Source organism: Mycobacterium sp. NPDC003449 (genome assembly GCF_053588415.1).
On the sequence record NZ_JBSFPX010000014.1, the window covers coordinates 1 to 57,671 of the forward strand.

Here is a 57,671-nt window from a genome sequence, read left to right on the forward strand (position 1 = left end):
GCCGTGGTTCGGCCTTGATCAGGATCTGCGCCATGTACGGGTGCCCGGCCCACCGCTCGATCTCGGCCACCGCGGTCTGCGGCTCCTCGATGGCCACGCAGATCGACCCGCGCCAGCGCTCATGCCAGTTGTTGTGGGACTCGAGCCAGTGGTTCGTGAGCCACTGGTTGACCGCGGTGCAGTAGGCCGCGGTGGCCTCACCCAGCCGGCTCTCGGTGTGGGTCGGCTCCAGGATCGCGATGTCCGATCCGGCCTCCATGACGAGCTGGCGTAGCGCCATATCGGGGTCGCTGCAGGCGAATTCCCCGTCGGGCGGGAACGCGTCGAGTCGCATCGCATAAGAGTGCGCGTAATCCGGTGCGTCGTAGTAGATCTGCTCGCCCACCCGGTGGCTCATGAAGTACTTGCTGCGCCACGGCTCGGGGATGTAGTCCAGCAGCTCGCCGCGTCTGGGCATCGGGTGGACATCGGAGTCGACGCAGCGCACCGCGATGCGTTCGGCCGCCGGTACCCGTGGGTTCGCCGTAATGGACATTCTGCCAGCCTCCCGGATTCCCGCTACTGCGCCGCAAGGGCGGACGATGTGAGTGCGCTCTGCAGCCCGTACAGCTCGGCGGCGTTGCGCCACAACAGTTTGTCGCGCTGCTCGGCGGTGAACGCGGTCGGCACGCGTGGCTCGTTGAGCTGCCAGTGCGGATAGCTCGAGCCGAACATCAGCATGTCGTCTTTGCCGGTGAAGCCGAACCAGTCCCCGGCGAACTCGGTATCGCCGGGTCCGTCGAGCGCGCCCTGGATGAAGTAGACGTGCCCCGGCAGATAGTCGCTGGGCATCTTGGGGGCCCACGGCGTCTGCTCCAGGTGGGGGCGGCCGAAGCAGTCCATCCGCCACATGAACGGCGTCAGCAGGTCGGCCGCTCCGTCCGCCCAGACGAACCTGAGGTCGGGGGTCCGCTCGAACACGCCCTCGGCGATCATGTTCATCAGATGGTAGAGGTAGTTGAGCGCCATGAAGCCCAGGTACTGCTCATAGGTCCGGGTCTTGCCGGATGGTGTGGGGGCGAACTGAATTCCCGATCCGCTTTCGATATGGACGGCCACCGGCAGGCCGGCCTCGGCCGCGGCATCCCACAGTGGCCAGAACTGCGGCTTGCCGTAGAGCTCGCGCGACTGCATCGGCACGCCGATCTGCACGACCCGCGGATGGTCTTTGTACCTGTCGATCTCACGCAGGGCGCCGGTGGTGTCGTCCGGGTTGACCCGGATGGTGCCGCGGAACCGCTCGCCGTGCTCGGCGTGGTCGAGCCAGCGCGTCACCATCATCTCGTTGTGCGCATTGGCCAGCGCCGTGCCGAGGTGGCGATCGGGCATGATGCCGCGCGTCATCGGGTGCAGAACCGCGATGTCGACGCCGCGCTCGGCGAACAGGTGCTCGGCGGCGAGATCGGGGTCGGAACCCGGGTATTGGCGTTCAGGTCCCTTCGTCCCCTTGGCGTATTCACCGCCGGGCGCCCCGTACCAATTCATCTCGTAGTCGGGGAATCCGCGGCTGGCGAACGGTTCCCGCAGGAAGTTCTGCCGCAGGTCTCGGTTCGACCCGAAGAAGACGTGCACGCTCGCGTCGACGAGGGGCGTCGTCGTCCCGTCCGGATGCTGCATGGTCAAGGCTGTTCCTCCGATGTTCGTCCGGAATCGTGGTGCGCACGCATCGCCGACGGTGCGCCCATGACACCGGACCTGTGCCCAGTCTAGATCCGAATTCTTCAATAGCAAGAATATTATTCTCGGACGGGATCGCGGCGCTGCAGCAGGTGAGCGGTCCCTTTTGTCGGCCATTGTGCGCTGACCTGCGGAGAATCCCTATCGATGAGGCGAGAACGCTAGATCGACTCATGAGAATGCTATTCTCATACCGACGTGAGGGCGCATCAGGAGGCGTGCGGGTGCTATTGGAATTCGATGCCGATCAACGGCTGTGGCAGGAGACCGTGCGGGACGCGGTGACCAAACAATGCCCGGCGACGCTGGTCCGCGACGTTGCCGAACGGGGCGTCGATCCGGCGCCCCTGTGGAAGAGCTATATCGATCAGGGCTGGACCGAGCTGACCGATCCGCAGAACGCGGTCGAGTTGGCGATCGTGCTGGAGGAACTGGGGCGGGCCACCGACCTGACCCCGTATCTGGCCACCATGACCCAGTTCGCGCCGCTCGCCGGGGAGCGCTTCGATGCCGCGCGGGCGGGCGCCGCCGTGTACGGCGGGGTGCGGGCCAACCGCGACGACAGCGGCTGGGTGCTGGCCGGGACCGCGCACCACGTGCTCGACGGTGACCGGGCCGAGACGTTCGCCGTCGTCACCGATGCCGGCGTGTTCCTCGTCGACGCCGACAAGGTGGTCGCCAAGCGCGATTCGGTATTCGATCCGGTCCTTCATGTGGCGGCGGTGACGGTGGATGACGTGCACGTCGACGACACCGCCCGGGTGCACGCAGATCCCGAGAAGGCCCGGCACCTGGCCTTGACCGGGATGGCGGTGACGACCGTCGGCGCCTGCCAGCGGGTCCTCGACCTGGTCCTGGAGCACGTCAAGCAGCGTCAGCAGTTCGGCGCGGCCATCGGATCCTTCCAGGCCGTGCAGCACAAGGCGGTCGATATGCACGTCGCGATCGAACGTGCGCGTGCGCTGGCCTACTTCGCGGCGCTGACCATCGCGGCCGACGACCCGCGCCGCAGGCTGTCGGCGTCGATGGCCAAGGCCGCGGCGGGGGAGTGCCAGGCGGTGGTGTTCCGCCACGGCGTGCAGTTGTTCGGGGCGATGGGTTTCACCTGGGAGAACGACGCCCAGTTCGCGCTCAAGCGGGCCAAGGCCGGCGAGTTGTTGTTGGGCGGTGCGGCCGAGCACCGGGCGCTGATCGCCGCCGAGTACCGCACGACGTACAGGGGACTGTAGATGCAGCTGACATTCGACTCCGACGTCGAGGAGTTCCGCGCCGAGTTCATCGCGTTCCTGGACGCCAACCTGCCGTCGGAGGCGCAGACCCTGCAGCGGCCCCGATCGGTGTCGCATATGCCGCAGTGGGCCCGCGACTGGCAGCGGCTGCTGTTCGACAACGGCTGGCTGCTGCCGGCCCAGCCGCCGGAGTTCGGCGGGCGCAACGCCACCGTAGTGCAGACCTTCGTCCACCTCGACGAACTGTGCCGGCGCCGGATCTACCACAGCTTCAATCCGCAGGGCGTCAACATCATTGCGGCATCGCTGCTGACGTTCGGCTCCGACGAGCAGAAGCACCGCTGGGCCGTGCCGGTGCTGCGCGGTGAGAAGACCGCGTCGCTGGGGATGAGTGAGCCGAGCGCCGGATCCGATCTGGCCTCGCTGCGCACGCGCGCCGTCCCGGACGGGGACCACTTCGTGGTGAACGGGCAGAAGGTCTGGACTTCGGGGGCCCACGACGCCGACTTCCTGCTGACGTTCGTGCGGACCGATCCGGATGTGTCCAAGCACAAGGGGATCAGCGCGCTGATCATCCCGACCGATACCCCCGGCGTGGTGTGCCGACCGTTCGCCGATATGTGCGGACCGGACAATCTCGACTTCAACGAGGTGTTCTTCACCGACGCCCGGGTGCCCGCCGAGAACCTCGTCGGACCACTCAACGGTGGCTGGGGTGTGGCCAACGGCTCGCTGGGACACGAGCGCACCATGATGTGGCTCGGGTTCGCCGACCGCATCGACAACATGCTCGCCGATTTCGAACCGCGCACCGAACTCGAACGTGACCAGTACGCCACCACCGTCATGGACTATCAGGCGTTGCGCGCCATGGGATCGACCGCGCTGGCCAAGGCGTCGCGCGGTGAGGCCGACACCGCGTCGGTGTCGGTGCTCAAGCTGTTCGGGTCCGAGGCCGAGCGCAATGCGCTCGAGAACGCGCTGACCGCAGCGGGTCCGGACGGCCTGATCCACCCGACCACCACCGGCCCCTACGAACACATGAACCTCGACCACTACTTCGCGAGCTGGTTCGAACGCTACGCCAGAAGCTTCGGCGGCACCATCGCCGGTGGCACATCGGAGATCCAGCGCAACATCATCGCGACCCAGGTGCTCGGGCTGCCGCGCCGCTGACCTTCGCCCGGCCGCCCACCTTTTTCGCCGAGCAGACGCGGCGGTACCCGGGAAACGCCATTTTCGGGTACCTACACGTCTGCTCGCGCAGAGAACGTGGGCTCAGTAGTTGTTGCAGCTACCGGCGATCGAGTTGATCGGTCCGAAGTATTCCTGCGCCGCGGGGCTGCTCTGCAGCTGGTTCACGGTCTGCTGGCGTTCGGCCGGGCCCGACGCCAGGAAGCTGCGCAGCGCACCCTGGGCGAACGGTGAGGCGTTGAACTGCTGCGCGAGCGCGGGCTGCTCCGCGTTGATCGCGGCGACCACCTGCTCGTAGGTGCAGGTGGTGTTGACCGCCGAATCGAACGGGGCCGCGGTTGCGACACCGGCCGTGGCGGGGATCGCCACGGCGAGCCCACCGGCGGCCATTGCGAGTTTTGCGCGCGAAAACTTCATCATCTCTCCAATTACCCCCATCTGCTCCGCCGGTACGGCGGCGAGTGTGCACATTTGCCTGTCAAGTGGCCTCAACCGAGGTTAACAGGACTATCGACACGGGGGGTGCTGCTGTTACAGGTGAGATCGGCGAATCAGTCGATGACCGCGGCCTCTTTGCGCTCGGTGATCGGCCGCGCCAGCTCCTGCTCATCGCAGATTTGCTGCAGCTTCTTCAGGGTCTCGTCCAACCCGGGTCCGAGCGGTTTGCCCGGCGTGAAGGTGGCGGGCAGGTTACGCATGCCCTGAATGACGCCGATGGTGTCGTAGTGCACGGTGCCCTCCGGGTCGCACACATAGTCGGGCATCCGGTCCAGCACGGCGGTGAGCATCGACTTGAACACCGTCCTGGCCACGTTGGAGCCCACGCACCGGTGCACGCCGATGCCGAAGCTGAAATGGCGGTTGCCCTTGCGGTCCAGCATGATCTCGTTGGGCTTGTCGAACACCGACGGATCCCGGTTGGCCATCGCCCAGGACAGCCACAGCCGCTCGTACTGCTTGAACTGCTGCCCTTCGACCTCGACATCCTCGGAGAACGTCCGGCCGTCACCGGGTGCCGGCGTGAAGAACCGGAGAAACTCCTCGGTGGCGGGGTGCAGCAGGGTGCCGCGCTCGCGGCTGAGCCGCTCGCGTTCGTCGGTGTGCTCGCCAAGCCACTCCAGCGCGTGGGCGGTCAGTGCGGTCGTGGTGTCGAAGCCGCCGCCGATCACCAGGCCCAGATTGCCGAGGATCTCCATATCGGGAGCGGGCTCGCCGTCGATCCGCAGCTGCAGGAGCGCGTTCACCAGCCCCGGCCGCGGGTTCTCCCGGATCTCCATCATGTTGTTGATGATGTCGATGCCCATTTCGCGGTGCTGCTCGTTGATCTTCTCCCGCTCGGGGGAGTGCTCGGGGGTGTAGACCGAAGCGTGGGTGGGCTCGCTGTAGACGTTCCACTTCTTGAGCTCGATGCCCATCATCGCCAGCGTGAACACCGCGGGCACCACGTTGGCGAGATGCTCGACGAAGTCGATCCGGCCCGATTCGATGTGTTCGTCGAGCGCGGCGCGGGTGATCTCGTCGACGAACGGCTCCCACCGCTTGATCGCCGCGGGGGACAGGTAAGGGTTGAGCGCACCGCGGTACGCGCTGTGCTCGGGTTCGTCCATTTCGAGGATGCCGCCGCGAACGACCGTGGCGCGGCTGGCCTTCGGGATCGTGATGCCCTGGAACGGTGTCTCGCCGCTGATGTCGTGGTGGTTGGACACCACCGGGCAGCGGGCCAGTTCGAACACGTGCCTGCTGTCGGCGGCCACCCAGTGCCCGTTGTAGGCATCGGACCATGCCATCGGGCACCGGGACTGCATCTCCTCGGTGATCTCCTGGAACTGCAGACGGTATTCCGGTGTGTGCCGGTCGAAGTGGTAACTGTTCTTCTTACGGTCGGCGTCCGTCGTGACCTCATGCGTGCTCACGGCGTTGTCTCCCTTGGTGTTCGATTTGGGTGTGGCGGAAGATTCACTCGATGACAATGGCTTGCTCGGGGCAGGAGTGGGCGGCCTCGGTCACCGCCTCCTCCTGGTCGGCGGGCACCACCTCCGAGACCGGTGACGCGTGACCGTCGACATCGTCGAGTTCGAACGAGTCAGGTGCGATCATCGAGCACAGGGTGTGGCCCTGGCAACGACTCGCATCGACCGAAACCTTCACTGTGCCAGCCCCTTTCCTATCGATGAACGCGGCATCACACGTGGTAGTCGTACCACTTGAGGTAGCCCCCGGCGTCGACGCGCAACTGCATGCCGGTGACGAAGCGTGACTCGTCGGAGGCCAGCCACAGCACCGCATTGCTGATGTCCTGGGGTTCGACGAAGTTCACCTTCATGGCCTGCTGGACCCCGAAGACGGGTTCGGCGTCGGCGCGGGTGGGGTTCTCCAGATCCGGTCGGAACGAGCGGTACATCGGCTCGCTCTGCAGCATGTCGGTGTTGCAGTTGGTCGGATGGATCACATTGGCCCGGATGCCGCGGACGGCGAGCTCGGTGGCCAGGTAGTGCACGTACTCCGAGATCAGGCGTTTGGAGACCATGTAGCCCATTCCGCCCGGATCGGCGCCCGGGTTGGGCTTGTTGTGCGCGTCCATCAGGGCGGCCGCCGATGCGGTGGCGATGATCGAGGCGCCTTCGGCCAGATGCGGAAGGGCGACCTGGATGGCGTTGATGGTGCCGACGAAGTTGGTGTTGATGCCGTCGGTCCAGGCCTGCATGGGCGGCTGCCCCTTCATCGCCGCGACCCCGGCCTGGGCCACCACGATGTCGACCTTGCCGAATTCGGCGAGCCCGGTGTCGAGCGCGTCCTTGAGCTGGGCGGCCTCCCGGACGTCGGCCTGCGCGGTGACGATGCGCCGCCCGGCCTTCTCGACGAAGCGGGCGGTCTCTTCGAGTTCTTCGGGGGTCGCCATCTTGTAGCCGACGGTGTCGACGTCCTTGCACATGTCCACGGCGATGATGTCGGCGCCCTCTTCGGCCAGCCGGATCGCGTGGCTGCGTCCCTGCCCGCGGGCCGCACCGGTGATGAATGCGACCTTCCCGGCCACCCGGCCTTCTGAATTCCCCACTGTGCGTGTCCTTTCGTTACGTGTTACGGCCGCCGTTGACCCCGAGGATCTGGCCGGTGATGTAGCCGGCTTCCTCGGAGACCAGGAATGCGCACGCCGCGGCGATGTCCTCGGGGCGGCCGATCCGGCGCACCGGAGTCGCTTCGATGGTTTTGTCGATATCGCCGAGATACCCCTTGCCCGCCGCAGCCCGCAGCATCGGGGTGTCGATGAAGCCGGGTGGGACGGCGTTGACGGTGATGCCCGCGGGCCCGTACTCCAGGGCGAGGGTTTTGGTCAGACCGTTGACCGCGGACTTCGCCGCGACGTAGGGGGCCATATAGGGAGCACCCGAATGGGTACTGGAGGAGGAGATGTTGACGATGCGGCCCCAGCCCGCCTCGATCATCTCCGGCAGCACGGCCTGGATGCAGTGGAAGACGCCGTTGAGATTGACGTCGACGACCCGCTGCCAGCGGTCGAACGACACGTCGGTGAACCGCTTGAAGCAATCCAGTCCGGCGGCGTTGACGAGTACCGAGATCGGGCCGAGTTGGGCGCGCACCGCGTTCAGGGCCGCGTCCACCGCGGCGCGGTCGGTGACATCGGCGACGTGGGCGTGCTCGTCGTCCGAGGGCGCCAGATCGAGGGTGGCGACATTGAGGCCGTCGGCGCGCAGTCGGGCGACGATGGCCGCACCGATGCCGGAACCGCCTCCGGTGACGACGGCGTTCTTCACCGTTGAACTCCTGGCGCCGGGCTGGCCGCGGGCGTCTCAAGCTTCAAGAATCTTCCTTCCGATTATGAGAACCGTACTCTCGTACTTCTGTATATCGCAAGATGTGGGCGTACCGCAGGCAGTGAGAATAAGGCGCGAACTAGCCGGTCGGATAGGCCATGACTAGCCCATCTAGGTTTGCTTGAGTTCTCATCATGTGAATGTATGATTCGCCGGTGATGAGAATGAAGTTTCCATCACATCACGGAATCGGCTGAGGAGGATGATGCAGGAAACGTCGACCATCGCGGACGAAAAGCGGGCTGACCGGAGGCTGTTGATCGGCGGAGAGCTGCGCGATACGCCGCGGACGTTTCCCTCGATCAATCCCGCGACCGGCACCGTGCTCGGCCATGCCCCCGACGCCACCGTCGCCGACGCGCACGCCGCCGTCGCCGCGGCCCGCCTGGCCTTCGACACCACGGACTGGTCCACCAACACCGAACTGCGGGTGCGCTGCCTGGAGCAGTTGCACCGGGCCCTGCTCGAGCACCGGGACGAGCTCGCCGAACTGACCACGGCCGAAGTCGGGGCCACCGCCGCGCTGTGCGCGGGGGCTCAGCTGGACCAGCCGATCGACATCGTGCGGTTCTACGCCGAGTTGCTCAAGACCTACCCGCTGACCGAGGACCTCGGCAATATCGAGAGCCGGGGTATGCAGCATCACCGGTGGGTGGAGAAGGAGGCGGCGGGGGTCGTCGCCGCGATCATCGCCTACAACTATCCGAACCAGCTGGCGCTGGCCAAGCTGGCCCCGGCCCTGGCCGCCGGGTGCACCGTCGTGCTCAAGTCCGCCCCCGACACCCCGCTGATCACCCTGGCGCTCGGTGAACTCATCGCCGAACACACCGACATCCCGCCGGGTGTCGTCAACGTGCTCTCGGGCGCCGATCCCGACGTCGGCGCGGTACTGACCGCCAGCGGCGACGTCGACATGGTGACCTTCACCGGTTCGACGCCGACCGGGCGGCGGATCATGGCAGCCGCCAGCGAAACGCTCAAGAAGGTGTTCCTGGAACTGGGCGGTAAATCCGCCGCGATCGTGCTCGACGACGCCGACTTCAACACCGCCGCGCTGTTCTCGGCGTTCAGCATGGTCACCCACGCCGGTCAGGGTTGCGCGCTGACCTCGCGCCTGCTGGTGCCGGCCACGCACAAGGACGAGATCGTCGAGCTGATCAAGAACAACTTCGGCCTGGTCCGCTACGGAGATCCGACCGATCCCAAGACCTACATGGGTCCGCTGATCAGCGACAAGCAGCGCGACAAGGTCGACGGCATGGTCAAGCGGGCCGTCGAGGCCGGTGCCACCCTGGTCACCGGTGGGGAGAAGGTCGACCCCGGCTTCTTCTACACGCCCACCCTGCTGGCCGACGTCGACCCCGACAGTGAGATCGCCCAGGAGGAGGTCTTCGGGCCGGTCCTGGCGGTGATCGCCTATACCGACGACGACGATGCGGTGGCCATCGCCAACAACTCGATCTACGGCCTGTCCGGTGCGATCTTCGGCAGCGAGGACCGGGCGCTGGCGATGGCCCGCCGGATCCGGACCGGGACCTTCTCGATCAACGGCGGTAACTACTTCAGCCCGGACAGCCCGTTCGGCGGCTACAAACAGTCGGGCATCGGCCGGGAGATGGGCACCGCCGGGCTGGAGGAGTTCCTGGAGTCGAAGACGTTCGCGCGAGTGGTTTCATGACCGGCGGGCCGCTCGAAGGGATTCGCGTCCTCGAAGTCGCGATGTACGGTTTCGTGCCGTCGGCGGGGGCAGTGCTCGCCGAGTGGGGCGCCGACGTCATCAAGGTCGAGCACGCCGTGACCGGCGATCCCCAGCGCGGGCTGCGCCAGACCGGACCGCTGCGGGTCGAGGGAGACCCGAACCCGAACATCGAACACGCCAACCGGGGCAAGCGCAGCATCGGTCTGGACATGTCGGTACCGCAAGGGCGTGAAGTGCTGCTGGCGCTGGCCGAACGTGCCGACGTGTTCCTGACCAGCTTCCTGCCCGGGCACCGGCAGCGTTTCGGCATCGACGTCGACGACATCCGCGCGGTCAATCCCGACATCGTCTACGCGCGCGGCAGTGCGCTGGGGCCCCGCGGCGAGGAAGCGGTCAAGGGCGGCTACGACATGACCGCCTTCTGGTGCCGGGCGGGCACCGCGGCGACCATCACCCCGGCCGGGATGGAGGGAATGATCGCGCCACCGGGGCCCGCCTACGGTGACACCATCTCGGGCACCAACCTGGCCGGCGGGATCGCCGCGGCCCTGCTCAAACGGGAGCGCACCGGCGAGCCGTCGGTGGTCGACGTGTCGCTGCTGGGCAGCGGGCTGTGGTCGATGGGCCACACTGTCGCACTGACCCAGCACCTGAACCAGCTGATGGTGACACCGCCACCGGGTGTGCACGGTTCACCGATCAACCCGCTGGTCGGTCTGTACGCCACCGCCGACGACCGCTACATCTCGTTCGTCATGATGCAGCCGACCAAGTTCTGGGCCGACGTCTGCCGGCATATGGATCTGGAGTCCTATATCGACGATCCGCGGTTCGCCACGGCCGAATCCTTCGCCGAGAACACCCCGGCGGCCGTCGAGATCCTCGGCGCGGCGATGGCGAAGCGGACTTTGCCGGAATGGAGCGAGCGATTCTCCACCCTGGCCGGACCGTGGGCCCCCGTGCAGGACACGCTGCAGGCCGCGCAGGACACCCAGATCCGGGCCAACGAGTATCTCGTAAGGGCCGGCGAGCTGGAGTTGGTGGCCAACCCGGTGCAGTTCGACGTCCGGGCTCCCGAGTCGGGCGCGGCCCCCGGCTTCGCCGAGCAGACCGATGACATCCTGGCCGAACTCGGTCTGGACTGGGACCGCATCATCGACCTCAAGACGGCCGGCGCCGTCACCTAGGCCCCTACCTGCCATGCCCCACATCGCCTCGATCGGGACCTCGCCGCCGGGCTGGACGACCCAGCTGAGGCGGGTGACGCGCGGTGTTCCGGTGCGCCCGCGCAACCCGGTCGGGTTGGATCGCCTGGTCGTGGCGGCCGCGGTGGACCGCGACGGAGCGGTACGGCCGCACCAGGGGGGCTCACGCCAATTATCAACCACCGGAGCAAGTTCTGGGTTGTTTGCCCTCGCGGTACCGGCCGAGTCCGATAGCATCGGCCCCCTGGTGACTGTCGAACAGGCGAGCCTGTCGTCGGATGTCGCCGTCGCGGGGGGAAGGTAGGGGTGGTTCGACGTGAGCGCAAATTGCGCCGAGTTCCTGAGGGCGCGGTGACGCCGGGCGCCTGGCGGCCGATACCACTCTCGGCCCACGGATGGCCCGGTGGTGCTGAAATATCTTGGGGGTCTTGTCAATACACTGATCCACGGGTTCAGCCGAGATGGATGACGTTGCGCTGGAACGTACTTCGTTCGGGTGTGCCTGGGCTCGAAGGGCGGCGGGCCGATGGCGGATAGATGGTCGACCGGCATCCCCTTGGTGCGCAATCTATCCGGGCCGATGCAGGCGGTCGGTGCGTTGTTCGCGATGTCGCTGGACGCGATCCGGTTCGTGTTCCGCAGACCGTTTCAGGGGCGCGAGTTCCTGGAGCAGTGCTGGTTCGTGGCGCGGGTCTCGATGGCGCCGACATTGCTGGTGGCGATCCCGTTCACGGTGCTGGTGAGCTTTACGCTGAACATCCTGTTACGCGAGCTCGGCGCGGCCGACCTGTCGGGCGCGGGCGCCGCGTTCGGCGCGGTCACCCAGCTGGGCCCGATGGTGACGGTGCTGATCGTGGCTGGCGCCGGGGCCACCGCGATGTGTGCCGACCTGGGTTCGCGGACCATCCGCGAGGAGATCGACGCCATGGAGGTGCTGGGCATCAACCCGGTGCAACGCCTGGTCACCCCGCGCATCCTGGCCTCGGGCCTGGTGGCGTTGCTGCTCAACAGCCTGGTGGTGATCATCGGGATCCTGGGCGGCTACGTGTTCTCGGTGTTCATCCAGGACGTGAATCCCGGTGCGTTCGCGGCCGGCATCACGCTGCTGACCGGGGTGCCCGAGGTGGTCATCTCGTGTATCAAGGCCGCGCTGTTCGGGCTGATCGCCGGAACGGTGGCCTGCTACCGGGGGCTGACGATCGTGGGAGGTGGCGCCAAGGCCGTGGGCAACGCGGTCAACGAGACCGTGGTGTACGCCTTCATGGCGCTGTTCGTGATCAACGTCGTGGTGACGGCGATCGGCATCCGGATGACGACGGGATAGCCGGCCATGGGAACGATGACGATTCTGCGCTCGACGTATCCGCGCCTGACCCGGCAGTTCAACAAGCCGGTATCGACACTGGGCCGGGTCGGTGATCACACCCTGTTCTATCTGCGGGCGCTGGCCGGAACCCCGCATGCGGCGCTGCACTATCGCAAGGAGCTCGTCCGGTTGATCGCCGAGATCTCCATGGGCGCGGGCACATTGGCGATGATCGGCGGCACCGTGGTGATCGTCGGATTTCTCACCCTGGCAACCGGCGGTGTGCTCGCCATCCAGGGGTACTCCTCGCTGGGCAACATCGGCATCGAGGCCCTGACCGGATTCCTCGCCGCCTTCATCAATGTGCGCATCGCGGCGCCAGTGGTGGCCGGTATCGGCCTGGCCGCCACGTTCGGCGCCGGGGTGACCGCGCAGCTGGGTGCGATGCGGATCAACGAGGAGATCGACGCGTTGGAGTCGATGGCGATTCGGCCGGTCGAATACCTGGTGTCCACCCGGATCGTGGCCGGGATGGTCGCCATCACCCCGCTGTACGCGATCGCGGTCATCCTGTCGTTTCTGGCCTCGCAGTTCACCACGGTGGTGCTGCTCGGACAGTCCGGTGGGCTCTACGACCACTACTTCGATACCTTCCTGAACCCGATCGATCTGCTGTGGTCCTTCCTGCAGGCGGTGCTCATGGCCATCACGATCCTGCTGATCCACACCTACTTCGGCTATTTCGCGTCCGGCGGACCGTCCGGTGTCGGCGTCGCGGTGGGCAACGCCGTGCGCACCTCGCTGATCGTCGTGGTGTCGGTGACCCTGCTGGTGTCACTGTCGGTCTACGGCTCCAACGGAAACTTCAACCTCAGTGGCTAGCGGGCGGGAGAGGCTGTGAGCAAACAGGTCGGTCCCGGGCCAGCCCACCGGTCCGAAACCACAACCACCGCAGCGCCGGTAGCCGCGCGCGCCGGACGAAGCTTCGGTGCGCGGGGCTCGACGCGGCCACTGGCCGGCCTCGCAACGGTGCTGGCGATCGCGATGATCGTGGCGCTGGCCGTCGCGCTGTTCCGCGGCAGCTTCACCAAGACCGTTCCCATCACGGTGATCTCCGATCGCGCAGGCCTGGTGATGAACCCGGACGCCAAGGTCAAGATGCGGGGCGTGGAGATCGGCAAGGTGGGCTCGATCGAGTCGCTGTCCGACGGCAGGGCGGCCCTACACCTGGAGATGAAGCCAGGTCTGATGCATCTGATCCCGTCCAACGTCAGTGCGGACATCGCCTCCTCAACGGTGTTCGGGGCGAAGTACGTCGACTTCGTGCCCCCCGCCAACCCGGAGGGAACCATCGAAGCCGGACGGGTGTTGCAGGGCGAGCACGTCACCGTCGAGATCAACACCGTGTTCCAGCAGCTCACCCAGGTGCTGGACAAGATCGACCCGGCCAAGTTGAACGAGACCCTCGGCGCGATGTCCTCGGCGTTCAGCGGGCGCGGCGAGAAGATGGGGCAGACCCTCTCCGATTTCGAGAAACTGCTGGCGAAGATCGAACCGAGCCTGCCGAATCTGTCACGCGACATCGAGTCGACGGCATCGGTGTCCAACGCCTACGCCGATGCGGCACCGAACCTGGTCGAGACCGTCGACAACACCAACCGGATCAGTGACACCATCGTCGCCGAACAGCGCAACCTCGACGCCTTCCTGGTCAGCATGATCGGGCTGGCCGACATCGGCAACGAGGTGGTCGGCGGCAACCGGCCCGCGCTGAGCAATCTGCTCGGCACCCTCGTGCCGACCACCGATCTGCTCAACGAATACTCGCCGGCGCTCAAATGTGCGCTGCAGGGCATGATCACGGTGAAGAACCAACCTCCGGCGATGGATCCGGGCATCGTCGTGCAGTTGGCGTTCACCCTGGGCGTCGAGCGATACCGGTATCCGCAGAACCTGCCGAAGGTCGCGGCCAAGGGCGGACCACACTGTATGGGGCTACCCAACGTCGGTTTCGGGAACCGCGCGAAATACCTTGTCACCGACACCAATGCGAACCCGTGGCAGTACGGCAACCAGGGCATCCTGCTCAATTCCGACGGTCTCAAGCAGATCCTGTTCGGGCCGCTCGACGGTCCGCCGCGTAACACCGCACAGATCGGACAACCGGGATGAGCCGCGGCAGAAGCACATTCCTGAAGTTCGGGACGTTCGCCGTCGTGATGGCGGTACTCACCGCGTTCCTGTTCATGACCTTCTCCGAATACCGCGGCGGGAGTTACTCGACCTATTCGGCGGTATTCACAGATGCATCCCGGCTGGAGTCCGGTGATTCGGTTCGAGTCGCCGGTGTGCGGGTCGGCACCGTCAAAAGCGTTTCGCTGCAGCAGGACAAGTCGGTGCTGGTGGAATTCGACTCCGACCCCAGCGTCGCGTTGACCACCGGCACCAAGGCCGCGGTGCGGTATCTGAACCTGGTCGGCGACCGCTATCTGGAACTGCTCGACAGTCCCGGTTCGACGAGGCTGTTGCCTGCAGGCTCGCAGATCCCCAAGGACCGCACCCAGGGTGCCCTCGACCTCGATCTGCTGCTGGGCGGGTTGCGCCCGGTGATCCAGGGGCTCAATCCGCAGGACGTGAACGCGCTGACCTCGTCGCTGATCAACATCTTCCAGGGGCAGGGGGACACCCTCGACTCGTTGATGAGCAAGACCTCCTCGTTCTCCAACACGCTGGGCGACAACAGCGAGGTCGTTCAACAGCTCATCGACAATCTCAACCAGGTCGTCGGCACGCTGAACAAGGACGGCGGCAAGTTCTCGGCCACCATCGACCGCCTGGAGAAGCTGATCAGCGGACTGTCCGAGGACCGCGACCCGATCGGCAACGCCATCACCTCGATCGACAACGGCACCGCATCCATGGCCAGCCTGCTGACCGAGGCTCGCCCGCCCCTGAAGGGCACGGTGGACCAACTCAACCGATTGGCCCCGCTGCTCGACGACAACAAGGCGGTGCTCGATCGCGGCCTGCAGAAGGGCCCGGACAACTACCGCAAGATGGCCCGGCTCGGGTCGTACGGCAGCTGGATCATGTACTACGTGTGCGGAGTCAACCTGCGGGTCACCGACCTTCAGGGCCGAACCGCGGTCTTCCCCTGGCTCAAACAAGAAGGCGGGAGGTGCGCGGAGCCCTGATGCTGAAATACCGCGATTCCAATCTGGTCAGGGCCGGCTTCATCGGCGTCGTCCTGATGGTGCTGGTGATTGCCGTCGGCCTGCAGCCCGAACGGTTGATCCAGTGGGCCGGCTCGGTGCGTCACCAGGCATTGTTCACCGAGGCCGGCGGTATCGCCGTCGGCAACGACGTGACCATCTCCGGCATCAAAGTCGGCTCTGTCACGGGCATCTCGTTGCAGAACGGCGATGCGCTGATCACCTTCACCACCGAGGGCAAGCAGCAGCTCGGCTCGCTGACCACCGCACACATCCGTACCGGTTCGCTGCTGGGCGAACGGGTACTCACGCTGGAGTCCGACGGCAGCGGCACGCTGCGCACCACCGACGTGATCCCGACCTCGCGTACCTCCTCGCCGTATTCGCTGACCGATGCGGTCGGTGAACTGACCACCAACACCGCCGGTACCGACACCACATCGCTGAACCAGTCACTGGACACGCTTTCGGCGACCATCAATCAGCTGGCCCCGCGCCTGGGGCCGACCTTCGACGGGCTGAGCCGGCTGTCGAAATCGATCAACGGCCGTAACGAGAGCCTGGCCGGCCTGCTCAAGAGTGCGGCCGATATGACCGGCATCCTGTCCGAGCGCAGCCGGCAGCTGAACACCTTGATACTCAACGCCAATGACCTACTCGGTGTGCTCAACGACCGGCGCCAGGCGATCGTGGATCTGTTGGCCAATACCGCGGCGGTGTCCCGACAACTGACCGGTCTGGTCGCCGACAACGAGCAGCAGCTGGCACCGACCCTGGAACGGCTGAACCGGGTGACCGAGATCCTGGAGAAGAACCGCGACAACATCAACAAGATGCTCCCGGACATGAAGAAGTTCTGGCTGGCCCAGGCCGAAACACTGGCCAACGGACCGTACTACAACGCCTTCGTGCCCAACCTGTTGATCAGCCAGGCCGCGTTGCAGCCGTTCCTGGACTACGCCTTCGGGTTCCGGCGCGGCAACAACGCCGGACAGCCTCCGGACAATGCCGGTCCGCGAGCAGAGTTCCCGATCCCGTACAACGGAATCCCCGGAGGTTCGCGCTGATGGGGCGTAAACGACTCGTCACCGGATTGTCGATCGCACTGATCGGGCTACTGGTCGCGGGTGCGGCGATCCTGGTGCGCCAGGCCTTCTTCGCCCCCAAGACGATCTCGGCCCTGTTCACCTCGGCAACCGGGGTCTACCCCGGCGACGAGGTTCGGGTATCGGGGGTGCGGGTGGGCACGATCGAGTCGATCAAACCGGAGGGCACCCAGACCCGGGCGGTCCTCAAGGTGGACCGTGGGGTACAGATCCCCGCGGACGCCAAGGCGATCATCGTGGCGCCGAACCTGGTTGCCGCCCGCTACGTGCAGCTGACCCCGCCGTATCGGTCCGAGGGGCCGACCATGCCGGAGGACGCCGTCATCGGACTGGATGACACCGCGGTGCCGGTGGAGTGGGACGAAGTCAAACAGCAGTTGATGCGGTTGTCCACCGAGCTCGGTCCGAAGAACGGCACGGACAGCACATCGATGTCCCGATTCATCGACACCACCGCCAACGCCATGGACGGCAACGGCGTGAAGCTGCACGAGACCATCTCCCAACTCTCCGGGGTGGCCCGCATTCTCGCCGAGGGCAGCGGCAACATCGTCGACATCATCAAGAACCTGCAGATCTTCGTCACCGCGCTGCGGGACAGCAATGTGCAGGTGGTGTCCTTCCAGAACCGTCTGGCCTCGCTCACCAGTGTGATCGACGGCAGCCGTTCGGATCTCGACGCGGCGCTGTCCGAGCTGTCGACCGCGGTCGTCGAGGTGCAGCGTTTCGTCGCGGGCAGCCGGGAGCAGACCTCCGAGCAGGTCCAGCGACTGGCCAACGTCACGCAGATCCTCGTCGACAACAAACTGAACGTGGAGAACCTGCTGCACATCACGCCCAACGCCCTGGTGAACGCGTACAACATCTACAACCCGGACACCGGCAGCCCGGTGGGCCAGTTCGTGTTGCACGGGTTCGCCAACCCGGTCCAGTTCATCTGCGGTGCCATCGGCGCGGTGGAGAACGTCACGGCACCCGAAACAGCCAAGTTGTGCGCGCAGTACCTCGGCCCGGCCCTGCGCCTGCTGAATTTCAACAACTTCCCGGCCCCGATTCAGCCCTACCTGGCGCCGTCGGCGAACCCGGAAAACCTGGTGTACTCCGAGCCCGGGCTGATGCCAGGGGGTGGCGGCGGATCCCCCGAGACACCGGACATCCCGATCCCGCCGTCGCAGTCCGCCTACGTCCCGGGCCCACCGCCACCGGCGCCGTTCACCGGTCGCCTGCCGGGGACACCACCGCCGGGGGCCCAGCAGATGCTCCCGGGCGCGCCGCCGGTGGTACCACCCAACGTGCCGTCCTCGTTGCGCGACATGCTCGACCCGGCGGCCGTTGCGCCCGGCCCGGTACCCGGCCCGCTACCGGCCGAGGCTCCGATGGCGCCCGAGGCGGGGCCTGCGCCCGCCGATGTACCTGCACCGCCGCTTCCGGCAGAAGGGACGCCCCCGGCATGATCAGCGGAAAACGGCTGCGGTTGTCGATCGCCGTCGGCACCTGTGTCGTGATGACGGCCAGCGGATGCGCCTTTCAGGGGGTCAATTCGCTGCCGCTGCCCGGTGCGGTGGGCCGTGGGTCCGAATCCAGCGTCTACCACGTCGAGATCGGCAATGTGGCGACGCTGGAACCGAACTCGCCCGTGATGATGAACGACGTGGTGGTGGGCAGTGTGCGCCGCATGTCGGTCAAAGACTGGCATGCCGATGTCGAGTTCTCGGTCAAGCCGGGGGTCGTGGTACCGGCGAACGTGGTGGCCAGCGTCGGACAGACCAGCCTGCTGGGCTCGATGCACCTGGCGCTCAATCCTCCTGCCGGTGAACCGGTCCAGGGCGCACTGCCGGCGGGCGCGACGATCCCACTGAACAATGCCTCGACCTACCCGACCACCGAGCAGACGTTGTCGTCGTTGGCCGCGGTGGTCAACGGTGGCGGACTCGGGCAGGCCGGCGAGATCATTCACAACTTCAGTGCCGCCCTCAACGGCCGTGAAACCGATTTCCGGAATCTGATCACCCGGTTGGACACGTTCGTCGGGACCCTCGATGCGCAGCGCGACAGTATCGTCAACTCGATTCAGTCGCTGAACCGGCTGGCCTCCACGTTTGCCGGTCAGAAGGACGTGATCACCCATGCGCTGCAAAAGATTCCACCCGCGCTGGATGTGCTGATCAACGAGCGGCCGCGGCTCACCACGGCCCTGCAGAAGCTCGGAACCTTCAGCGACACCGCCAACCAACTGGCCAACGACTCCCAGCAAGATCTGGTGCGCAACCTGCGCAACCTGGAACCGGCCATCCGGGCACTCGCCGATGTCGGACCGGAACTGCCCAGCGTCCTGGAGTTCGCCGCGCACTATCCGTTCACCCAGGGCTTCATCGACCGGGATATCCGTGGCGATTACTTCAACCTGTTCGCCACCATCGACCTCACTATTCCGCGCCTGAAGCGCAGTTTAATGCTTGGCACCCGGTGGGAGCAGGAAGGCGCCCAACTGGTGCCGGCCCCCGGCGATCCGGCCCATTTGAACTACACCTACGACCCGCTCAAGACCGGTGTCAATCCGCCACCGCCGGATGCCTTCCCGCCGGAGCCTGCACAGGCGCCGTTGGATACCTCGGCAGCCGGAGCGCCGTTGCCGCCGCAGGCCCCGCCTGCCTATGCCGGCCCGGTGTTGCCGGTGGTACCGCAGCAGGCACCTGGTGCGGCCCTCGGCGCACCACCCGCATCGGACGGTCCGCCGCCAGTCTTCGCCGGACCGTATGCAGCCCAACCGAATTCATCCGGGCAGCCACCGGCGGCCCCGCCGGTTCCGACAACAGGGGGTGGCGGATAAATGCTCACGCGATTTGTCCGGACTCAGCTGATTCTGTTCACGGTCGCCTCGATCGTGGGCGTGGCGGTGATGGCGTTCGCCTATATGCAGGTACCGACGTTGCTCGGAATCGGCCGTATCACGGTGAAGCTGGAACTGCCCTCGACCGGGGGGCTGTACCGGTTCGGCAATGTGACCTACCGCGGCTCGCAGATCGGCAAGGTCACCTCGGTGGATCTGACCGAGAAGGGCGCCGAGGCGACCCTGTCCCTGGATCGCTCCCCGAAGGTTCCGGCCGATCTGCATGCCGCGGTCCGCAGCATGTCGGCGGTCGGTGAGCAGTACGTGGAGCTGTTGCCGCGCACCGGTTCTGGTCCGTATCTGCAGGACGGCTCGGTGATCACGGTGGGAAACACCGAAGTCCCGCAGCAGGTCGGCCCGATGCTCGATCAGCTCAGCGCCCTGGTGGACACCATCCCCAAGGACTCGCTGAGCCGGCTGCTGGATGAGTCCTACAACGCGTTCAACGGGACCGGCTACGAGTTCGGTTCGCTGCTCGACTCGGCGTCGACCATCACCAAGGACGCCAACGGAATCTCCGACCAGACCCGACAACTGATCGATGATTCCGGACCCTTCCTGGATGCACAGGCACAGACCGGCGACTCGATCCGAACCTGGGCGGCGAGCCTCGCCGGTATCACCGGGCAGATGGTCCACGACGATCCGCAATTCCGGTCCGTTCTGCAGAACGGACCTGGCTTCGCGCAGGAGACTTCCCGCCTGCTCAACCAGATCAAGCCGACACTTCCTGTGCTGCTGGCGAATATGACCACCCTGGGGCAGGTCCTGGTGACCTACCACTCGTCCATCGAGCAGGTGCTGGTGCTCTTCCCGCCCTATGTGGCCCAGACCCAGACCTATCTGCCCGCCAACAACCCCACCGGTATCCCCAACGGCGAGTTCTCGCTGGGACTGGGCGACCCGAACTCGTGCACGGTGGGATTCCTGCCGCCGTCGGCGTGGCGGGCGCCGACGGATGTGTCGGTCATCGACACACCGGACAACATCTACTGCAAACTGCCCCAGGATTCTCCGATCGCGGTGCGTGGTGCACGTAACTACCCGTGTATCGAGCACCCCGGAAAGCGGGCTCCCACCGTCGAATTGTGCAACGACCCCAAGGGGTATCAACCGCTGGCGCAGCGCCAGCATACCCTCGGCCCCTACCCCTTCGATCCGAACCTGGTGTCACAGGGGATCGCACCGGACTCCCGAGTAGAGCTTGACGACAACACCTTCGGCCCGATCGACGGCACGGCGTTGCCCCCGGGGGTGGCGGTGGCGGGACCTCCGCCGCCGGCACCGCAGGGACCGCCCAGCTTCCCGGCGATGGGGCCGGGTGCGTTGCCCCCTGGTCCGGTGACGTTCCCGGAGTCGCCGGTGCCGGGACAGGCTCCGCCACCCGCGCCCGACCTCGACACCGTGCCGATCCCTCCTGCCGATCTGCCTGTGGAGGTGCCGGTGCCGCACGGTCCGCCGGCGGGCACGCCGATCGACCCCGGTGCTCCGCCGACGTCGATGGACCCGGCCATCGCGCCGTCGGGATACTCCGGTAATCAGTCCGGTGGCCCGTCGCTGGCGATCAGCAAGTACAACCCGCGCACCGGGGAGTACCAGGGCCAGGACGGCAAGCTGTACAAACAGACCAACCTGACCACCAAGGCGAACAGCTGGCAGGACATGATGCCCACCTGACGGGCCTCGTTGTGCTGGAAGCGGTTTCGCTAGATCTTCTTCATGTAGAACGGTGCCCGAATGGCGGGCCACTGATTGCGGCCGCAGGATCCACTCGGGCCGGTGGTTTGCTGTTCGCCGGTGTACTCGCTCGACGACAAGTCCACGTGTCCGTCGAAACCGACCGGGTACAGCTTGTAGACCTGCAGGCCCTCGATGGGTGTGCCGTCGGCGCAGAACCGCCACTGCGGCACCGCCCGTTTGACGTAGTACAGACTGTTCACCGTGTAGATGGGCGCCGACCACCCGGCGTCACTGTTGACCGTGCCCGAGCAATCGGTGGGGGAGACGCACTGGGTGGTGACCGTCCAGGTCTGGCGCTCCGAGGGCTGGTCCTCATAGCGTTCGTTGACCTTGGCCCAGTCGCCGTTGACCGACGTGGCGTAGGTTCCGTTGATGCCCCAGGCCGTGGTCGGGTCCGCGCCGGCCGGTCCGGCGCCGAGACCGGTCATGGCGGCCGACGCGACGGCCGCCGCGGCCACGATTCGCTTGGTAGCGGGCATCCGGCGCTCCTATGCTGGGTAGGCCCATTCTCAGTTAAAGAGAATATCAGTTGCGTAGACGACGCCCCGTGGAATCGGTCGCCTCGTCGTCGAGCCGGTGTCAGGGCTATGTCCTCGGTCGAATGTATGGAGTATTCTTCTCTGAATCCGAGAATTTAGTTTTCAAGCGTGGGAAAGTGGCAACGTGCGAGTGACGGTGGTGGTTGCGGCCGCGTCAGCTATTGTCGCCGGAACGCTGGCCGCTCCGCAGGCGAATGCGGGACCCCAGGCCTGCAATGACGCCTTCTGCGTCCCTGGTATCAGGCCGAACGTCGTGCTGGGGTCGCCCTGCGACAACACGACGTACTTCGTCTTCGGCACCGCCGTCGCGGGGCCGTCCATTCGGCCCGGCCGACTGGTGTTCTGCGGCTCGCCGCGCCGATACGAACCGCGCTGGTTCCGGTCCCCTCCGATGGCGGGCATTCGGGATGAGAACAGTCCCTGCCCAACCGAACTCAACATGGTCGCGCAGGCGCCCGACGGTCTGTTCCTGACCTGCGTCCCGATGAACGGCGATACTCTGTGGCGGCGCGGGGACACCTGAGTCACCAGTTCCGCAGTGAGCACAGAGCGCCCTTGTTGCCGCTGTTGGTATCGACGACCGCACCGTCCACTTCGAGCGTGCAGTTGAATGTCGGGGCCGCGATGTTCGGTGCGTCGCCGCTCTGCACGGTGACCATGGCCCACGAATCGGGGTCGGCGAGCATGGTGTCGTGTACCCACGGTTGGTCGGGGCCGATGTCGGAGTCGGCCCTGGGGCTGAACTCGTAGGGGTTGTGGCTGTAGTCGGACCAGGTCGGCGGATCGACGTCGCGGTAGTAGATGGTGGCCCAGAACGGGGCATCGGCTGTCACGGTGTAGCGGACGTGGTGCAGAACCGGGCCCTCGGCGGCGGCGGGCGCCCCGACGGCCAGGCCGCCGCCGATCAATGCCACCGCGGCGGCGGCTGTGGTCACAGCTGACGGTGGCCGCATCGATCACATCCTGGTGAGTGTGAAGGGATAGGTGAACGAACCGCCGGGCGCATTGTCACAGCCGACGTCGAAGCTGGACACGATCTCCCCGGCCAGGGTGTTGGCGTCCCAGCTGTACACGTCGTGAGTGGGGATGGTGGGCCCGTAATAGATGTCGCCGCAGCGCAGGCCGAACGGATCATCGAAGGCCACGCTGTAGCGGCCGTTCACCAGATTGGCCTCGCCGACGCCTTCCTGTGCCTTGGCTATCGGCTGGGGCAGGAGTTGGAGCTCGATGCAGTCGTGACGTTTCACGTTCTCGTCTCCCCGGCACGGGGTAACGGCCGACATCACCCAGGTGTGGAAGTCCCGCCGATTCTGGATGTTCATGTTGTAGTTGCCGAAGGGCATGGCGGCAACAGCGGGCGGGGCCAGAATGATTGTGGCCGATACCAGTACGGCACTGATGGCAGCGCTCGGCAAACCGGATCTCAACGCGTTCCCTCCAGGACTCGGCTACTCGGCCGAGCATAGAACGTGATCGGGCACCAGCGAGCCGAAATCGGAATCTCGCACTCGCGGTGCGAGAGGACGGTTCTCCTAGGTGGAGAATAGCATCCCGGTCGGCGCGGCCGGGATGCTATTCATCTGCTCGGCGGACCGGTCAGCGCACCGGCTTGAAGGTGATGTTCAGCTCGGTCAGGCCGCGCAGGATGAAGGTCGGTTCGTAGCTGTAGCGACGATCGTCGGCGGGGCCGTGGAACTGCTCGTCGATGCCGATATCGGCCATCCGGTCCAGGATCCGCTCCAGCGACACCCGGCCCTCGACGCGGGCCAGCGGGCCGCCCGGGCAGCTGTGTACGCCGCGGCCGAAGGCGATGTGCTCGCGCACGTTCTTGCGGTCGAGGCTGAAGGTGTGCGGATCCTCGAACCGGACCGGGTCGCGGTTCACCGCGCCCGGGCACACCATGAGCGTGGTGCCGGCCGGCACATCGATGTCGCCGAGCTTGGTGTCCTTCTTGGCCAGCCGGAACTGGCTCTTGACCGGGGCGTCCATCCGCAGCGCCTCCTCGACGAAGGTCGGGATCCGGCTGCGGTCGTCGCGCAGGGCCTGCTGGATGTCCGGGCGGTCACCGAGCACCTTCAGCGACGCCGAGAGCAGCTTGGTGGTGGTCTCCTGCCCGGCGGCGAACAGGAAGGTCGCGGACCGGACCACCTCGATGACGGGCGGTACGGAACCGTCCGGGTAGTTCGCCGTGGCGAGTGCGGTCAAGACGTCGTCGCGGGGTTCTTTTCGGCGGTCTTCGAGGTAACCGATGAACTTCTCGTCGAGCCACTCCAACGGATTGCTGGAAACGAGGTCGCCGTCGAGGGAGCCGACCTGAGCCCCGGGCCGGGGCGCGCCGAGAACCGTGCGGAACTCCTCGTGATCTTCTTCCGGTACGCCCAGCATGTCGGCGATGACCAGGAGTGAGAAGGGCTTCGCGTAAGCGCTGAGGAACTCGCACTTGCCGTCGGCGATGAAATCGTCGAGACACTGGTCGGCCAGTCGCCACATGAAGTCCTCGTTCTCCTTCAACCGCCGCGGGGTCAGTAGGCGATTGAGCAGGGAACGGGCGTCGGTGTGGTCGGGTGGGTCCATGGTGACCATGTGCTCGAACATCGGCATCTGCGCGCGGTGCGCCGCGATCTGCTCGGTGATATCCGAGCCCTCGGGCGTGAACGGCAGCGGTGGGAACGGGCCGGCCACCGCGATACAGGAGGAGAAGAATTCGGTGTCCTTGAGGACCGTGGTGGCCTCCTCGAACCCGGTGATGGCCATGACGCCGTAGTTGGGTTCCTTGACCACCGGACATTTGCTGCGCAGGTGGTCGAAGTACGGATGGGGGTCGGGCACCAGGGATTGATCGGTGAAGTAGTCGATGTTGTCGTAATCGGTCGCGGATTCGGTCACCTGCGCTGCCTCCATGTTCTGCTTGCACTGTGGTGTTTTCGCGGTTGGCTGCACCGCGCGAGAGGGGAAAACCCGAAATATGCTGAGCATCTGCTTAGCATGGCGGTAGAGTTGTGGTCAAGATCACCTGGCGGGGCGACGCTACGATCTGGCCGACAGATAGTGCGACGGATGCGGAGAGGGGCCTGGCAATGGCATCGTCGCGGAGAATCGGGGCGCCGGACGCGAAGAATCGCACCGTCCTGCTCGATGCCGCCGAGCAGCTGATGATCGGTGAGGGCTATGCGGCGGTGACCTCGCGCCGGGTCGCCGAGCGGGCCGGCCTCAAACCGCAGCTGGTGCACTACTACTTCCGCACCATGGACGATCTGTTTCTCGCGGTGTTCCGCAGGCGCGCCGAGGAGGGGCTGGTGGTGCAGGCGCAGGTGCTGGATTCGCCGCAGCCGCTGTGGGCGCTGTGGCGGTTCGGGACGGATCCCGGTGCGACGCGTCTGACCATGGAGATCATGGGCCTGGCCAACCATCGCAAGGCGCTGCGGGCCGAGATCGGGCGTTATGCGGAGCTGTTTCGCGAGGGGCAGACCAAAGCGATGACGGCGGCGCTGGACCGGTACGGCGTCGACGTTTCGGAGGTGCCCCCGGTCGTCTGGGCGATCTTCGCGACCAGCGTGTCCCGCGTGATGGTCATGGAGCAGGCGCTGGGCATGTCGGCCGGCCACGCCGAGGTGATCGAATTCTGTGAGGACTGGCTGCGCCGCCTGGAGGGTGAACCGCAGCCGTTCGACGTATCGGCCTGATCCGGTCGCGGCGGCGCGGAGGCGTCCCGAATTCCTCATCGCGCTCCAGACCGTTCGTTGCTGTCGGCTGTGCGGTATCGGCTCGGCGATCGACAGCCGCTGTCAGCCTACCGGAAATATCATTCTCCAATAACAGAATACTATTTACGACACTCGCTCTGCGCCGTTGACGGGGCGGCCGTCGGGGGCTAGCGTCGCAAAGTAGCCGATCGGCTAGTCACCTGCTGGTGCGGAAGGGCAACACGAACCGATGAATACCAGGGCGCAGTGGGTAAGCCTGTGGCTTACCCCGTTTTTCGCGGGCATCATGCTCATCGCTTTTCTGGCGTTTCCCGGCTTCTTCCCGCCGATGTCGCCACAACTGTCCGCCGATGCGGTCGCCGCGTTCTATGCCGACAACGCGGCGATGATCCGGTTCTCGATGATCACCTTCAATCTCTGCGCGATCATGCTGATCCCGTTCTTCATGGTGATCGTGGTGCAGATGAAACGGATGGCCACACCCAGCCACGTCCTGGCCTATAGCTACATCGGCGCCGCCTCCACGGGCGCGACGATGTTCGCCATCGCCGACATCATGTGGCTGGTAGCCGCATTCCGGCCCGATCGCGACCCGCAACTCGTGCAACTGCTCAACGATCTGGCCTGGCTCATCTTCATCGCACCCGTCGGCATGTTCGTCGTGCAGAATCTCTGTCTCGCGTTGGCGATCTACCTCGACGCCGGCCGGCCCCCGGTCTTCGGCCGCTGGGTCGCGGCGTTCGCCATCCTCACCGCCGCGGCGATGACGCCGGCGGTGTTCGCGGTGGTCTTCCGCACCGGACCGTTGGCCTGGGACGGTGCGATCTCATTCTGGCTGCGCCTCAGTGCCTTCGGGCTCAACATCGCGGTGATGTTCGTCGTGGTGCTGGCCGCGGTCAGACGCCAGGCGGCCGAGGAGAAGGGGCCGGTGGCGCCGGAGCGGACCGCTATCGATGCGCCGGAACCGGTGACGCGGTGAGTGCGCCCGCGGCGGCCGCCGACCACGTCGCAGTGCACTGGACCCGCCGACCCAAGATCGACCAGTGGATCTGCTGGTGGACCATCCCGATCTTCTACCTCATCTTCGGACTGATCTTCGTCGTGCTCACCCGGGTCATGCCGCCGCCGCGGCCCGATATCGGGGCCGACGAGATCGTCGCCTTCTTCCGGGGCAATGCGCTGAGTATTCAGATCGGTTTCGCATTGCTGATGTTCTTCATCGGCTTCACCGGCGTCGCGAACGGCCTTATCGCACTACAGATCAAGCGGATGTCGGTCGCACCGGTGTTCGCCTACGGCTACATCGCGGCACTGGTGGTCGGTGCGGTGCCGGGCTGCCTGATGGCGGCGTTCTCGTTCCTGGCGGCGGCATTCCGCCCCGATCGGGACCCGCAGATCATCGCCATGCTCTACGACCTGGCACTGCTGTCCTTTGTCGGATCGCTTGGCTGCTTCTGCACCCAGAACATGGTGCTGGCCCTGGCGATATTTCTGGACCGGAACGGTGTATTACCGAAATGGCTTGCCTACATGTCGATCTGGATGATCGTCACGGAGCTGTTGGCCGGCCCGGTGTTCATCTTCCCGTCCGGGCCGCTGGCCTGGAACGGCTCGATCAGCTTCTACATCGGCACCGTGGTCTTCGTGGTGTGGCAGATGTGCATCATCTACCTGCTCTTCATGACCATCAAACGGCAGGCCCCGGATGAACAGATTCAGGACTGAGGACCTGCCGATGACCGATACCGAGCAGTCCGCGGCGGGCAACCTCACCCGCGGCGCGCCGGAAGATGCTGTGGCCAAGGCGAAGACGCACCTGCCGAGCGACGGAAGCATGTGGGTCTTCGTGCTCGGAGATCTCGTCATCTTCTCCAGCTACTTCGTCATCTTCATGATCTACCGCGCCAAGCAACCGCAACTGTTCCTCGAGTCGCAGCAGCATCTGAGCATCAACTTCGGGGTGATCAACACCCTGGCGCTGCTGGCCAGCTCGTGGTTCGTCGCCCGCAGCGTGCTGGCCGCCCGGGCCGGCGATCCCGCTCGCGCAATGAAATTGACGGTCTACGGCGGCCTGTGCGGCGTGCTGTTCATGGCGATCAAGGCATTCGAATGGTCATCGGAGATCGGTCAGGGCCGCACGTTCCCCAGCAACGACTTCTTCATGTTCTATTACATGCTGACCGGGGTGCACCTGTTCCACGTGGCGCTCGGGCTGGTGTTCCTCGGGGTCAGCTACTTCGAGCTGCGTAACCCGCGGTTCCGCCGGGTCGAGATGGTGGAAACCGGGGCCATGTACTGGCATCTGGTCGACATGCTCTGGATCGTGATATTCACGCTCGTCTACGTGCTGAGGTGAGGTTGTGACGTCGATGAACGCCCGGCGGGAGAGCCGGTTGGTCACCTGGGTGTGGCTGGTGCTGAGCGTGCTCACGCTGACGTCGTGGTGGGTGGGCCCGGTCCGTGGCGGCGGCGCCCCCGAGACCAGCGCGCCGATCACCCTGATCGTGCTGGTGCTCGGCTTGGTCAAATGCCGGCTGGTGATCCGGTATTTCATGGAAGTGCGGTCGGCCCCGGCATGGTTGCGGTGGACCACCGACAGCTGGTTGGTGGCACTGTGGGGCGCCGTCCTCGGCATCTACCTGTGGTGACTTTTCCTTGCCGAGCAGACACTCCGGTACCCGATCAAGGCCGTTTTCGGGTACGCACGCGTCTGCTCGCGGGGGAAACTAGAGGGACAGGATGGTGGCCGAGGCGGTGCCGGGCGCGCCGTACACCTGAGCCAGGCCCACCCGCGGGCTGCCGGGCACCTGACGATCGCCGGCCTCACCGCGTAACTGGCGCACCAGTTCGTGCATCTGCCGCAACCCCGACGCGCCGATCGGCTCGCCGTTGGCGATCAACCCGCCGTCGGTGTTGACCGGGATGGACCCGTGGATCTCGGTGGCTCCGTCGGCCAACAGCTTCTCCTGCTCGCCGTCGGCGCACAGGCCGGTCTCGGCCATGTGGATCACCTCGGCGCCGGCGTCGGTGTCCTGCAGTTGGGCGATGTCGACGTCCTCCGGTCCGATACCGGCCGCCTCATAGGCGGCCCTTGCCGCGTACACGGTCGGCGAGACATCCTCGTCGAGCGGGGCCGAGGTGGCATGCACCTCGTAGGCGCCGAACGTCCGGGTGCGGATCTCGCTGGCCCGCACGTACACCGGATTGTCGGTGTAGCGGTGGGCGATATCGGCCCGGCACATGATCACCGCGGCCGCCCCCTCGTCGGGCGCACAGAACATGTACTGGGTCAGCGGGTAGTTCAGCACCGCCGAGTTGAGGATCTCGTCGACCGAGATTTCCTTGCGGCGGAACGCGTTCGGGTTCAGGCCACCATTGCGGAAGTTCTTGTTGGCCACCCGGGCCAGGGTCTCCTGCGAGATGTTGTGCTTGTGGATGTAGTGGTTGGCCTTCATCCCGAAGAACTTGGTGGTGACGAACTGACCGTTCTCGGCGTACCACTGCGGCAGGGCCAGCTTGGCCGGATCGTCGGTGAACGCGCCGCGGGGATGCTTGTCCAGGCCGATCGCGATGCCGATGTCGTACTTGCCGAGGCGGATGGTGTCGGCGGTCTGCTGAATGGCGCTCGCCGCCGTGGCGCAGGCGTTGAACACATTGGTGAAGGTGATGCCGGTCAGCCCGACCAGCCGGGTGACCGCATCGGGGTTGGACACCTCATAACTCCCGCCGAAGCCGAACTGGATGTCCTTCCAGTCCAGCTTCGCATCGGTGAGCGCGGCCTGGATCGCCTCGGCCCCCATCGTCATGGCGGTCTTGTCGAACCGGCCGAAGGGGTGGATGCCGACCCCGATGATCGCGACGTCGTTGGTCATGGTGGCGCGGCCTCTCTAGACGGGTTGGAAGGCGAACGTCACGAGCTCGTTGCCCTCGGCGTCGGTGCCGAACGGCATCATGGTGAGCTCGACGTCCTGGCCGAATCGCAGTTTGGCGGGGTCGTTCTCGGTGAGCCGTCCCTCGACCCGGACGATGTCACCCAGTTGCACCAGGCCGACGCCGAACGGGACGAAATCTTTTCCGGTCGGGCCCTTGTAGGGCGGGCCGGGCGGGAATCCCTGGGTGGTCCAGGCGATCAGGGTGCCGCGCCGGGGGAGCAGGGTTTCGGCGGTGTTGGCACCACTGCACCGGGGGCAGCGGGTCTGGGCCGGAAATGTGGTGGCCGCGCAGTCGGCGCACCGGCTGCCGATCAGCTGTGGTTCGGCCTGCGGCCAGGTGGAGATCTCCGGGGCCAGGGCAATCTGTGTTGACACATCGCTGACGATATATGGAAATGAGATTCTCGTCTAGTGAGAACCAGTTACCGTCAGGCTGGGGCCAATGGGTGGATCCGACGCCGTGTTGCCGGGACCGATCTGTCAGATCGGTTATGTGGTGCCCGATCTCGACGACGCCATCGCGCGCTGGCTGACGATGGGGGTCGGGCCCTGGTTCGTCATCCGGGGGGCTGACCCAACAGGTCGACTACCGTGGGGCGCCCTGTGCGGTCACCCTGTCGCTGGCCCTGTCCAACAGCGGCGAGCTGCAGGTCGAGCTGATCCAGCAGCTTGACGACACACGCCGAGCGTGTTCACCGAGTTCCTGGCCGCCACGGGCGGCGGGTTCCATCAACTCGCCTACTGGGCAGCCGATTTCGATGAGGCGATGACCAAGCTCGCCGACGCCGGCTGGCCGAAGGCCTGGTCCGGCGGCCGGGGCGAGGGCGTTCGCTTCGCCTACTTCGAACCGCCGGCCGGCGCCACTGTCGTCGAAGTCATGGAACTCACCGATGCCTCGGCCGGTATGGCCGCGTTCGTGCTCCGGGCCGCAACCGACTGGGATGGCACCGACCCGGTGCGGGAAATGACCTGAGGTTGCCAGGAACGCGCTCGTCGGCCGGCGGTCGGAACCGTGGGTGGCTTCGGCGCGGCCGCGGCCGGCGCCGCGTCGCAGGCTGGGCGCCGAATCACACCTAGTCGGTGAGCATTCCGCCGGTCTAATTGACGACGCCGGCATAAATCCGCACGGGGTGCCGGCTCTTTCCCGGCGGATGTCCGCCCCGGTAGCTGCACCGCTCACCGGCAAAACGGTCAGGCGATACCCAGCTAACGTTCGCTTGCGGCAAACATGAGTCGAGGATAGCGTTTTGGTCGCCGTGAGTTTAATTGGTGTCGCAAAGCTTGTGCAGTCTGGATGCGCGAGATCGGGGGGTTCATGACTGACAGCTCGTACCCGTCAACGCCGGCCGCAGGGGAATCGGGCAGCCGTCCGGTGATCTTGTTCGTGCTGGGGATGGGTCGGTCCGGGACATCGGCGCTTACCAGGGTGTTGTCGTTGTGCGGGGCGGCGATTCCGCCGGGCATGCTGGGCGCCGACGACAACAACCCGCGCGGCTACTGGGAGCCGCGCGACGGCCTGTTCCTCAACGAGAAGTTCCTCTACCGACACCGCAGCAGCTACTTCGACCCGACGCTGCGGCTCAAGGAGCCGGGCGCGTTGAGCGCGCGGGAGACCGCCGGGTTCGTCGCAAAGATCCGGGACTACCTGCAAACGCTGCCCGCGGCGCCGGTGGTGGTCATCAAGGTGCTGCACATCTCGGTTCTGGCCGATATGTGGTTCGAGGCGGCGCGCCAGGCCGGATTCGACGTCTCGGCCGTCATCGCGGTGCGTGACCCCGAGGAGGTCAAGGCCTCACTGTCGAAGTTCATGGGTGCCTCGCCGCAGCTCTCCGGTGCGTTGTGGCTGAAATACAACTTGCTCGCCGAACGCGAAACACGGGGTATGCCACGGGTATTCGTCGAGTACTCCAACTTCCTCGACGACTGGCGGCGGGAGGTGAAACGGATCTCCGATGTCCTGCCCGTCGATCTCGACACCAGCGACGAGGTGGGGGTGGAGAGCTTTCTCGAGCCGGGCTTGCGGCGTCAGCGTCAGTGCGGTCCGGTGACCGAGCCGTTCGGAGCCGATTGGCTCGCGACGACGTTCACCGCGTTCCGCGATGCCGCGCATGACGAACCCTTCGACGAGGAGACCGTGGACCGGGTCTTTACGGCGTATCAGGCCTGTGAGAACGGCTTCCGGAAGACCTTTGCCGATTTCGACGGCCATTTCAATCTGCCGTACCGATTGTCGCGGACCTTCCTGCGGCCCGTCTTCGAGGCGCTCGCGTTCGCGCACGGCCGCAAGGGGACCTGGGCGTAGCGCCCGGTCCCGCCGATCTCACGGGGTCTTGCGCGTGACCCGCTCCGCGGCGGCCCAGTGCTCGTCGGCGACCCAGAGCCGGGCGAACGCGGCAACCGCCTCGGTCGCGGGGACACCCGCCACCACCCGCTTGATCTCGCGGGCCGGGCGGCGCGCCAGCAGTCGGGCGGTGTTGCGCCAGCCGTCGGCGAACTCGGCCCGCGGCAGCAGCTGATCGACCAGTCCCACCTGTTCGGCCTCGGCGGCGCCGAGCACCCGCCCGGTGCCGGCCAGCAGCAGCGCCCGGCCGCGGCCGACCAGGGCGGCCAGCCGCTCGGCCCCGCCCCACGCCGGCATGATCTCCAGCGTCGCCTGATTGAAGCCGATCCTGATGTCGTCGGCGGCGATTCGGATATCGGCAGCGACCGCCACCTCGGCTCCGCCGCCGAGCGCGTGACCGTTCAACGCCGCCACGACCGGGCCGGGGAAGGCCGCGATCCGGTCACAGATCGACCGCATCCGCCAAGCCATCGACGAGGCCTGCAATTCGGTGCGCAACGCCGCGAGTTCCTTGAGGTCGCCCCCGGAGACGAACGCCCGGTCCCCGGCGCCGGTGATGGCCAATGCCGACGCCCCCACCGCTCCGTCCAGCGCCTTGTCCAGCTCGTCCATCGTGTCGAGTGAGATGGCGTTGCGGGCGTGCGGACGGTCGATGGTGATGACTGCCAATTCACCGTCGAGCTCCAGGTCCACCATGGCGTTCTCCACTTTCGGTATTGGCATTCTTGCCAGATGAGAATAGCATCTCCGATGTGCGTGCCATCCCCCCTGACCTGACCAAACGGTATGTCGAGGAAGGGTGGTGGACTCCCGAAACCCTCGGCCAGGTGCTGGCCGACGGGCTGGCGGCCAGCCCGGACGCCGAATTCCACGTGCACTCGGCGGCCCGGCCGTATGCCGGGACGTTTCGCGATGTCGAGCTGACCGCGCGCCGGCTCGCCGCGGGGTTGCGGGAGCGGGGTGTGGGTCCAGGAGACGTGGTGGCCCTGCAACTGCCGAACTGGATGGAGGCCGCGGCCGCGTTCTGGGCCTCGGCCTTCCTCGGTGCGGTGACCGTGCCGATCGTGCATTTCTACGGACGCCGCGAGCTCGACCATATCCTGGCCACCGCGCAACCCAAGGTCTTCATCACCACCGAACGCTTCGGACGCATGGCTTTCCAGCCTGATCTGTGCGCCGACGTGCCGATCGTCGGACTGGTGGCCGCCGAGAGCGGGCATGGGTGCATCGCCTTCGACGATCTGCTCGCCGACCAGCCGATGGCCGGCACGGTCGCCACCGATCCGGGGGCGCCCGCCCTGATCGCCTTCACCTCGGGCACCACCCGCAATCCGAAGGGAGTGGTGCACAGCCATCAGACGCTGGGCTTCGAGACCCGCCAGCTGCTGGAGAACTATCCGCCGGACCGGGGCAGGCAGCTCACCGCGACCCCGGTCGGGCATTTCATCGGCATGGTGGGGGCGTTCCTCATCCCGGTGCTGGAAGGCGCACCCGTCGATCTGTGCGATGTGTGGGATCCGGGCAAGGTCCTCGAGCTCATGGAGCGCGACGGGTTGTCGATCGGCGGCGGCCCACCGTATTTCGTCACCAGCCTGCTGGACCATCCGGAGTTCAGCGACGCCCATCTGGCCCGGATCACCACGGTCGGCCTGGGTGGGTCGACGGTCCCGGCGGCGGTGACCCGCCGGCTGGCCGACCTCGGGATCTTCGTGTTCCGGTCCTACGGCAGCACCGAACATCCGTCGATCACCGGTTCGGCGCCGTCCGCCCCCGAGGCCAAAAGGCTGTACACGGACGGTTGTCCGCGGCCGGGCGTGGAGATCCGGCTGGGTCCCGGCGGCGAGATCTTCAGCCGCGGACCGGACCTGTGCCTGGGTTACACCGACGATGCGCTGACCGCGAAGGCCTTCGACGACGAGGGCTGGTACCGCACCGGCGATGTCGGCGCCCTCGACGAGGACGGCTATCTGACCATCACCGACCGCACCGCCGACCTGATCATCCGCGGCGGCGAGAACATCAGCGCACTCGAGGTCGAAGAGGTGCTGCTGGCGATGCCGGAGGTGGTCGAGGCGGCCGTGGTGGCCGCCGCCGATGCCCGGCTGGGTGAGCGGGTGGCCGCGGTGCTGCGGATCCGCTCGGGCCGGGCCATGCCGAGCCTGGAACAGGTGCGCGAGCACTTCCGCCGGAGCGGGATGGCCTGGCAGAAGTGGCCGGAAGAACTGCACGAGATCCCCGATGGGCACGATTTTCCGCGCACGGCCAGCGGCAAGGTGCAGAAGTTCCGGATACGTGCGGATATTGCAGCCCTCGCCGTATGAGAATATGATTCTCAAGAACCGAAAAGGAGCATCTCAATGGGGCAACTGTCGCACCGGGTCGACATTCCGTTTCCGCTGTTCGACGCGGACAACCATCTGTATGAGCCGCCAGAGGCGATGACCAAGTACCTGCCCAAGGAGTACAAGGACATCGTCCAGTACGTAGAGATCAACGGCCGCACCAAGATTGCGCTCAAGGGCCAGATCAGCAACTACATCCCCAACCCCACCTTCTCGGTGGTCGCTCAGCCGGGCGCCTGGGAGGAGTACTTCAAGTTCGGCAACCCCGACGGGAAGAGCAAGCGTGAGCTGTTCGGTGAGCCGATGCGCGCCATTCCGGCGTTCTTCGAGCCCGAGCCGCGGCTGGAGAAGATGAACGAGCTGGGCATCGACCGCTCGCTGATGTTCCCGACGCTGGCCAGCCTGATCGAAGAGCGGCTGTCCGACGATCCGGTCGCCATCCACGTGATCATCCACGCCCTCAACCAGTGGCTCGACGAGGTGTGGGGCTTCAACTACCAGAACCGCATCTTCACCACCCCGGTGATCACCCTGCCGATCGTGGAGAAGGCCATCGAGGAACTGGAGTGGGCGGTCAAGCGTGGCGCCCGCGCGATCCTGATCCGGCCGGCTCCGGTCCCCGGCTTCCGCGGCCCGCGTTCGTTCGCGCTGCCCGAGTTCGACCCGTTCTGGGAGCGGTGCGTCGAGTACGACATCTTCGTCGGCATGCACTCCTCGGACAGCGGGTACTCGCGCTACACCTCCGAATGGGACGGCGCGGCGCAGGAGATGCTGCCGTTCCAGACCAACGCCATGTCGATCCTCAACGAGTGGCGCCCGATCCAGGACGCCGTGGCCTCCTGGGTGATCCACGGCGGGCTGTTCCGGCACCCCAAGCTCAAGGTCGGCATCGTCGAGGCCGGGTCGAAATGGATGTTCCCGCTGCTCGACTCGATGGCCGAGGTGTGGAAGAAGGCGCCGGAAGCGTTCGTGGGCAACCCGATCGAGGAGATCAAGAACCGGATCTATGTGAGCCCGTTCTACGAGGAGGGCATCGACGACCTGATCAACCTGATCGGGGTGGACCAGGTGCTCTACGGTTCGGACTGGCCGCATCCGGAGGGGCTGGCCGAGCCGACGCACTACGTGACGGCGCTCGAGCACCTCGCCGTCGAGGACCAGGCGAAGATCATGGGCGGCAACCTCGGTCGCCTCGTGACGACCTAGGCCGCCCGCGCCCGTTGAGGAACAGCGCCGAAGAAACAGTGCCGTCGTGGCGGACCATCCCGGAGATGGTCCTGAGCGCCGCGGACCGGTTCGGCGACGCCGAAGCCGTCGTCGACGGCCCGCTGCGGCTGTCCTACGTCGACCTGGCCGATCGGGTGCGACGCGCCGCGGGCGCGTTCAACGGGCTGGGCGTCGAAGCCGGTGACCGGATCGCGATCTGGGCCCCGAACTCCGCGGAGTGGATGATCGCGGCGTTCGGGGCACTGACCTGTGGTGCCGTCGTGGTGCCGGTCAACGCCCGGTTCAAGGCCGAGGAGGCCGCCGACGTGATCCGCCGCAGCGGAGCCAAAGTCGTTCTGCGGCAACAAGGTTTCCTCGGCCAGGCGTTCGAGGTGGCGCCGGGGGTACCTGCGATCGAGCTGAAATCGGATTTCCTGGCCTGCGGCAAGCCGTTCGAGGCCGCCGGCCTGGACGGCTCGGATATCGCCGACATCATCTACACCTCGGGCACCACCGGGCGGCCCAAGGGGGTGATGATGAACCACGCGCAGACGCTGCGGCTCTACGCCGAATGGTGCGATCTGGCCGACCTCCGCGAGGGTGACCGGTACCTGATCGTCAACCCGTTCTTCCACACCTTCGGCTACAAGGCGGGGTGCATCGCCTCGCTGATCCGTGGCGCGACCGTGCTGCCGGTTCCGGTGTTCGATATCGACACCGTCGTAGAACTCATTGCGGCCGAACGCATCACGATGCTCCCCGGTCCGCCGACGCTGTATCACTCGCTGCTGGAGATCGCCGACAAGACCAAACTGGCGACCCTGCGCGCCGGCGTCACCGGTGCGGCCGACATCCCGGTCGAACTGGTGCGCCGGATCCACGAGGAACTGCCGTTCCAGACCCTGGCCACCGGCTACGGCCTCACCGAGGCGGGCACCGCGACCCTGTCCCGGCCCGGGGACTCGTTCACCGACATCGCCACCACGGTGGGCACCGCGTGCGACGGCATCGAGGTCCGGGTCGCCGATGACGGTGAGGTCCTGGTCCGGGGGTACAGCGTCATGCAGGGCTACTTCGACGATCCGGCGGCTACCGCGGAGGCCGTCGATGCCGACGGCTGGCTGCACACCGGCGACCTCGGCTCGCTGGACGCCAACGGACGGTTGCGCATCGTCGGGCGGAAGAAAGACATGTTCATCGTGGGCGGATTCAACGCCTACCCGGCCGAGATCGAGGGGTTCCTCCTGGAACATCCCGATATCGCCCAGGTCGCGGTGATCGGCGTCGACGACGATCGGCTCGGGCAGGTCGGCAAGGCGTTCGTGGTGCGCAAGCCGGGTGGCACGGTGGGTCGGGATTCCATTTCGGCCGAGGATCTGATTGCCTGGAGCCGTGAGCGCATGGCCGGCTACAAGGTCCCGCGGTATGTGGAGTTCCTCGAGGAGCTACCCCTCAACGCCACGGGCAAGGTGATGAAGGATCGTCTCCGCACCGGTGCCCGTCACAGCGTGTAAACAGCGTTTCCGCAGGAAATACCACATGTAAATGCTTGGAACAAACGATGTATGGTCGGCCCACTTTCCAAAACTGATAACGTGATTCTCATTAAGCAGGCTGCTCACCGGAAAAGGAGGTCGACATGCCCTCCCGCAAGCCTTCTTCATCGATTCTCGCCACCGGCGACGAGTCGATACCCGCCACCGGCGACGAGGTGGCTGACGACGACCTGTCGCCGAGCGATGCCCTCGCGCTGGCAGAACAGGCCGAAGCCGAGGCCGACGAGGCGGAGGCCGCCGCGGTCGCCGCGCGGGCCAGGGCGCGCGCGGTCCGCCTGCGCAACCAGGCCGCCTCGCGCCGGTTGCCCGAGGCCGACGAACCGTCCGATGCGCAGGCCGGCGACGGTGAGATCACCGAGTCCGCGGCAACCGACGTCACCACCGAGGTCACCGAGGAACCCGGCCCGACTGAGGACATCGGGTCCGAGCCGCAGGCACATATCCCCGAAGAGCAGGCGGCCGACACCAGGCGGCGCCCACGGATAGCGGCTCGGCACGTGAAGCTGGCGGCGGGCTGCCTCGTCATCCTCGTCATCGCGGCACTGCTCGCGGCGAGCAGCTGGATGGTCTGGCAGCACCGGGAGAACCAGGCTGAGCAACGGCGTACCGCGGAGTTCGCGGCGGCCGCGCGCCAGGGCGCCGTGACATTGATGTCGCTGGACTACAACCACGCGAAAGAGGATGTCCAGCGCATCATCGACAGCTCGACCGGAGACTTCCGGGCGGACTTCGAGGCGTCGGCGGCCGACTTCACCAAGGTGGCCGAGACGTCGAAGGTGGTCACCAAGGCCACCGTGAACGCCACGGCGGTCGAATCGATGAAAGACGACTCCGCGGTCGTGCTCGTCGCCGCCAGCTCAGAGATCACCAACGCCGCCGGGGCCAAACAGGACCCCAGGAACTGGCGGCTGAGTGTGACCGTCGTCCGTGACGGCGATCAGCTCAAGATGTCGAAAGTCGAGTTCGTGCCATGACCGGGGAACGCAGCGACGCCGAACTCGTCGAGAATCCGGCCGACGAACCGATCGCGACGGCGGCCGACACCGAGGCACCCGAGGCCGGCGGCGAACCGGTGACCGAGACCGGGGCCGCCAGGACTCCGGTGCTCGGCAAGACCAGGCTGATCCCGATCCTGCTCGCGGTGGCGCTGGTGGCCGCGGCCGCGGTGACCGCCGTCCTGTACTTCACCCAGTACCGGCCGGATCGGCAGGTCGATGCGGCGGCACAGCAGATCGCGGTCAAGGCGGCCACCGACGGCACCGTGGCGCTGCTGTCCTACGCGCCGGAAAGCCTGGACAAGGACTTCGCCAACGCCAAGTCGCACCTGACCGGCGATTTCCTGTCGTACTACACCGATTTCACCACCAAGGTGGTCACACCGGCCGCCCAGCAGAAACAGGTGAAGACGACCGCCAAGGTCGTCAACGGCGCGGTATCCGAACTCAAACCGGACTCCGCGGTGGTGCTGCTGTTCATCAACCAGACCACGACCAGCCAGGAGAACCCGGACGGGGCGTTTGCGGCCAGCAGTGTCAAGGTGGGTTTGACCAGGGTCGAGGGCAACTGGTTGATCTCCACATTCGACCCGGTGTGAGCCGCCCTCAGTCCTCCGCGTGCCGGTCCCAGTCCCAGCGCTCCAGGCGGGCCTGCAATTCGTAGAGACCCACCGCGGTGAGCGCGAGGCCTATCGACACCCCGGTCACCACCAGCGCGGTCATCGCACGGTCCGTCTCAGCGCGCCGTAACGGTCACGTTCGGACCGGCACGGCGGTAAGACAAACGGCTCCATGTCTCGATATACGGCGAACTCACCCGGGAGGTTCAGCCCGAACTGCGTTGCCACCTACCCACCGCCGGATCCGGCCGCAACGCTGTGCCCCGGCCCGCGGTGCGGTGAAATAGAGCGGTTGTGTGTGTGGCGGAACGTCGCGACCACCGGGCCGGATCGGGAAAGGACACACCAGGGTGAAGGACAGCGAACCGGGACTCCCGTTGCGGGCGCATCGGCTCAGCCGGATGTCCGGCCGCGATCCGCATGAACAGCACCGGGTGGCCACCCCGCTGGAGCTGCTGTTCGATCTCACGTTCGTGATCGCCTTCGGCGTCGCGGCATCTCAGCTCTCCCACCTGATGGCCGAGGGGCATATCGGGGCCGGCCTGGTCGGCTTCGGATTCGCGGTGTTCGCGATCTGGTGGGCCTGGATGAACTTCACCTGGTTCGCCTCGGCCTTCGACACCGACGACTGGGTGTACCGGGTGACGACCATGCTGCAGATGGTCGGCGTCATCGTGCTGGCGCTCGGTCTGCCGCAGATGTTCGCCTCGGTCGAACACGGCGGCCACGTCGACAACACCGTGCTGGTGGCCGGTTACGTCGTCATGCGCATCGCCATGGTGGCGCAGTGGCTCCGGGCGGCCGGGCAGGACCCGCGGCACCGGTCGGCGTGTCTGACCTACGCGGGTGCCATCACCGTCGCCCAGATCGGCTGGATTGTCCAGATTTTCGCGAGCACCTCGGTGCTGGTTTTCTTCCTCACCGCGGTGGTCCTGGTGGTGGTCGAGGTGTCCGGCCCGCTGCTCGCCGAGCGCCGCGGGGACGGCACCCCGTGGCATGCCCACCACATCGCCGAACGGTACGGGTTGCTCACGATCATCGCGCTCGGCGAGGGGGTGGTCGGCACCGTGGCGTCGCTGACCGCCGCGGTCGGCGAACACGGCTGGAGCACCGATGCGATCCTGCTCGTGGTCGCGGGCACCGGGCTGACCTTCGGGATGTGGTGGGTGTACTTCCTGGTGCCCGCCGCCGAACTGCTGCACGCGCACCGCAGGCTGTCGTTCTGGTACGGATATCTGCATCTGCTGGTGTACGCGTCGATCGTGGCGACCGGGGCCGGGCTGCATGTGGCGGCCTACTACATCGAGCATCATTCCCACCTCGGTGCGGTGGCCACCGTGCTCGCGGTCGCCGTCCCGGTGGCCACCTACATCCTGTCGATGTTCGTCATCTACTCGCTGCTGGCGGGCGACATCGACCTGTTCCACACGGCGCTGCTGGTCGCCGCCGCCGTCGCGCTGGCCGCGGCGATCGCCATGGCGGCCGCCGGAATCTCGGTGCCGCTGTGCCTGCTGGTGGTGACGGCCGCGCCCCTGGTCGTGGTCGTCGGCTTCGAGGTCGTCGGGCATCGGCATGCCGGCGTGATCGTGGCCCGGAGGCTGGCCGCTCAGCGCGAGGGGTGAGCCTCGAACCCCTCGAGCAGCATGCGCTCCTGTTCGTCGCGCATCACCCGCCGGGCCTTGCGGCGGGTGATCAGGATTCCGCCGGTGCCAAGGATCCACACGGCGTACTGCACCGCCCAGGCCAGCCGGAACGATTCCGACGAGTAGCTGCCCGCGTGGGACAGGATCACCCCCATGGCCTGCATGACCAGCAGCGCGGCCAGGAATCCGCCCATGTTCACCATGCCCTGGGCCGTTCCGAGGGTGGCGCTCGGATTGAACGTGCGGGCGAAGTCGAATCCCACCATCGAACCCGGGCCGCCGACCGAGATCACCACCACCAGGATCACCAGCAGCCACAGCGGTGCCCGGCCCGGCAACGCCAGCACCGCGGTCCAGATCAGCGCATTGCTCGCGATGATCGCCAGCACCAGGCGTGACCTGCGATGCGGGTGACGCCCGGTGAAGACGCCGATGACGATGCCCGCCGAGATGGCCGTCAGCACCGAGACGGTCAGCAGCGAACCCGCCGCTGTCGTCGAAAGCCCCTGTGCCACAGTCAGATAGGGAACGCCCCACATCAGCGCGAAGACCGTTACCGAGAACTGGGTACCCATGTGGGTGAAGAATCCCAGCCGGGTGCCCGGACGCAGCCAGACGGTCTTCACGCTGACCAGGATGTCGTGGACGCTGGTGGACTCCGAGCTCACCACCCGGCCGTGCGGCGTGTTGCGGACCACGGCGGCGGCCAGCGCCATCGCCAGCACACCGAACGCGGCGACCGACAGGTAGGCGGGCGTCCAACCGGCCCCGGTGAGCAGGGCCAGGAACGGCACCGCCGACAACACCTGGCCGAGCTGACCGCAGATACCGGTCAGCTGGGTCAGCAGCGGGACCTGCGCGGGTTTGAACCAGTGTGGGACCAGCCGCAGCACCGAGATGAAGGTCATCGCATCGCCGAGGCCGACGATGGCGCGGGCGGCGAGTGCCGCGGGCAGCGATTCACTGAGTGCCAGCACGAGTTGCCCGGTCGCCATCAGCGCGGCACCGCAGACGATGAGCACCCGGGACCCGAACCGGTCCAGCAGGACTCCGGCCGGCACCTGGGCCGCCGCGTAGACGATCACCTGGAGGACGACGAACGTCGACAGCACGCTCGGGTTGGCGGCAAACCTGTCGGCGGCCTGCAGCCCGGACACCCCGAGGGTGGTGCGGTCGAGCACCGCGACGATGTAGGCGAGTAGTCCGGTGGCCCAGACGATCCAGGGGCGCACGCGGAGCCTTTCGCTGATCAGATTGTCTCGAAGTCCTGGTCCATCGTCGCCCACCGACGGCCCGCAGATCCAATCCGGACAGGGTGAACTCTCTCACCGCGGCGGTGGCCGCCGGATCGGGGAGTTGGCTGAAATCGAAGCGTCGCGTTCGACCTGACGCTCAGATTTCGGCATACTTGCAGATAACGCATAGTCGGAGCGACTCGTCGGGCGATATTTCAAAGTCCTGGTAAATTCGCTCCCACGGATCCATAAAGGGAGGGGTGTCGGTATGGATGTCGGTCCCAGCCGACACGGAGGGCCTCAGATTGACTGAGTACCGCCTCGAAGACCTCGCACGGCTGTCGGGTGTCAGCGCCCGCAACATCCGCGCGTACCGCGAGCGCGGTCTGCTGGACCCGCCGCGCCGCGTCGGGCGTTCGGCCTACTACGGCGAGCCGCACCTCGAGCAGTTGAAAGCGATCAGCCAGCTACTGGCCAAGGGCTTCAGTTCGGCGCACATTGCCGAGTTCTTCACCGCTCTGCGCCGGGGCCGCGACCTCGCCGACATCCTCGGCATCGGGACGATGGGCCCGGCCGCGCAGACGTTCGCCCTCGACATCGACGCCGGGGCCGACGACGCGCGGGCGCTGGTCGAACTCGGTCTTGCCGGCATCGTCGACGACACCGTGATGATGACCGACCCCAGGCTGGGCCCGATGGTCGCCGACGCCGCCGATCAGCCCCGCTGCGTGCACACCGTGGTCCGGGTCGCCAGATCGACCGCGGCCGCCGTCGACGATCTGGCCGGCCTGGCGATCGCCGCACTCGGGCAGGATGCGGCGCGGGCCGATGGTGCCGCGCTCGCCGGCGCCGTCGTCTCCGGCCGCTTCGAGCGGGCGGTGACGCGGCGGCTCAACCCTTGATCTGCCGCCACCTGTCGACCCACTCGCTGTAGGCCGTGCAGTCCTCGCCGCTGCCGTCGACGCATTTCGTCTGCGGGGTGGTCCAGTAGTGGATCCGGTCGGCGAACTCGGCGTCGGTCGCGTGGTAGATGTCGCAGAAGTCTTTCTGGCTGGTGTGGACGCAGGCCTCGGCCTGCGCGGGCGCCTCCCCGAAGTACTCGGCGACCTGGGCATTGATCTCCGGTGCGGTGATCCAGTCCATCCACTCGTACATGCAGTTCGGATGGGTGGCCTTCGACGACACCATCCAGGTGTCCGACCAGCCGGTCGAGCCTTCTTTGGGCAGCACGGTGTTGACCTGGACCTTGTTGTCGGCACCGATGGTGTTGGCGATCACCTGCCAGCTGGTCCCGATCACCGCGGTGCCGGATTCGAATGCCCGCACCTCCGTGGTGTAGTCCGACCAGTATTCGCCGATGTTCACCCGTTGCGCCTTGAGCAATTCGGTCGCGGCATCGAGTTGTTCGGAGGTCAGCGAATACGGGTCGGTGATACCGAGATCGGGTTCGGTCTTGGAGAGATACAGCGCGGCGTCGGCGATGTAGATGGGGGAGTCGTAGGCCGTGACCCGGCCCGGGTATTTGCCCGCGTCGTCGAACACGGCGGCCCATGAATTGGGCGCATCGCGCACGACGTTGACGTTGTACATCAGCAGATTGGCGCCCCAGCCGTGCGGGATGCCGTACATCTGGCCGCCGACGGAGTTCCACGGCTGGTCCTTGAGGAACGACGAGATCGTCTCGTAGTTGGGAACCAGGTCGGTGTTCACCGGCGCGACGTCGCCGGCGTAGATCAGTCGCAAGGTGGCGTCCCCGGACGCCGACATGCCGTCGTACCGGCCGCTGCGCATGAGCCGCACCATCTCGTCGGAGGTGTTGCCGACCTCGACGTTGACCTGGCAGCCGGTCCGCGCCTCGAAAGGGGTGACCCAGTCGACGGCCTTGTCATGGGACCCGTCCTCGGCATAGCCCGCCCACGCGACCAGGTTCAGCTGTCCCTCGCCGTCGCCGAGCGTGCTCGGTGGTTTCAGCTCGGGCGGGGCGCCGCCCGGGGGCTGTTGTGGGCCGGTGCAGGCCGCCACCAGCGTCGCGCATGCGGCGAGGGCGAATCCGGCATATCCGGCAGGGGCTTTCATCGTCGGATCGGTGCCCGCAATCGGTACCCGCCGCCGCCCGTGATCGCAGAAGGCATGGCTCATCGTATGAATTCCACGGCGGCTCCGCAGGCCCATTCCGGCGTCGCGTTCGGGCGTCACCCCCGCGGTATGGCGTCGCGAATCCGGCGTCGCCGCCCCCGTGAGCACCGAAACATTACTGAGTAGTAAGTACAGTCAGCAAACTTTCCGCCGGAACCGGTACCGTTCGCTGGACAAATCCGGCTCACCTGTCGACTCCGGCGCCGGCCGCCGGGGGCGTCGGAGCGAGTGGAAAATCACGATAACGATTCGATAACAATGCTGCTTTGATCTGCAGTGTTGTAGCTACTCGACCGTAACCACCTACATGCAGGACGTTTGTCCGGATTGGTTCGGATCGCCGATCGGCGGGGTGTTACGTTGCCGACGGTTACCCGTGCGTAGAACTCATCAGTAACCGATCGGGCCGGAAACCGCCGGTCAACTCTTATGCCACTCTTAGTACGGCAGAGCTGCGCGCGCGCAACGACCGGAGACCACATCGAGGAACCGCAGCCCTGCCGGATTCGACGCTGAATCGCCGGTGGCCCGATGCCCGGGGGAGGAGCAGGCCCCCGAGGTGCCGGCCCCAGACAACGCGGCACCCGACGCACAGACGCGACAGCCACCCGCGAGCACAGACGAGAGCAGACGAGCAGCACGAGGAGACAGAGCGCCAGTGACCATCTACGAAGACGACCGGGTATCCGCAGGATGGAACGGCGAGTCCGGATCTGACGGCAAGCCGGCCGACTCCCCGCATGCCCTCGTCGACCGGCTCAGCGCCGGCGAACCGTATGCCGTCGCTTTCGGAGGCCAGGGCAGCGCCTGGCTGGAGACCCTCGAAGAGCTGGTGTCCTCGGCCGGGATCGAGACCGACCTGGCGACCCTGGCCGGCGAGGCCGAGCTGCTGCTGGAGCCCGTCGCCGCCGAGCTGGTCGTGGTCCGCCCGATCGGCTTCGAGCCATTGCAATGGGTGCGCGCGCTCGCCGCGGAGGAACCCGTGCCGTCGGCCAAGCAGCTGACCTCGGCCGCGGTGTCGGTGCCCGGCGTGCTGCTCACCCAGATCGCGGCTGTGCGCGCGCTCGCGCGTCAGGGCATGGATCTGGTCGCCACCCCGCCGGTGGCCGTCGCGGGCCACTCACAGGGCGTGCTGGGCGTTCAAGCGCTGGCCGCCAAGGGCGCCAGGGACGTCGAGCTGCTGGCGCTCGCCCAGCTGATCGGTGCCGCGGGCACGCTGGTGGCCCGGCGGCGCGGGATCACCGTGCTCGGCGACCGGCCGCCGATGCTGTCGATCACCAACGCCGAGCCCGAGCGCATCTACGAGCTGCTCGAAGAGTTCTCGGCCGATGTCCGCACCGTGCTGCCGCCGGTGTTGTCGATCCGCAACGGCAGGCGCTCGGTGGTCATCACCGGCACGCCCGAGCAGCTGTCCCGGTTCGAGCTGTACTGCACCCAGATCGCTGAGAAGGAAGAAGCCGAGCGCAAGAGCAAAGTCCGCGGCGGCGCGGTTTTCGCGCCCGTCTTCGACCCGGTGCAGGTCGAGGTCGGTTTCCACACCCCACGGCTGTCCGACGGCGTCGACATCGTCGGCCGCTGGGCCGAGGCGGTCGGCCTCGACGTGCAGCTCGCCAGGGAGCTGACCGAGGCGATCCTGGTCAGCCAGGTCGACTGGGTCGACGAGATCTCCGATCTGCACGAGGCCGGCGCCCGGTGGATCCTGGACCTCGGGCCCGGCGACATCCTGACCCGGCTGACCGCGCCGGTGATCCGCGGCCTCGGCATCGGCATCGTGCCCGCCGCCACCCGTGGCGGCCAGCGCAACCTGTTCACCATCGGCGCGGTGCCCGAGGTGGCCCGGCCCTGGTCCAGCTACGCCCCGACCGCGGTGCGTCTGCCGGGCGGTTCGGTCAAGCTGGAGACCAAGTTCACCCGGCTGACCGGACGCTCACCGATCCTGCTCGCCGGGATGACCCCGACGACGGTGGACGCCAAGATCGTCGCCGCGGCCGCCAACGCCGGCCACTGGGCCGAGCTCGCCGGCGGCGGCCAGGTCACCGAACAGATCTTCAACGACCGCATCGCCGAGCTCGAAACGCTGCTGGAGCCGGGCCGTTCGATCCAGTTCAACACCCTGTTCCTGGACCCCTACCTGTGGAAGCTGCAGGTCGGCGGCAAGCGCCTGGTGCAGCGGGCCCGCCAGTCCGGTGCCCCGATCGACGGGGTCATCGTCAGCGCGGGCATTCCCGATCTCGAAGAGGCCGTCGAGCTGATCGGCGAACTCAACGACATCGGGATCAGCCACGTGGTGTTCAAACCGGGCACGGTCGAGCAGATCCGCTCGGTCATCCGGATCGCCGCCGAGGTGCCCACCAAACCGGTCATCGCGCACATCGAGGGTGGCCGCGCCGGTGGCCACCACTCCTGGGAGGATCTCGACGACCTGCTGCTGGCCACCTACTCCGAGCTGCGGTCGCGGTCCAACATCACGATCTGCGTCGGCGGCGGCATCGGCACCCCGGAGCGGTCCGCGCAGTATCTGTCCGGTCAGTGGTCGGCGACCCACGGCTACCCGCTGATGCCGATCGACGGCATCCTGGTCGGCACCGCCGCGATGGCCACCCTGGAGGCCACCACCAGCCCGCAGGTCAAGCAGCTGCTGGTGGAAACCCAGGGCACCGGGGACTGGGTGGGTGCCGGGAAGGCCTCGGGCGGTATGGCTTCCGGGCGCAGCCAGCTCGGTGCCGACATCCACGAGATCGACAACACCGCATCGCGCTGCGGCAGGCTGCTCGACGAGGTCGCCGGTGACGGGGACGCGGTCGCGGCCCGCCGCGACGAGATCATCGCCGCCATGGCCGATACGGCCAAACCGTACTTCGGCGACGTCGCCGAGATGACCTACCTGCAGTGGCTGCGCCGCTACGTCGAGTTGGCCATCGGCGACGGCGACAGCACCGCCGACACCAAGCGCGATCATTCGCCGTGGCTGGACATCACCTGGCGGGACCGCTTCGAACAGATGCTCCAGCGCGCCGAAGCGCGTTTGCACGCACAGGATTTCGGCCCGATCGACACCCTCTTCGCCGACGCGGACCTGCTGGAGGATCCCAAGGGCGCGCTGGCCGCGCTGGTCGGCGCCTACCCGGATGCCGCGTCGGTGCCGCTGCACCCCGCCGATGTGCCGTTCTTCGTCGAGCTGTGCAAGACCCTTGGCAAGCCGGTCAACTTCGTCCCGGTCATCGACAAGGACGTGCGCCGCTGGTGGCGCAGTGACTCGCTGTGGCAGGCCCACGACGCCCGCTACGCCGCCGACCAGGTGTGTGTCATCCCCGGCACCGAGGCGGTCGCCGGGATCACCCGGGTCGACGAGCCGGTCGGTGAACTGCTGGACCGCTTCGAGCAGGCCGCGGTCGACGAGGTGCTGGCCACCGGCGCCGAGCCGGTGGACGTGCGCGCGCGCAGGCAGGGCCGCGGCGATGTGACCGGCCCGCTGGCCGTGCTGCTCGACGCCCCCGACGTGCTGTGGGCGGGCCGCATCGCGATCAACCCGGTGCACCGCATCGCCGCAACCGCCGACTGGCAGGTGCACGATGGCCATGACGGCGCCGAAAAACGTTCCGCCACCAACGCTTCCACCGGCGCCCGGCTCGAGGTCGTCGACGAGTCCCGGGTGGTGCTCTCGGTGCCGCTGTCGGGCACCTGGATCGAGATTCCGTTCACCCTGACCGAGGCGGTCCAGGGCGGCGGCGCCCCCGTGGTGTCGGTCGAGGACGCCTCGACCGCGATGCGCTCGGTGCTCGCCATCGCGGCCGGTGCCGACGGCCCCGGCGCTCTTGCGCCCGTCGTCGACGGCACCGCCACCGTCACCGTCGCATGGGACCCGGAGAAGGTCGCCGACCACACCGGCGTCACCGCCACCTTCGGGGCCCCGCTGGCGCCGACGCTGACCGTGGTGCCCGACGCGCTGGTCGGCCGGTGCTGGCCCGCGGTGTTCTCGGCGATCGGATCGGCGGCCACCGACGACGGCTTCCCGGTGGTCGAGGGCCTGCTGAGCCTGGTGCACCTGGATCACGCGGCGCAGCTGCTGGCCCCGCTTCCCACCGAGCACGCCGAACTCACCGTCACCGCAACGGCTTCGGCCGCCGTCGACACCGAGGTCGGGCGCGTTGTCCCGGTTTCGGTCGTCGTCAGCACGCTCGACGGCACCGAGCTGGCCAGGCTCGAGGAGCGGTTCGCGATCCGCGGCCGCACCGGTGCCGCCGAGCTGACCGATCCGGTGCGGGCCGGCGGCGCGATCTCCGACAACGCCACCGACACCCCGCGGCGGCGTCGGCGCGATATCGCCGTCGGCGCACCGGTCGACATGCGGCCGTTCGCCGTGGTGTCCGGTGACCACAACCCGATCCACACCGACCGGGCGGCCGCCCTGCTGGCCGGCCTGGAAAGCCCGATCGTGCACGGCATGTGGCTGTCGGCCGCGGCCCAGCACGTCCTCACCGCCACCGACGGGAAGCCGGTTCCGCCGGCCAAGCTGGTCGGCTGGACCGCGCGCTTCCTCGGCATGGTGCTGCCGGGCGACGAGGTCGACTTCCGCGTCGACCGGGTCGGAATCGACGTCGGCGCCGAGGTTCTTGAGGTTTCGGCGAAGGTCAAGGGTGAGCTCGTCATGTCGGCGACCGCCCGGCTGGCCGCCCCGAAGACCGTCTATGCGTTCCCCGGCCAGGGCATTCAGCACAAGGGCATGGGCATGGAGGTCCGGGCCCGCTCGAAGGCCGCCCGCAAGGTCTGGGATTCGGCGGACAAGTTCACCCGCGAGACGCTCGGCTTCTCGGTGCTGCACGTCGTGCGGGACAACCCCACCAGCCTGATCGCCTCCGGTGTGCATTACCAGCACCCCGAGGGCGTGCTGTACCTGACGCAGTTCACCCAGGTGGCGATGGCCACGGTGGCGGCGGCCCAGGTGGCCGAGATGCGTGAGCAGGGCGCGTTCGTCGAGGGCGCGATCGCCTGCGGGCACTCCGTCGGCGAGTACACCGCGCTGGCCTGCGTGTCGGGGGTTTACGAACTGGAGGCGCTGCTGGAGGTGGTGTTCCACCGCGGCAGCAAGATGCACGACATCGTCCCGCGCGACGAACTCGGCCGGTCGAACTACCGGCTGGCCGCGATCCGGCCGTCGCAGATCGACCTCGACGACGCCGACGTCAAGAGCTTCGTCGCGGATATCGCGGCGAACACTGGAGAGTTTCTAGAGATCGTGAACTTCAACCTGCGGGGTTCGCAGTACGCGATCGCGGGCACCGTGCGCGGCCTCGAGGCGCTCGAGGAGGAGGTCGAGCGGCGTCGCGAGATCAGCGGCGGCCGACGGTCGTTCATCCTAGTGCCCGGCATCGACGTGCCGTTCCACTCCAGCGTTCTGCGGGTCGGCGTGGACGACTTCCGGCGCAGCCTGGAGCGGGTCATGCCGCGGGACAAGGATCCCGAGCTGATCATCGGCAAGTACATCCCGAACCTGGTGCCACGGCCGTTCACGCTGGACCGCGACTTCGTGCAGGAGATCCGCGATCTGGTGCCTGCCGAGCCGCTCGACGAGATCCTCGCCGACTACGACACCTGGCGTAACGAGAAGCCGAAGGAGTTGTGCCGCAGGATCGTCATCGAGCTGCTGGCCTGGCAGTTCGCCAGCCCGGTGCGCTGGATCGAGACCCAGGACCTGCTGTTCATCGAGGAGGCCGCGGGCGGCCTCGGGGTCGAGCGGTTCGTCGAGATCGGCGTGAAGTCGGCCCCGACGGTGGCCGGTCTGGCGACCAACACGCTCAAGCTGCCCGAGTACTCGCACAGCACCGTCGAGGTGCTCAACTCCGAGCGGGACGCCGCGGTGCTGTTCGCCACCGACACCGATCCGGAACCGGAGCCGGACGTGGAGGAGGCTCCCGTGACACCCGCCGCGGAGGCAGCGCCCGCGGCGGCGGCCGCACCGGCCGCTCCGTCGGGTGGCCCACGGCCCGAGGACATCACGTTCGACGCGGCCGATGCCACGGTGGCGCTCATCGCGCTGAGCGCCAAGATGCGCATCGACCAGATCGAGGCACTGGACTCGATCGAGTCGATCACCGACGGTGCGTCCTCGCGGCGCAACCAATTGCTCGTCGACCTCGGTTCCGAGCTGAACCTCGGCGCCATCGACGGTGCCGCGGAAGCCGATCTGGGTGGGCTCAAGGGGCAGGTGAGCAAGCTGGCCCGCACCTACAAGCCGTACGGTCCGGTGCTCTCGGACGCGATCAACGATCAGTTGCGCACCGTGTTCGGCCCGTCCGGTAAGCGTCCGGCCTACATCACCGAGCGGGTCACCAAGACCTGGGAGCTCGGCCCCGGCTGGGCCAAGCACGTCACCGTCGAGGTCGCGCTGGGAACCCGTGAGGGCAGCAGCGTCCGCGGTGGGGACCTGGGCGACCTGCACGCGGGCGCCCTCGCCGACGCGGCAGGCGTCGACAAGGCGATCGACGGCGCGGTGGCCGCCGTCGCGGCACGGCACGGGGTGGCGGTGTCGCTGCCGTCGGCCGGCGGTGCGGGCGGCGGCGTGGTGGATTCGGCCGCACTCAGTGAGTTCGCCGAGACGGTCACCGGACGCGACGGGGTGCTGGCCAACGCGGCCCGCACGATTCTGGGTCAGCTCGGCTTGGATGCTCCGGTCAGCGCGCCGGAGGCCGCGACCGATGCCGACCTGATCGACCTGGTCAGCTCCGAACTCGGTTCGGACTGGCCGCGACTGGTGGCGCCGGCGTTCGACGCCCGCAAGGCCGTGGTGTTCGACGACCGGTGGGCCAGCGCCCGCGAGGATCTGGTCACGCTGTGGCTGTCGGACGAGGACGAGGTCGACGCGCAGTGGCCGCGGCTGTCGGAGCGGTTCGAAGGCGCCGGGCATGCGGTTGCCACCCAGGCCAATTGGTGGCAGGGCAAGGCACTGGCCGCGGGCCGCAACGTGCACGCATCGCTGTTCGGCCGGATCGCGGCCGGGGCCGAGAATCCCGGAACCGGCCGGTATTCCGACGAGGTCGCGGTGGTCACCGGTGCGTCGAAGGGTTCGATCGCCTCGGCGGTCGTCGGGCAGTTGCTCGATGGCGGCGCGACCGTGGTCGCCACCACCTCGCGCCTTGACGACGACCGGTTGGCGTTCTACAAGCAGCTCTACCGCGACAACGCGCGGTTCGGCGCCACACTGTGGGTGGTCCCGGCCAACATGGCGTCCTACTCCGATATCGACAAGCTGGTCGAATGGGTGGGCACCGAGCAGGTCGAAAGCCTTGGGCCGCAATCCATCCACCTCAAGGACGCGCAGACCCCCACCCTGCTGTTCCCGTTCGCCGCGCCGCGCGTGGCCGGGGACCTCTCGGAGGCGGGCTCGCGGTCCGAGATGGAGATGAAGGTGCTGCTGTGGGCCGTGCAGCGGCTCATCGGCGGGCTGTCCACGATCGGGGCCGAGCGCGATATCGCCTCACGCCTGCACGTGGTGCTGCCCGGTTCGCCCAACCGCGGCATGTTCGGTGGCGACGGCGCCTACGGCGAATCCAAGTCCGCGCTCGACGCGCTGGTGAACCGTTGGAGCGCCGAATCGTCCTGGGCCGAGCGGGTCAGCCTGGCGCACGCGCTGATCGGCTGGACCAAGGGCACCGGACTGATGGGGCACAACGACGCCATCGTCAGCGCGGTCGAGGAGGCCGGTGTCACCACCTACACCAGTGCCGAGATGGCGGCGATGCTGCTCGACCTGTGCACGGTGGAATCCAAGGTGGCCGCGGCCGGCGCGCCGATCAAGGTCGATCTGACCGGCGGGCTCGGCGACATCAAGCTCGACATGGCCGAGCTGGCCGCCAAGGCTCGTGAGGACATGTCAAGTGCCGCAGCCGATTCCGAAGAGGAAGAGGGTGCTTCCGGTACCATCCCGGCGCTGCCGTCCCCGCCCCGCGGGTACGATCCGGCTCCCGCGCCGGAGTTCGGCGACCTCGACGTCGACCCGGCCGACCTGGTCGTCATCGTCGGTGGTGCCGAACTCGGCCCGTACGGCTCGTCGCGGACCCGCTTCGAGATGGAGGTCTCCGGCGAGTTGTCGGCGGCAGGCGTCCTGGAGCTCGCCTGGACCACCGGTCTGGTCAAGTGGGAGGACGATCCCAAGGCCGGCTGGTACGACACCGAAACCGGTGAGCTGGTGCCCGAGGCCGAGATCGTGGAGCGCTACCACGACGCCGTGGTGGAGCGGTGCGGTATCCGGGAGTTCGTGGACGACGGCGCGATCGACCCCGATCACGCCTCACCGCTGCTGGTCAGTGTGTTCCTGGACAAGGACTTCTCGTTCGTGGTGTCCAGCGAGGCCGACGCCCGGGCGTTCGTGTCCTTCGACCCCGAGCACACCGTGGCCCGGCCGGTTCCGGACTCCGGCGACTGGGAGGTGATCCGTAAGGCGGGCACCGAGATCCGGGTCCCGCGCAAGACCAGGCTGTCGCGCACGGTGGGCGCGCAGATCCCGACCGGGTTCGATCCGACGGTGTGGGGTATCACCCCGGACATGGCCGGCTCGATCGACCGGGTGGCGCTGTGGAACATCGTGGCGACCGTGGACGCGTTCCTGTCCTCGGGCTTCACCCCGACCGAGCTGATGCGCTGGGTGCACCCGAGCCTGGTGGCCTCCACGCAGGGCACCGGCATGGGTGGCATGACCTCGATGCAGACCATGTACCACGGCAACCTGCTTGGCCGGGCCAAGCCCAACGACATCCTGCAGGAGGTGCTGCCCAACGTCGTTGCGGCACATGTCATGCAGAGCTACGTCGGCGGTTACGGCGCGATGGTCCACCCGGTCGGCGCCTGCGCCACCGCGGCCGTCTCGGTCGAGGAGGGGATGGACAAGATCCGGCTCGGCAAAGCCGATCTGGTGATCGCGGGCGGCTTCGACGATCTGACCCTGGAAGCCATCATCGGCTTCGGTGACATGGCGGCCACCGCCGACACCGAGATGATGCGGGCCAAGGGGATCAGCGATTCGAAGTTCTCCCGCGCCAACGACCGGCGCAGGCTCGGGTTCCTGGAAGCCCAGGGCGGCGGCACCATCCTGCTGGCCCGCGGTGACCTGGCCGCCAGGATGGGGCTGCCGGTGCTGGCGGTGGTCGGCTATGCGCAGAGCTTCGCCGACGGTGTGCACACCTCGATCCCGGCGCCCGGGCTCGGCGCGCTGGGCGCCGGTCGCGGCGGCAAGGATTCGGCATTGTCGCGCTCGCTGGCCAAACTGGGCGTCGGCGCCGACGACATCGCGGTGATCTCCAAGCACGACACCTCGACGCTGGCCAACGATCCCAACGAGACCGAACTGCATGAGCGGCTGGCCGATTCGATGGGCCGGTCGCCGGGTGCGCCGATGTTCATCGTCAGCCAGAAGACGCTGACCGGGCACGCCAAGGGCGGTGCGGCGGTGTTCCAGATGATGGGTCTGTGCCAGATCCTGCGCGACGGTGTCATTCCGCCGAACCGCAGCCTGGACTGCGTCGACGACGAGTTGGCCACCTCCGGCCACTTCGTCTGGGTGCGTGAGGCCCTCGACCTGCGCGGGAAGTTCCCGCTCAAGGCCGGTCTGGTCACCAGCCTCGGGTTCGGTCACGTATCGGGTCTGGTCGCGCTGGTGCATCCGGAGGCGTTCGTCGCGGCACTGGACCCGGCCGAGCGGGAGAGCTACCGCAAGCGGGCCGAGCAGCGCACGCTGGCCGGTCAGCGCCGGCTGGCTTCGGCGATCGCCGGTGGGCGGTCGATGTACGAGAAGCCTGCCGACCGCCGTTTCGACCACGATTCGCCGGAGAAACGTCAGGAAGCGGCGATGCTGCTGGACCTGGACGCCAGGCTCGGCGATGACGATCTCTATGTGCGGTGAGCGCTTGCGCGACGAGCAGATAAGGTGAGTTAGCGTTCCTTCATGGCAATAGTCGGAGTAGGCATCGATCTCGTTTCCATCCCCGAATTCGCCGAGCAGGTGGACCGGCCGGGAACGGTTTTCGCCGAGACGTTCACGCCGGGTGAGCGCCGGGACGCCGCGGACAAGAGTTCGTCGGCGGCCCGGCACCTGGCGGCTCGGTGGGCGGCCAAGGAGGCCGTGATCAAGGCATGGTCGGGCTCGCGGTTCTCCAAGCGCCCGGCGCTACCCGAGGGGATCCACCGCGATATCGAGGTGGTGACCGATATGTGGGGGCGGCCCAAGGTGCGGTTGTCCGGCGAGATCGCCAAGCACCTGGAGAGCGTGACGATCCACGTGTCGCTGACGCACGAGGCCGACACCGCCGCCGCGGTCGCCATCATCGAGGAGCTGTAGCCCTTCTCCGCGAGCGACCGTGTCTGTACGCCGACACGCCGTATTTTCCCGGCATTTTGCGGTCGCTCGCGGGGCCCGGCGCGGGGGATCAGCCGCGCCAGTCCCAGCCGCTCCAGTTCCAGGGGCCGTTCGCGTCACCGGAATTGCCGTTGCCGCTGTTGCCGTCACCGGAGTTCCCGTTGCCGCTGTTGCCGTTACCCGAGTTGCCGTTCCCGCTGTTGCCGTTGCCGGAATTACCGCAGCCGGTGTTGCCATACCCACTGTTGCTGTTGGCGCAGTCCGGGCCGGCGACCGACGTCGGCGCCCCGGTGCCGGGGAGACCGGTGATCGCAGCGGCGGGCAGCGCCGCGACGATCGCGGCGAACCCCAGGCAGGCCAGACCACGGGGTAGACGTCCCATGTGTTCGGTCATCATGAATCCTCATCGACAGTGACTGATCCGTTCGGCGAACAGTCAGATGCATAGCCAATCTATCTTATTGTGTCGGGTGAGTTCAATAGAGGCCCGCTCCGGTGCGGCACTACGCTCATCTGCATGACTGATGTCGCGCAGCGGGTACGGCAGGTGTTGGGCTCGGTGCGGTCGGATCTGGAGGATCTGGTCCGCATCCAGTCGGTGTGGGCCGATCCGGGCCGCCGCGACGAGGTGGCACGCAGTGCCGCGGCGGTGGCGAAGCTGTTGTCGGAGGCCGGTTTTCCCGACGTGCGGATCGTCAGCGAGGGCGGTGCGCCCGCGGTCATCGCACACCACCCGGCTCCCGCCGGTGCGCCCACCGTGCTGCTCTATGCGCATCACGACGTGCAGCCAGAAGGCGATCCGGCGCAGTGGAGCTCCTCGCCGTTCGACCCCACCGAGCGCGACGGCCGCCTGTACGGACGCGGTACCGCCGACGACAAGGCCGGTATCGCAACACATCTGGCCGCGGTGCGGGCATTCGATGGCAAGCCGCCGGTCGGGGTGACGGTATTCGTCGAAGGCGAGGAGGAGTCCGGGTCGCCGTCACTGGGCGCCCTGCTGGCCGCGCACCAGGACGCCCTGGCCGCCGACGTCATCGTCATCGCCGATTCGGACAACTGGAGCACGGAGATCCCGGCGCTGACCGTCTCGCTGCGTGGCCTGGCCGATTGCGTGGTCGAGGTCGCCACCCTCGACCACGGCCTGCACTCGGGCCTGTGGGGCGGGGTGGTGCCCGATGCGCTGAGCGTGCTGGTGCGGTTGCTGGCCAGCCTGCATGACGACGACGGAAATGTCGCCGTCGCAGGTCTGCACGAGGCCACCGCCGCCGATGTGGACCGCGGCGGAGACTGGGTGCGCGACGAGTCCGGGTTGCTGGACGGCGTTTCCGAAATCGGTTCCGGCACAGTCGTGCAACGCATGTGGGCCAAGCCCGCGGTGACGGTCATCGGCATCGACACCACGCCCGTCGACAAGTCGTCGAACACCCTCATCCCACGGGCTCGCGCCAAGGTCAGCATGCGGGTGGCGCCCGGCGGGGATGCCCGCGCCCACCTCGACGCGCTGACCCGCCACCTGGAGAGCCATGCGCCGTGGGGAGCGCGGGTGACGGTCACTCCGGGCGATGTCGGGCAGCCCTACGCGATCGACTCCACCGGACCGGTGTACGAGGCGGCCCGCGCGGCGTTCCGCGAAGCCTGGGGCACCGATCCGGTCGATATGGGCATGGGCGGCTCGATCCCGTTCATCGCCGAATTCGCCGCCGCGTTCCCGCAGGCCACCATCCTCGTCACCGGTGTGGAGGATCCCGGCACGCAGGCACACAGCGTCAACGAGAGTCTGGACCTCGGTGTGCTGGAGAAGGCGGCGACCGCCGAGGCGCTACTGCTCGAAGCGTTGGCCTCGCGCTGATCGTGGGCGGCTACGTCGGCTGGTTCGCGGCGGGCCTGGTCGCCCTGGCGTTGGGCGCGGAGGTGATGGTCCGCGGCGGGGCCCAGCTGGCGTCACGGCTGGGGATCAGCCCGATGCTGGTCGGGCTCACCGTGGTGTCGATCGGCACCAGCCTCCCCGAACTCGCCGTCGGCGTCACCGCGGCGATCGAGGGCACCGGCGAACTGGCCGTCGGCAATATCGCCGGCACCAACGTCGTCAACGTGCTGTTCATCCTCGGCCTGAGTGCGCTGCTGAGCCCGCTCGCCATCGAACGCCGGACGTTGCGCTTCGACCTGCCCGCCATGACCGTGGCCGCGGTTCTGCTGTGGGCGTTGGCGGTCGACGGGATCCTGTCGCGGGTCGATGGCGCCATTCTGGTGTGCGGCGGGGTGGCCTACACCGCCGCCCTGATCCGCACATCCCGTCGGGAGAGCCGCGAGGTCGCCGCCGAGTACGCCCACGCATATCCCGGCACAGCGGGTGCCGATCCGGGCCCGCGACCCGCGCCCGGATCCGGTGGACTGGTGCGCCACATCGCGATGACACTGGTCGGGATCACGGTCGTGGTGATCGGTGCGGAGTGGCTCGTCGACGGCGCCACCGGCCTGGCCCGCGGACTCGGGGTGTCCGACGCCCTCATCGGGCTGACCGTCGTCGCGATCGGCACCTCGGCTCCCGAGTTGGTGACGACGATCGTCTCGACGGTGCGCGGCCAGCGCGACATCGCACTCGGAAACCTGTTGGGCAGCAGCGTCTACAACATTCTGCTGATTCTCGGCGTCACCTGTCTGGTGCCGTCCCACGGCCTGGCGCTGTCGGACACCCTGGTGCGGATCGACATCCCGATCCTGGTGGCCGCCACCCTGGTCTGCATCCCGATCTTCTTCTCGGGGCGGCGGGTTCACCGCGCCGAGGGCGCCGCGATGGTGGTCGCCTACCTGGCTTACCTGGCGTTTCTGCTAGCCACGCAGACGTAGCGCAGCGGGATCAGACCGACAGATCCCGGCGCAGCTTGGCGACGTGTCCGGTGGCCCGCACGTTGTACTGCGCGACGGCGATCCTGCCCTTCTCGTCGACGACGAACGTCGAGCGGATCACGCCCTGCACGGTTTTGCCGTACATGGTCTTCTCGCCGAATGCACCCCAGGCGGTGAGCACCTTGCGTTCGGGATCGGACAGCAACGGAAACGTGAGGCCCTGCTCGTCGCGGAACTTGGCCAGTTTGGCCGGCTTGTCCGGGGAGATGCCGACGACGTCGAGTCCTGCGCCGCCCAGTTCGGCGAGATTGTCGCGGAAGTCGCAGGCCTGTTTGGTGCATCCGGGCGTGCTCGCGGCGGGGTAGAAGTACACGATTACCTTGCGGCCCTTGTCGTCGGCGAGTTTGACGACGTTGCCGTCGGCGTCGGGCAGACTGAACGCAGGGGCGGTGTCTCCCACCTCGAGGCGCGGGGTCGGCGGCATAGGTGGATATCCCTTCTGATCGGCCGGTGCCGTTCGAACACGGCCGGCTGATCTAGGGTAGTGCGGCAGGCAACACGATATGGAGCGGCTGGAGGAGCAATCAGTGACGAACCGCGATCCGGAGACCATCAAACAGGACATTGATCGGGCTCGCGATCAGTTGGCGTTGACTGTCGACTCATTGGCCGAGCGGGCCAACCCGCAGCGGCTGGCCGGTGACGCCAAGGCGCGGGCGGTGGAGTTCGTCAAGAAGCCTGCCGTCACGGTGTCGCTGGCGGGGGCCGGTGTGCTGGTGTTGGCCATCATCGTGCTGCGCATCAAACGGCGCTGATCGACAATCCGTCGCCGGGTTAGCCCAGCCTTGGCTACCGGATGGTCTACCGACCGGTAGGCGGTGGGCAAAACCGGCTGCTCAGCGACGACGGCCGGGGCGCAACCACCCGGTCAGCGAGGAGTTCGGGGGATTGGCGATGCGGCCGAGCCGGCTGCAGCTGTATATCGTCAGCGGCATTTGTGCAGCAACGCGTGGTGAGGTCAGCGTGCCGGTTGGTTCTGCCTCCGCTGCTGTGGTCATCAGCTAATACCTCATATTCTGGCGTGATCGCCGAGTTCG

48 protein-coding genes and 2 pseudogenes are annotated in these 57,671 nt (G+C 67.1%); 32 read left to right on the top strand and 18 right to left on the bottom strand.

Translation table 11 applies throughout. The features are described 5' to 3' along the window. Window positions 1-535 (bottom strand): annotated as a pseudogene (locus ACWDTP_RS06475) (amidohydrolase family protein); the annotation flags it as partial. Window positions 536-558: 23 nt separating this feature from the next. Then, window positions 559-1,656 (bottom strand): amidohydrolase family protein, encoded by a 1,098-nt coding sequence (locus ACWDTP_RS06480; RefSeq protein WP_450017840.1) that lies wholly within the window; start codon window positions 1,654-1,656, stop codon window positions 559-561. A gap of 284 nt (window positions 1,657-1,940) precedes the next feature. Here ACWDTP_RS06480 and ACWDTP_RS06485 point away from each other — a divergent pair, with 284 nt between their 5' ends. After that, window positions 1,941-2,945 (top strand): acyl-CoA dehydrogenase family protein, encoded by a 1,005-nt coding sequence (locus ACWDTP_RS06485; protein ID WP_450017842.1) that lies wholly within the window; start codon window positions 1,941-1,943, stop codon window positions 2,943-2,945. After that, on the top strand, window positions 2,946-4,121 hold the full coding sequence (locus tag ACWDTP_RS06490) for an acyl-CoA dehydrogenase family protein (protein WP_450017739.1): 1,176 nt from the start codon (window positions 2,946-2,948) through the stop codon (window positions 4,119-4,121). Window positions 4,122-4,223: 102 nt separating this feature from the next. On the opposite strand, the gene ACWDTP_RS06495 is transcribed toward ACWDTP_RS06490, so the two are convergent. From ACWDTP_RS06495 to ACWDTP_RS06515, 5 genes are all read right to left on the bottom strand, one after another. Then, a complete protein-coding gene (locus tag ACWDTP_RS06495) occupies window positions 4,224-4,559 on the bottom strand; it encodes a hemophore-related protein (RefSeq protein WP_450017741.1) in 336 nt (111 codons plus the stop codon). A 131-nt stretch (window positions 4,560-4,690) separates the two neighbouring features. Further along, window positions 4,691-6,052: a cytochrome P450 gene (locus tag ACWDTP_RS06500; RefSeq protein ID WP_450017743.1), complete on the bottom strand. Its 1,362-nt coding sequence runs from the start codon at window positions 6,050-6,052 to the stop codon at window positions 4,691-4,693. Window positions 6,053-6,095: 43 nt separating this feature from the next. Continuing rightward, the gene (locus ACWDTP_RS06505; protein WP_450017745.1) at window positions 6,096-6,287 is read right to left on the bottom strand and encodes a ferredoxin; all 192 of its coding nucleotides are present in this window, start codon (window positions 6,285-6,287) and stop codon (window positions 6,096-6,098) included. Between the two features lie 34 nt (window positions 6,288-6,321). Further along, a complete protein-coding gene (locus ACWDTP_RS06510; protein WP_450017747.1) occupies window positions 6,322-7,194 on the bottom strand; it encodes a mycofactocin-coupled SDR family oxidoreductase in 873 nt (290 codons plus the stop codon). Between the two features lie 16 nt (window positions 7,195-7,210). After that, complete coding sequence (locus tag ACWDTP_RS06515) at window positions 7,211-7,912, bottom strand: SDR family NAD(P)-dependent oxidoreductase (protein WP_450017749.1); 702 nt, start codon at window positions 7,910-7,912, stop codon at window positions 7,211-7,213. 265 nt (window positions 7,913-8,177) lie between these two features. Between ACWDTP_RS06515 and ACWDTP_RS06520 the strand changes: the two genes are divergently transcribed. From ACWDTP_RS06520 to ACWDTP_RS06565, 10 genes are all read left to right on the top strand, one after another. Beyond that, window positions 8,178-9,650, top strand: coding sequence for an aldehyde dehydrogenase family protein (locus ACWDTP_RS06520; protein WP_450017751.1), 1,473 nt, complete (start codon window positions 8,178-8,180; stop codon window positions 9,648-9,650). Then, window positions 9,647-10,858 carry a CaiB/BaiF CoA transferase family protein gene (locus ACWDTP_RS06525; protein WP_450017753.1) on the top strand — a complete coding sequence of 404 codons (1,212 nt, stop codon included), beginning with the start codon at window positions 9,647-9,649 and terminating at the stop codon, window positions 10,856-10,858. The genes ACWDTP_RS06520 and ACWDTP_RS06525 overlap by 4 nt, the downstream gene beginning before the upstream one ends. A 544-nt stretch (window positions 10,859-11,402) precedes the next feature. Continuing rightward, entirely contained in the window at window positions 11,403-12,200 is a 798-nt protein-coding gene (locus tag ACWDTP_RS06530) for an MlaE family ABC transporter permease (RefSeq protein ID WP_450017755.1), read from the top strand. Window positions 12,201-12,206: 6 nt separating this feature from the next. Continuing rightward, entirely contained in the window at window positions 12,207-13,064 is an 858-nt protein-coding gene (locus ACWDTP_RS06535) for an MlaE family ABC transporter permease (RefSeq protein WP_450017757.1), read from the top strand. Between the two features lie 15 nt (window positions 13,065-13,079). Continuing rightward, window positions 13,080-14,354 (top strand): MCE family protein, encoded by a 1,275-nt coding sequence (locus ACWDTP_RS06540; RefSeq protein ID WP_450017759.1) that lies wholly within the window; start codon window positions 13,080-13,082, stop codon window positions 14,352-14,354. After that, on the top strand, window positions 14,351-15,376 hold the full coding sequence (locus ACWDTP_RS06545; protein WP_450017761.1) for an MCE family protein: 1,026 nt from the start codon (window positions 14,351-14,353) through the stop codon (window positions 15,374-15,376). The genes ACWDTP_RS06540 and ACWDTP_RS06545 overlap by 4 nt, the downstream gene beginning before the upstream one ends. Beyond that, window positions 15,376-16,461, top strand: coding sequence for an MCE family protein (locus ACWDTP_RS06550; RefSeq protein ID WP_450017763.1), 1,086 nt, complete (start codon window positions 15,376-15,378; stop codon window positions 16,459-16,461). The genes ACWDTP_RS06545 and ACWDTP_RS06550 overlap by 1 nt, the downstream gene beginning before the upstream one ends. Beyond that, window positions 16,461-17,954, top strand: coding sequence for an MCE family protein (locus ACWDTP_RS06555; RefSeq protein WP_450017765.1), 1,494 nt, complete (start codon window positions 16,461-16,463; stop codon window positions 17,952-17,954). Before ACWDTP_RS06550 ends, ACWDTP_RS06555 begins: the two co-directional genes overlap by 1 nt. Then, on the top strand, window positions 17,951-19,330 hold the full coding sequence (locus ACWDTP_RS06560) for an MCE family protein (RefSeq protein WP_450017767.1): 1,380 nt from the start codon (window positions 17,951-17,953) through the stop codon (window positions 19,328-19,330). The genes ACWDTP_RS06555 and ACWDTP_RS06560 overlap by 4 nt, the downstream gene beginning before the upstream one ends. Continuing rightward, window positions 19,331-21,067 carry an MCE family protein gene (locus tag ACWDTP_RS06565; protein WP_450017769.1) on the top strand — a complete coding sequence of 579 codons (1,737 nt, stop codon included), beginning with the start codon at window positions 19,331-19,333 and terminating at the stop codon, window positions 21,065-21,067. A 29-nt stretch (window positions 21,068-21,096) separates the two neighbouring features. On the opposite strand, the gene ACWDTP_RS06570 is transcribed toward ACWDTP_RS06565, so the two are convergent. Then, entirely contained in the window at window positions 21,097-21,609 is a 513-nt protein-coding gene (locus tag ACWDTP_RS06570) for an Rv2253/PknI dimerization domain-containing protein (RefSeq protein WP_450017771.1), read from the bottom strand. Window positions 21,610-21,793: 184 nt separating this feature from the next. On the opposite strand from ACWDTP_RS06570, the gene ACWDTP_RS06575 reads away from it, so the two are divergent. After that, complete coding sequence (locus tag ACWDTP_RS06575) at window positions 21,794-22,192, top strand: hypothetical protein (RefSeq protein WP_450017773.1); 399 nt, start codon at window positions 21,794-21,796, stop codon at window positions 22,190-22,192. Between the two features lies 1 nt (window position 22,193). On the opposite strand, the gene ACWDTP_RS06580 is transcribed toward ACWDTP_RS06575, so the two are convergent. From ACWDTP_RS06580 to ACWDTP_RS06590, 3 genes are all read right to left on the bottom strand, one after another. Beyond that, a complete protein-coding gene (locus ACWDTP_RS06580) occupies window positions 22,194-22,622 on the bottom strand; it encodes a hypothetical protein (protein ID WP_450017775.1) in 429 nt (142 codons plus the stop codon). Between the two features lie 3 nt (window positions 22,623-22,625). Further along, window positions 22,626-23,012 carry a hypothetical protein gene (locus tag ACWDTP_RS06585; RefSeq protein ID WP_450017777.1) on the bottom strand — a complete coding sequence of 129 codons (387 nt, stop codon included), beginning with the start codon at window positions 23,010-23,012 and terminating at the stop codon, window positions 22,626-22,628. Window positions 23,013-23,265: 253 nt separating this feature from the next. Next, window positions 23,266-24,555: a cytochrome P450 gene (locus tag ACWDTP_RS06590; protein WP_450017779.1), complete on the bottom strand. Its 1,290-nt coding sequence runs from the start codon at window positions 24,553-24,555 to the stop codon at window positions 23,266-23,268. Window positions 24,556-24,746: 191 nt separating this feature from the next. Here ACWDTP_RS06590 and ACWDTP_RS06595 point away from each other — a divergent pair, with 191 nt between their 5' ends. The 5 genes from ACWDTP_RS06595 to ACWDTP_RS06615 all read left to right on the top strand — a co-directional run bounded on the left by ACWDTP_RS06595 (window position 24,747) and on the right by ACWDTP_RS06615 (window position 28,021). Further along, window positions 24,747-25,352: a TetR/AcrR family transcriptional regulator gene (locus ACWDTP_RS06595; protein WP_450017781.1), complete on the top strand. Its 606-nt coding sequence runs from the start codon at window positions 24,747-24,749 to the stop codon at window positions 25,350-25,352. A gap of 250 nt (window positions 25,353-25,602) precedes the next feature. Continuing rightward, on the top strand, window positions 25,603-26,352 hold the full coding sequence (locus tag ACWDTP_RS06600) for a hypothetical protein (protein WP_450017782.1): 750 nt from the start codon (window positions 25,603-25,605) through the stop codon (window positions 26,350-26,352). Beyond that, window positions 26,349-27,098 carry a hypothetical protein gene (locus ACWDTP_RS06605; protein WP_450017784.1) on the top strand — a complete coding sequence of 250 codons (750 nt, stop codon included), beginning with the start codon at window positions 26,349-26,351 and terminating at the stop codon, window positions 27,096-27,098. Before ACWDTP_RS06600 ends, ACWDTP_RS06605 begins: the two co-directional genes overlap by 4 nt. A gap of 10 nt (window positions 27,099-27,108) precedes the next feature. Then, window positions 27,109-27,729: a cytochrome c oxidase subunit 3 family protein gene (locus ACWDTP_RS06610; protein ID WP_450017786.1), complete on the top strand. Its 621-nt coding sequence runs from the start codon at window positions 27,109-27,111 to the stop codon at window positions 27,727-27,729. 13 nt (window positions 27,730-27,742) lie between these two features. Further along, a complete protein-coding gene (locus ACWDTP_RS06615) occupies window positions 27,743-28,021 on the top strand; it encodes a cytochrome C oxidase subunit IV family protein (RefSeq protein WP_450017844.1) in 279 nt (92 codons plus the stop codon). A 78-nt stretch (window positions 28,022-28,099) separates the two neighbouring features. On the opposite strand, the gene ACWDTP_RS06620 is transcribed toward ACWDTP_RS06615, so the two are convergent. Further along, window positions 28,100-29,245 carry a thiolase family protein gene (locus ACWDTP_RS06620; RefSeq protein ID WP_450017788.1) on the bottom strand — a complete coding sequence of 382 codons (1,146 nt, stop codon included), beginning with the start codon at window positions 29,243-29,245 and terminating at the stop codon, window positions 28,100-28,102. A 15-nt stretch (window positions 29,246-29,260) separates the two neighbouring features. Next, the gene (locus ACWDTP_RS06625) at window positions 29,261-29,692 is read right to left on the bottom strand and encodes a Zn-ribbon domain-containing OB-fold protein (RefSeq protein WP_450017846.1); all 432 of its coding nucleotides are present in this window, start codon (window positions 29,690-29,692) and stop codon (window positions 29,261-29,263) included. A gap of 55 nt (window positions 29,693-29,747) precedes the next feature. On the opposite strand from ACWDTP_RS06625, the pseudogene ACWDTP_RS06630 reads away from it, so the two are divergent. Together ACWDTP_RS06630 and ACWDTP_RS06635 are read left to right on the top strand one after the other, a co-directional pair. Continuing rightward, window positions 29,748-30,278, top strand: a pseudogene (locus ACWDTP_RS06630) (VOC family protein). Window positions 30,279-30,620: 342 nt separating this feature from the next. After that, window positions 30,621-31,607: a sulfotransferase family protein gene (locus ACWDTP_RS06635; RefSeq protein WP_450017790.1), complete on the top strand. Its 987-nt coding sequence runs from the start codon at window positions 30,621-30,623 to the stop codon at window positions 31,605-31,607. 18 nt (window positions 31,608-31,625) lie between these two features. On the opposite strand, the gene ACWDTP_RS06640 is transcribed toward ACWDTP_RS06635, so the two are convergent. Then, window positions 31,626-32,342 (bottom strand): enoyl-CoA hydratase/isomerase family protein, encoded by a 717-nt coding sequence (locus ACWDTP_RS06640; RefSeq protein ID WP_450017848.1) that lies wholly within the window; start codon window positions 32,340-32,342, stop codon window positions 31,626-31,628. Window positions 32,343-32,398: 56 nt separating this feature from the next. On the opposite strand from ACWDTP_RS06640, the gene ACWDTP_RS06645 reads away from it, so the two are divergent. The 6 genes from ACWDTP_RS06645 (at window position 32,399) to ACWDTP_RS06670 (ending at window position 39,987) form a co-directional block, all read left to right on the top strand. Continuing rightward, entirely contained in the window at window positions 32,399-33,967 is a 1,569-nt protein-coding gene (locus ACWDTP_RS06645; protein ID WP_450017792.1) for an AMP-binding protein, read from the top strand. A gap of 36 nt (window positions 33,968-34,003) precedes the next feature. Next, a complete protein-coding gene (locus ACWDTP_RS06650) occupies window positions 34,004-35,194 on the top strand; it encodes an amidohydrolase family protein (RefSeq protein ID WP_450017794.1) in 1,191 nt (396 codons plus the stop codon). A gap of 38 nt (window positions 35,195-35,232) precedes the next feature. Then, window positions 35,233-36,708 (top strand): FadD3 family acyl-CoA ligase, encoded by a 1,476-nt coding sequence (locus tag ACWDTP_RS06655; protein ID WP_450017796.1) that lies wholly within the window; start codon window positions 35,233-35,235, stop codon window positions 36,706-36,708. 125 nt (window positions 36,709-36,833) lie between these two features. Next, the gene (locus ACWDTP_RS06660; protein WP_450017798.1) at window positions 36,834-37,724 is read left to right on the top strand and encodes a hypothetical protein; all 891 of its coding nucleotides are present in this window, start codon (window positions 36,834-36,836) and stop codon (window positions 37,722-37,724) included. Further along, window positions 37,721-38,344, top strand: a complete 624-nt coding sequence (locus ACWDTP_RS06665) for a twin-arginine translocation pathway signal (RefSeq protein WP_450017800.1) — start codon at window positions 37,721-37,723, stop codon at window positions 38,342-38,344. The genes ACWDTP_RS06660 and ACWDTP_RS06665 overlap by 4 nt, the downstream gene beginning before the upstream one ends. A 422-nt stretch (window positions 38,345-38,766) precedes the next feature. Further along, a complete protein-coding gene (locus ACWDTP_RS06670; RefSeq protein ID WP_450017850.1) occupies window positions 38,767-39,987 on the top strand; it encodes a low temperature requirement protein A in 1,221 nt (406 codons plus the stop codon). On the opposite strand, the gene ACWDTP_RS06675 is transcribed toward ACWDTP_RS06670, so the two are convergent. After that, window positions 39,972-41,240, bottom strand: coding sequence for an MFS transporter (locus ACWDTP_RS06675; protein WP_450017802.1), 1,269 nt, complete (start codon window positions 41,238-41,240; stop codon window positions 39,972-39,974). The two genes, ACWDTP_RS06670 and ACWDTP_RS06675, sit on opposite strands and share 16 nt — an antisense overlap. A 308-nt stretch (window positions 41,241-41,548) precedes the next feature. On the opposite strand from ACWDTP_RS06675, the gene ACWDTP_RS06680 reads away from it, so the two are divergent. Next, a complete protein-coding gene (locus tag ACWDTP_RS06680) occupies window positions 41,549-42,145 on the top strand; it encodes a MerR family transcriptional regulator (RefSeq protein WP_450017804.1) in 597 nt (198 codons plus the stop codon). Here ACWDTP_RS06680 and ACWDTP_RS06685 read toward each other — a convergent pair. After that, window positions 42,135-43,319, bottom strand: a complete 1,185-nt coding sequence (locus ACWDTP_RS06685) for an ABC transporter substrate-binding protein (RefSeq protein ID WP_450017852.1) — start codon at window positions 43,317-43,319, stop codon at window positions 42,135-42,137. The genes ACWDTP_RS06680 and ACWDTP_RS06685 overlap by 11 nt on opposite strands. 718 nt (window positions 43,320-44,037) lie before the next feature. On the opposite strand from ACWDTP_RS06685, the gene ACWDTP_RS06690 reads away from it, so the two are divergent. Both ACWDTP_RS06690 and acpS read left to right on the top strand, forming a co-directional pair. Beyond that, window positions 44,038-53,274, top strand: a complete 9,237-nt coding sequence (locus ACWDTP_RS06690; RefSeq protein ID WP_450017806.1) for a fatty acid synthase subunit beta domain-containing protein — start codon at window positions 44,038-44,040, stop codon at window positions 53,272-53,274. 42 nt (window positions 53,275-53,316) lie between these two features. Beyond that, window positions 53,317-53,709 (top strand): holo-ACP synthase AcpS, encoded by a 393-nt coding sequence (acpS, locus tag ACWDTP_RS06695; RefSeq protein WP_450017808.1) that lies wholly within the window; start codon window positions 53,317-53,319, stop codon window positions 53,707-53,709. An 88-nt stretch (window positions 53,710-53,797) separates the two neighbouring features. Here the strand turns inward: acpS and ACWDTP_RS06700 are convergent, their stop codons facing one another. Beyond that, a complete protein-coding gene (locus ACWDTP_RS06700; RefSeq protein ID WP_450017810.1) occupies window positions 53,798-54,121 on the bottom strand; it encodes a hypothetical protein in 324 nt (107 codons plus the stop codon). Between the two features lie 123 nt (window positions 54,122-54,244). Between ACWDTP_RS06700 and ACWDTP_RS06705 the strand changes: the two genes are divergently transcribed. Both ACWDTP_RS06705 and ACWDTP_RS06710 read left to right on the top strand, forming a co-directional pair. Further along, window positions 54,245-55,576 (top strand): M20/M25/M40 family metallo-hydrolase, encoded by a 1,332-nt coding sequence (locus ACWDTP_RS06705; RefSeq protein WP_450017812.1) that lies wholly within the window; start codon window positions 54,245-54,247, stop codon window positions 55,574-55,576. A gap of 65 nt (window positions 55,577-55,641) precedes the next feature. Then, a complete protein-coding gene (locus tag ACWDTP_RS06710; RefSeq protein ID WP_450017854.1) occupies window positions 55,642-56,574 on the top strand; it encodes a calcium/sodium antiporter in 933 nt (310 codons plus the stop codon). A 10-nt stretch (window positions 56,575-56,584) separates the two neighbouring features. Here the strand turns inward: ACWDTP_RS06710 and bcp are convergent, their stop codons facing one another. Then, window positions 56,585-57,058 carry a thioredoxin-dependent thiol peroxidase gene (bcp, locus tag ACWDTP_RS06715; protein WP_450017814.1) on the bottom strand — a complete coding sequence of 158 codons (474 nt, stop codon included), beginning with the start codon at window positions 57,056-57,058 and terminating at the stop codon, window positions 56,585-56,587. A gap of 103 nt (window positions 57,059-57,161) precedes the next feature. Here bcp and ACWDTP_RS06720 point away from each other — a divergent pair, with 103 nt between their 5' ends. Beyond that, window positions 57,162-57,389: a DUF3618 domain-containing protein gene (locus ACWDTP_RS06720; RefSeq protein ID WP_450017816.1), complete on the top strand. Its 228-nt coding sequence runs from the start codon at window positions 57,162-57,164 to the stop codon at window positions 57,387-57,389. Window positions 57,390-57,671: the final 282 nt, after the last annotated feature.

Excerpts from the sequence above, each read along its gene's own strand:
- ACWDTP_RS06480 (WP_450017840.1), bottom strand. The coding sequence starts at position 1,656 with ATGCAGCATCCGGACGGGACGACGACGCCCCTCGTCGACGCGAGCGTG.
- ACWDTP_RS06490 (WP_450017739.1), top strand. The coding sequence starts at position 2,946 with ATGCAGCTGACATTCGACTCCGACGTCGAGGAGTTCCGCGCCGAGTTC.
- ACWDTP_RS06495 (WP_450017741.1), bottom strand. The coding sequence starts at position 4,559 with ATGATGAAGTTTTCGCGCGCAAAACTCGCAATGGCCGCCGGTGGGCTC.
- ACWDTP_RS06520 (WP_450017751.1), top strand. The coding sequence starts at position 8,178 with ATGCAGGAAACGTCGACCATCGCGGACGAAAAGCGGGCTGACCGGAGG.
- ACWDTP_RS06525 (WP_450017753.1), top strand. The coding sequence starts at position 9,647 with ATGACCGGCGGGCCGCTCGAAGGGATTCGCGTCCTCGAAGTCGCGATG.
- ACWDTP_RS06530 (WP_450017755.1), top strand. The coding sequence starts at position 11,403 with ATGGCGGATAGATGGTCGACCGGCATCCCCTTGGTGCGCAATCTATCC.
- ACWDTP_RS06535 (WP_450017757.1), top strand. The coding sequence starts at position 12,207 with ATGGGAACGATGACGATTCTGCGCTCGACGTATCCGCGCCTGACCCGG.
- ACWDTP_RS06545 (WP_450017761.1), top strand. The coding sequence starts at position 14,351 with ATGAGCCGCGGCAGAAGCACATTCCTGAAGTTCGGGACGTTCGCCGTC.
- ACWDTP_RS06550 (WP_450017763.1), top strand. The coding sequence starts at position 15,376 with ATGCTGAAATACCGCGATTCCAATCTGGTCAGGGCCGGCTTCATCGGC.
- ACWDTP_RS06555 (WP_450017765.1), top strand. The coding sequence starts at position 16,461 with ATGGGGCGTAAACGACTCGTCACCGGATTGTCGATCGCACTGATCGGG.
- ACWDTP_RS06560 (WP_450017767.1), top strand. The coding sequence starts at position 17,951 with ATGATCAGCGGAAAACGGCTGCGGTTGTCGATCGCCGTCGGCACCTGT.
- ACWDTP_RS06565 (WP_450017769.1), top strand. The coding sequence starts at position 19,331 with ATGCTCACGCGATTTGTCCGGACTCAGCTGATTCTGTTCACGGTCGCC.
- ACWDTP_RS06570 (WP_450017771.1), bottom strand. The coding sequence starts at position 21,609 with ATGCCCGCTACCAAGCGAATCGTGGCCGCGGCGGCCGTCGCGTCGGCC.
- ACWDTP_RS06580 (WP_450017775.1), bottom strand. The coding sequence starts at position 22,622 with ATGCGGCCACCGTCAGCTGTGACCACAGCCGCCGCCGCGGTGGCATTG.
- ACWDTP_RS06585 (WP_450017777.1), bottom strand. The coding sequence starts at position 23,012 with ATGCCCTTCGGCAACTACAACATGAACATCCAGAATCGGCGGGACTTC.
- ACWDTP_RS06595 (WP_450017781.1), top strand. The coding sequence starts at position 24,747 with ATGGCATCGTCGCGGAGAATCGGGGCGCCGGACGCGAAGAATCGCACC.
- ACWDTP_RS06600 (WP_450017782.1), top strand. The coding sequence starts at position 25,603 with ATGAATACCAGGGCGCAGTGGGTAAGCCTGTGGCTTACCCCGTTTTTC.
- ACWDTP_RS06610 (WP_450017786.1), top strand. The coding sequence starts at position 27,109 with ATGACCGATACCGAGCAGTCCGCGGCGGGCAACCTCACCCGCGGCGCG.
- ACWDTP_RS06615 (WP_450017844.1), top strand. The coding sequence starts at position 27,743 with ATGAACGCCCGGCGGGAGAGCCGGTTGGTCACCTGGGTGTGGCTGGTG.
- ACWDTP_RS06620 (WP_450017788.1), bottom strand. The coding sequence starts at position 29,245 with ATGACCAACGACGTCGCGATCATCGGGGTCGGCATCCACCCCTTCGGC.
- ACWDTP_RS06635 (WP_450017790.1), top strand. The coding sequence starts at position 30,621 with ATGACTGACAGCTCGTACCCGTCAACGCCGGCCGCAGGGGAATCGGGC.
- ACWDTP_RS06640 (WP_450017848.1), bottom strand. The coding sequence starts at position 32,342 with ATGGTGGACCTGGAGCTCGACGGTGAATTGGCAGTCATCACCATCGAC.
- ACWDTP_RS06650 (WP_450017794.1), top strand. The coding sequence starts at position 34,004 with ATGGGGCAACTGTCGCACCGGGTCGACATTCCGTTTCCGCTGTTCGAC.
- ACWDTP_RS06660 (WP_450017798.1), top strand. The coding sequence starts at position 36,834 with ATGCCCTCCCGCAAGCCTTCTTCATCGATTCTCGCCACCGGCGACGAG.
- ACWDTP_RS06665 (WP_450017800.1), top strand. The coding sequence starts at position 37,721 with ATGACCGGGGAACGCAGCGACGCCGAACTCGTCGAGAATCCGGCCGAC.
- ACWDTP_RS06670 (WP_450017850.1), top strand. The coding sequence starts at position 38,767 with ATGTCCGGCCGCGATCCGCATGAACAGCACCGGGTGGCCACCCCGCTG.
- ACWDTP_RS06685 (WP_450017852.1), bottom strand. The coding sequence starts at position 43,319 with ATGAAAGCCCCTGCCGGATATGCCGGATTCGCCCTCGCCGCATGCGCG.
- acpS (WP_450017808.1), top strand. The coding sequence starts at position 53,317 with ATGGCAATAGTCGGAGTAGGCATCGATCTCGTTTCCATCCCCGAATTC.
- ACWDTP_RS06700 (WP_450017810.1), bottom strand. The coding sequence starts at position 54,121 with ATGACCGAACACATGGGACGTCTACCCCGTGGTCTGGCCTGCCTGGGG.
- ACWDTP_RS06705 (WP_450017812.1), top strand. The coding sequence starts at position 54,245 with ATGACTGATGTCGCGCAGCGGGTACGGCAGGTGTTGGGCTCGGTGCGG.
- ACWDTP_RS06710 (WP_450017854.1), top strand. The coding sequence starts at position 55,642 with ATGGTCCGCGGCGGGGCCCAGCTGGCGTCACGGCTGGGGATCAGCCCG.
- bcp (WP_450017814.1), bottom strand. The coding sequence starts at position 57,058 with ATGCCGCCGACCCCGCGCCTCGAGGTGGGAGACACCGCCCCTGCGTTC.